Source organism: Acidovorax sp. LjRoot74 (assembly GCF_964254355.1).
Lineage (GTDB): Bacteria > Pseudomonadota > Gammaproteobacteria > Burkholderiales > Burkholderiaceae_C > Acidovorax.
On record NZ_CAXUTI020000001.1, the window covers coordinates 111857 to 167685 of the forward strand.

Consider the following 55829-nt stretch of genomic DNA (forward strand, 5'->3'; position numbering starts at 1 on the left):
TGCGGGGGGCTGTTGGCCCTGGTGGTGCTGGCCATCATGGTCTGGAACCGCGACGCCATTGACGACCGGCAGGGCAGCTGGGCACACCAGGCCAAGGGCGGGGCAGGGGCGGCCGCCAAGCCCGAGCATCCCATGGCCTTCCTCAAGCTGCCTTCGGTGTGGCTGTGTTTCTCGTTCTTCTTCTGGAGCACCTGTGCGCTCAGCGCCATCCAGAGTTTTGCCAGCCCCGCGCTGCAGTCCATGTACGGCCTGCCGCTGAGCATCACGGCCATGGTGGTCACGGGCTACATGCTGTGTGGCGCGGCGGGCATGCTGGTGGGCGGTTTTCTGGTGGGCCGCGTGCAGCGGCTGGAGAAGATCATTTCGGTGTGCCTGATGGGGTCGGCTGCGCTGCTGGCGGTGGTGGGCCTGGGGCTGCTGCCCGGCATGGCGGCGGTGGTGGTGGCCTCGGTGGCGGGGCTGGGCACGGGCCTGGCGGGCCCCTCGCGCGACATGCTGATCAAGCGCGCCGCGCCCCCCGGCGCCACCGGCCGGGTGTATGGCACGGTGTATTCGGGGCTGGACCTGGGCTTTTGCCTTGCAGCCCCCGCATTTGGCGCCATGCTGGACCATGGCATGACCTCGGGCATCTTCTACGGCTCGGCCTTCACGCTGGTGCTGAGCGTGGTGTCGGCAGCGCTGGTGGGGGTGGGCGTGGCGGCACGGGCCGCGCGGCCCCTGGCAACGCCCGCCTGAGGAACGCTGGACGGTTCACGGGCACGTCCGCTGGGTTGGCCTGGCTCCTGCATACTCGGACCATGCCATTTCCTATCGAAGAACGCCGCGCCCTGCTCAATGTGAAGGGCGTGGGACCGACCGTCGTCACCCGGCTGGAACAGATGGGCTTTGAATCGCTGGCGCATCTGGCCAAGGCCAATGCCCTGGACATTGTGTCCACGGCCTCGGCGATGGTGGGCTCCACCTGCTGGAAGAACAGTCCCCAGGCCCGTGCTGCCATTCAGGCGGCCATTGCACTGGCCCAGTCGCGGCCTGCTTGACCTTTCTGCTGCAAGCCTGGGTCGGGTGTGTTGCAATGCGGCCCGACGGTGGGCCCCAAGCGCCCCCGGCTGCTTGCCTCACACCACTTCCAGGACCTCCCCCATGACCTCGCCCATCTACAACGCCAGCATCCCCGTGTTCCGCCAGATGCTGGGCTCGCTCAAAGACATCCTCGCCCAGACCGAGGCCCACGCCACGGCGCGCAAGATTGAGCCGGACGCGCTGCTGCAAGCCCGGCTGTTCCCCGACATGTTCCCCCTGGCACGCCAGGTGCTGATTGCCTGCGACTTCGCCAAGGGCGTGGCCGCGCGCCTGGCCGGGGTGGAGGTGCCATCCTTCCCCGACACCGAGCGCCCCGGCTTTGCCGAGCTGAACGAACGCATTGCCACCGTGCTGGCGTTTGTGGAGAGCCTGCCCGAGGCCGCGTTTGCCGAAGCCGCCACGCGCACCATCACCATCCAGCCCGGCACGCCGCGCGAAAAGCAGTTTGTGGGCGAGCACTACCTGCTGCACTACGGCCTGCCGCAGTTCTTCTTCCACGTGAATGCGACCTACGCCATCGCGCGCCACAACGGCGTGGAGCTGGGCAAGCGCGACTACATGGGCCAATACTGACCCTGACCTGGGCCTGCGCGCAGGTGACCGCCCTGGGGGCGGCTACTGCGCGTAGTTCAGCGGCAGTGCGGTGGTGAACTTGATCTCTTCCATCGCAAAACTCGAACTCACGTCGGACAGCGCCACGGCCTGCGTGAGCCGCTTGTAGACCGCGTCGTAGGCGCGGATGTCGGGCACCACCACGCGCAGCAGGTAGTCCACGTCGCCGCTCATGCGGTAGAACTCGACGATCTCGGGGATGCCCATCACCACGTCGCGCAGGGTCTCGAACCACTGCTGGTGGTGCTGGTTGGTCTTCATGGCCACGAACACCGTCACCCCCACATTGACCTTGCGCGGGTCCACCAGCGCCACGTGGCGCGTGATGTAGCCCTTCTCGCGCAGCCACTGGATGCGCCGCCAGCAAGGGGTGTTGGAGAGGTTCACCGCATCGGCCAGTTCGGCCAGCGGGGTTTCGGCGTCCTGCTGCAGCAAAGCCAGCAGCTGGCGGTCAATGGAATCCAGATTCAGTTTCACGGCGCATATGAAAAATCGTTTCTCGTATTTGGCGATAAGCCGGGCATAAAAGCAAAATGATTTTCATGTCCGTGTCACATACTGGACGGGCGTTTCTGGCACGGAATCTGCGGTCCATGTCCCGCAGTTCCGGGGCCTGGCACCCACTGTGGTGCGGCGTGCTCCGTGCCCCCCGTGGTCCGCGCTCACCTTTTCCTTTCCTTCTCTTCCAAGGACTTTCATCCATGACGGCTTCTGTCTTTCGACGCAAACCCTATGCCCTGGGCCTGAGCATCGCCGCGCTGGCCGTGCTGGCCGCCTGTGGGGGCAGCGATGGCCCCACCACCCCGGTGGCCACGCCCGAGCCCGTCGAGCAGTACGTGCCGCCCGAGCCGCCCTCGGGCTACACGCCCAAGACCATCAGCTACGCCAACAAGGACATGGTGGCGGCTGCCAACCCGCTGGCGGTGAAGGCGGGCGTGGACATTCTGGCCAAGGGCGGTACCGCTACCGATGCCGCCATTGCGGTGCAGATGGTGCTGAACCTGGTGGAGCCGCAGTCCTCGGGCATTGGAGGCGGCGCCTTCATGCTGCACTTTGACAAGGGCGCCAACAAACTGCTGGCCTACGACGGCCGCGAGACCGCCCCCAAGGCCGCCACGCCCGACCTCTTCATCGGTGCCGATGGCAAGCCCCTGGCGTTTCTGACGGCGGTGGACGGTGGCCTGTCGGTGGGCACGCCGGGCGTGCTGCGCATGCTCGAAGCGGCCCACAAGGCGCACGGCAAGCTGCCGTGGAAGGACCTGTTCGAGCCCGCCATCAAGCTCAGCGAAGACGGCTTTGCTATCTCGCCGCGCATGAGCGTGTCGATCGCCGGGTCGGCCGCGCGCATCAAGGCCCAGGGCGAGCCCGGCGCCAGCTACTTCCTCAACGCCGACGGCACGGCCAAGGCGGCGGGCACGCTGCTCAAGAACCCCGAGCTTGCAGCCACCCTCAAGGCCATTGCGGCAGGTGGTGCCGACGCGTTCTACAAGGGCGACATTGCCAAGGACATCGTGGCCAAGGTCAGCAGCCACCCCACCAACCCCGGCAAGCTCGCGCTGGACGACCTGAGCAGCTACACCCACAAGGTGCGCGAGCCCGTGTGCGGCGTCTACCGCGTGTTGTACCGCGTGTGTGGCATGCCCGCGCCCAGCTCGGGTGGCATTGCCGTGCTGCAGACCTTGGGCCTGCTGCAGGGCTTTGACCTGGCGGCCATGAAGCCCAACACGCTCGACTCGGTGCACGTGGTGTCCGAGGCCTACCGCCTGGCCTATGCCGACCGCGCCCTGTACGTGGCCGACCCCGACTTCGTGAGCGTGCCCCAGGCCGGCCTCATCAACGCCGACTACCTCAAGGAGCGCGCCAAGCTCATCAGCATGAGCAAAAGCATCGGCACGCCCGTGGCGGGCACGCCACCTGGCGTGAGTGGCGCCAAGGGCCTGGACAACTCGCTGGCCCTGCCATCGACCACCCACCTGTCCATCATCGACAACGCGGGCAATGCGGTGTCCATGACGACCACGATCGAAAACGGCTTTGGCAGCCTGCAGATGGTGCGCGGCTTCTTGCTGAACAACCAGCTCACCGACTTCTCCTTCACGGCCACCGACGCGGCGGGCAGCCCCATTGCCAACAGCGTGCAGCCTGGCAAGCGCCCGCGCAGCTCCATGGCGCCCACCATCATCTTCAATGCCGCCACGGGTGACTTGGAAGGTGTTGTCGGCTCGCCCGGCGGCAGCGCCATCATCCAGTACACCGCCAAGACCATCCTGGGCATGACCGACTGGGGCTTGAACGTGCAGCAGGCCATCAACCTGCCCAACTTTGGCGCGCAGACCAACGCCACCACGTCCATCGAAAAAGGCTCGGTGATCGACACCGCCGCCATCCGCGATGGCCTCAAGGCGCGCGGCCACACCGTGGCGCAGACCGACACCTTCACCAGCGGCCTGCACGGTGCGGTGTTCAACGGCCTGCGCTCCAACGGCAATGCGGGCCTGCTGTCACGCAACCCGGGCGCGGGCACCTATGCCGGTGGTGCAGACCCCCGCCGCGAGGGGATTGCGCAGGGCAACAACTGACCTGTGCTGGGGTGATGTTGTGATGATCGGCTGCCGCATCCGAACAGGTGTGGCGCCGATACAGGAAGAGGCTGCCAGGGGGACTACCGGGCAGCCTTTTTTTGTGGGGGCTCCGTGACCACCGCCGGGTGTGGCTCGTCCGCCAGCGTGCGCAGCAGGGTGGTGAACGTGGCCGTGGGGCCCACGTTGTCCTCGGCGCGGTAGACCAGGGTCAGCGGCACGTCCAGCCGCCCGCCATCCACCAGCGGGCGGTAGGCAATCGCGTGGCGGTGCACGCCCAGCATGGACGACGGCACCACGGAAATGCCCGTGCCCGCCGCCACCAGGTTCAGGTTGGTCAGCATGCGCGCCACCTCGGCCACCACGCGGGGGCGCACGCCCTGCTCGGCGCACAGCGCCAGCAGGTTGGCGTACAGGCCGGGTGCGCCGGGGCGGCGCACCAGGATCATGGGCTCGCCCTCCAGGTCGGCCATCTCAACAGGCAGCGGCCTGCCGCGCCGCTGGCGCAGGGCCAGCGGGTGGTCGATGGGCAGGGCCACCATGGCGGGCTCGTGCTGCAGCGTGTCGAACACCAGGCCCGCCGGCCGCGCCACGGGCACACGCAGCAGGCCACAGTGCAGGCGGCCATCGGCCACGGCCTCGGTGATTTCGGCGGCGTTGTTCTCGCCAATCTCCAGCACCAGGCCAGGGTGGCGTGCGCGGCATGCGCGCAGGGCGAACGGCGTGAACTCGTGGGCGGCGGCCGAGCTGGTGAAGGCGATCACCAGCCGCCCCGTCTTGCCCTCGGCCAGCAGCTGCATGCGGCTTTGCAGCGCGTCGAAGTCATGCACCAGGCGGGTGGCGTCGGCCTGCAGCGCCTGCCCCGCTTCGGTCAGGGTGACGCCCTTGGCATGGCGCTTGAACAGCGCCATGCCCAGCGTGTTTTCAAGCGCCTTGATCTGCTGGCTGAGCGGCGGCTGGGCCATGCCCAGCAGCTCGGCCGCGCGGGTCATGTGCCCGGCGTCGGCCACGGCCAGAAAGTAGCGCAACTGGCGGATGTCCATGTCAGTGCCTGCGGGTGGCTCGGGAGGTGGTCATATGCGAATCGTATCGCCAGGGCCAATTTTGCCTATTTGACGTATTGAGATCCGGTTTCTACGATGCAGCGGCATCCGGTAACGCACCACACAGACATACATAACTTCTCAGGAGACACATCCCCCATGACCGCCCCGCAACCCCATTCCCTCCGGCCCCCCCGGCCCAGCCTGGCCCTGGCGGGCCTCGCCTGCCTCGCGGTGGCCGCCTGCGCGCCCATGGTGCCGACCCGTGCACCCGCAGCCAGCGCGGCTGCTGCCAAGGCCGAGGCCGCCCCTGTGGCGGCGGCCTGCCCCAAGGACCTGGCGCCCATTGCCCGCTGTCTCTCGGGCCAGGATTCGGCCGGGGCCTACTACCTCATCGCCATCCCGCAGAAGTGGAACGGTCACCTGGTGCTGCACGCGCACGGCGGGCCCGCGCTGGGTGCGCCCAAGGCCGAGCGGGCGGTGGAAGACCTGGAGCGCTGGTCCATCATGGTCCGCGCGGGCTATGCCTGGGCGGGCAGCACCTTCCGCCAGGGCGGGGTGGAAGTGCGTGCAGCGGCTGAGGACACCGAGCGCCTGCGCCAGATTGTTGTGCAGCATGTGGTGCAGCCGCAGCGCACCATCCTGCACGGCCAGTCCTGGGGCGCCAGCGTGGCGGCCAGGGGGGCCGAGATGTTCCAGCGCACGGCCGATGGCAAACGTCCGTACGACGTCGTGCTGCTCACCAGTGGCGTGCTCGCGGGCGGCAGCCGCTCGTACGACTTCCGCACCGACCTGCGCGTGGTCTACCAGTACCTCTGCAACAACCACCCCCGCCCCACCGAGGCGCAGTACCCGCTGAACATTGGCCTGCCTGCCGATGCGGCGATGACGCAGGCCGACCTGGCGGCACGCGTGAACGAATGCCTGGCCCTGAACAAGCCGGTGGCCGAGCGCACGACCGAGCAGCAGCGCAAGGTGCAGACGCTGGTGGACGTGCTGCGCATTCCGGCCAGCTCCATCCAGGGCCATATGAACTGGGCGACCTTCCACTACCGCGATGTGGTGCAGCACCGCACGGGGGGCGCTAGCCCCTTTGGCAACCGGGGCGCGGTCTACAAGGGCTCGCCAGACGATGCGGCGCTCAACGCGGGCGTGCTGCGCTACCGCGCCGATCCGCAGGCCGTGGCGCGATTTGCCGCAGACACGGACCCGACCGGCCAGATCCCCGTGCCCGTGCTCACCGTGAAGGGCGTGGACGACCCCACGGCCTTTGTCGAGCTGGACGCGCAGTTCAAGGCCACGATGGACAAGGCGGGCAGCGGCGCGCGGCTGGTGCAGACCTTCACGCGCCACAGCGGCCACAGCTACCTGAGCGACCCCACCTATCCCACGCTGATGGCGGCGCTGCTGCGCTGGGTGAATGAAGGCGAGGGCGCCAAGCCCACGCCCGCAGGCATTGCTCAGCAATGCGCTGCCTACGAGGCCGAATTTGGCAAGGGCTGTGCCTTTTTGCCCACCTATGTGCCCGCACCGCTGGCCAGCCGGGTGGTGGACCGCGAACGGCCATGACGCCACAGGGCCGAAAAGTCTGCTGTTGATCCCCTGCGCGATCGCAAGCAGGCCCTGAGGGCCCACCCGTAGCCCCCAAAACAAAAGGGCCCTGCGTTTCGGCAGGGCCCTTTTTTGTGTTTGCTATTAAATATATAGCTGCATTCGCTTGATGGTCGCGCGGTGGAGGCCTTTTTGATGCCTGAAATCCACCGGCGCTCCCTCCGCGCAGGTGCTGCGCGCCTTTCGCAAGCTCAGGCGCTCAGCAACCCAGCGGCTCACGCCACGGCTTACTTCACCGTGCTGAGTGCGTCGTTCAGCGTCTTGCTGGGGCGCATCACGGCATCCAGCTTGGCGACGTCGGGCATGTAGTAGCCACCGATGTCGGTGGGCTGGCCCTGCACGGCGTTCAGCTCGTCCACGATCTTCTGCTCGTTCGCGGTGAGCAGCTTGGCCAGGGGCGCAAACTTGGCGGCCAGGTCGGCATCTGCCGTTTGCGCGGCCAGTTCCTGGGCCCAGTACATGGCCAGGTAGAACTGGCTGCCACGGTTGTCCAGCTGGCCGGTCTTGGGCGAGGGGTTCTTGTTGTTGTCCAGCAGCTTGCCCGTGGCGGCGTCCAGCGTCTGGGCCAGGATCTTGGCCTTGGCATTGCCCGTCTTCAGGCCCAGGTCTTCCAGCGACACGGCCAGCGCCAGGAACTCACCCAGCGAATCCCAGCGCAGGTGGTTTTCTTCCACCAGCTGCTGCACATGCTTGGGGGCCGAGCCGCCCGCGCCGGTTTCGTACATGCCGCCACCCGCCATCAGCGGCACGATGGACAGCATCTTGGCCGAGGTGCCCAGTTCCATGATGGGGAACAGGTCGGTCAGGTAGTCGCGCAGGATGTTGCCGGTGGCGCTGATGGTGTCCAGGCCGCGGATCACGCGCTCCAGCGTGTAGCGCATCGCACGCACCTGGCTCATGATCTGGATGTCCAGGCCGGTGGTGTTGTGCTCGTGCAGGTACATCTTGACCTTGGTGATCAGCTGCGCTTCGTGTGGGCGGTACGAGTCGAGCCAGAACACCACGGGCATGCCGGAGTTGCGGGCGCGGTTGACGGCCAGCTTCACCCAGTCGCGGATCGCGGCGTCCTTGACCTGGCACATGCGCCAGATATCGCCGGCTTCCACGTTCTGGGACAGCAGCACTTCGCCCGTGGCCAGGTCGGTGATGTTGGCCACGCCGTCTTCGGCGATCTCGAAGGTCTTGTCGTGCGAGCCGTACTCTTCGGCCTGCTGGGCCATCAGGCCCACGTTGGGCACCGTGCCCATGGTCTTGGGGTCGAACGCGCCGTGCCACTTGCAGAAGTTGATGATCTCCTGGTAGATGCGGGCGAAGGTCGATTCGGGCATCACGGCCTTCACGTCCTTCAGGCGGCCGTTGGCGTCCCACATCTTGCCGCTGTTGCGGATCATCGCGGGCATGGACGCGTCCACGATGATGTCGTTGGGCGAGTGGAAGTTGGTGATGCCCTTGGCCGAGTCCACCATGGCCAGCTCGGGGCGGTGCTCGTGGCAGGCGTGCAGGTCGCGCTTGATCTCGTCGCGCTGGCTTTGCGGCAGGGTTTCGATCTTGCTGTACAGATCGACCATGCCGTTGTTCACGTTCACGCCCAGCTCGTCAAAGGTCTTGGCATGTTTGGCGAACGCGTCCTTGTAGAAGATGCGCACGCAGTGGCCGAACACGATGGGGTGCGACACCTTCATCATCGTGGCCTTCACGTGGAGCGAGAACATCACGCCCGTCTTGCGCGCGTCTTCGATTTCCTTCTCGTAGAACTCCAGCAGCGCCTTCTTGCTCATGAACATGCTGTCGATCACTTCGCGGTCGAGCAGGCTGACCTTGGGCTTCAGGATGATGGTCTTGCCGCTCTTGGTGATCAGCTCCATCTTCACATCACGGGCGCGGTCCAGGGTCATGGACTTTTCGCCGTGGTAGAAGTCGCCGTGGTGCATGTGCGAGACGTGGCTGCGCGATGCCTGGCTCCATTCGCCCATGGAATGCGGGTTCTTGCGCGCGTATTCCTTCACGGCCTTGGGCGCGCGGCGGTCGGAGTTGCCTTCGCGCAGCACGGGGTTCACGGCCGAGCCGATGCACTTGCCGTAGCGGGCCTTGATCTCTTTCTCTTTGTCGTCCTTGGGCTGGTCGGGGTAGTCGGGCAGGGCGTAGCCCTTGGACTGCAGCTCGGCGATGGCCGCCTTGAGCTGGGAGACCGATGCGCTGATGTTGGGCAGCTTGATGATGTTGGCATCGGGCTGCAGCGTCTTCTTGCCCAGCTCGGCCAGGGTGTTGGGTGCGCGCTGCTCTTCCTTCAGGAACTCGGGAAACTCACCCAGAACGCGGGCGGCCACCGAGATGTCGGACTCCACCACGTTGATGCCCGCTGGCGCGGCGAACGTGCGGATCAGGGGCAGGAAGGAAGCCGTGGCCAGACGGGGTGCCTCGTCGGTCAGGGTGTAGATGATGGTGGGTTGCTGGGTCGTCATGGCTTGTCTCACGAAACAGAGTATGTAAATGCCCCCGGCTGGGTCACAGCGGGGCCAAACGCGGATGCTCTCTGATTCTCCTTGCTCGGGGCTGTCTGGGACCCCTGTTTTTGCAATCGAATCTCACAATGCAAAATTATCATAAGCCCAGGGCATCTTTTTTCACCAAATAAGTGGTAATCACCCTGCGGCCCCCTGCAGTTTGACCGCCTTGGCGCCTGCGCGCCACCCCCTCAAAGACCCTGTGAAAACCCTCAGGGAACGGCCATCACGCGGCCGGGCAGGATGGCAAACCGTGCCCAGTGCCCGGGCAACGTGTCGGGCGCCGTACCGGTGAAGGCGCCGAAGGCGGGCAGGACCAGCTGCCCATCGCCCCAGCCAAAACAGGGCGCCCGCAGCACATCCCGCGCCGGGCCGCGCAGCCGCAGCGTGGGGTGCAGGTGCCCCGCGAGCACCGTGTGGCCCGCCACCGCCTGCGGGTGGTGGCAGGCCAGTACCGGCACATCGGCGCAAGGCCGCCAGGGCTCGTTGACCAGCGCCATCGCCAGTGCGGTGGGCGGGTCGCCCGCATGTAGGTCATGGTTGCCGCGCACCAGGGTCATCGCCACATGCGCATGGCGCTGGCGCCAGGGGAGCAACTGCTGCCACAGCGCATCGGCCGCGCCGCTGCGTGCGTGCAAAAAGTCGCCCAGAAACACCAGGTGGTTGGCGCCGGTGGCAGTGAGCACCGCATCGAGCCGCGCCAGGTTGTCGGCCGTGGTGCCATGGGGCACCGGCTGCCCCGCGCGGCGGAAGGTGGCTGCCTTGCCGAAATGCACATCGGCCACCAGCACCCTGCGCGCGGCGGGCCACCACAGGGCGCGCTGGGGCAGTAGCTGCAGCGCGGTGCCGCAGGGCAGGGTGATGGCGTGCGCGCCTGTGGGGGATGCGTGGGCGCTGACGGGCAACGTGGTCATCGTGCTCAGAGTCCGGGGCGTTTGCGGGTGCGGCGGGGGGCGTTCCCAGCCGTTTCCCGGCGCGCGCGCTGTGTGCGGTTGCTGGTGTTCTCAGGAACGTCCCACACCATGTCCGTGGGCTGCGCGGCGTGCTGCGCAAGGTGGGTGCCCGTGGTGGCATCGGCCGCCTGCTCCAGCGCCTGCACCATGCGCGCCAACCGGTCGGCCAGGGTCTCGGTGCTCAGGCGCTCGCGAAAGCGCTCCACCATCAGCGGCAGGGCGAATGGGGTGGGGCGTTTCAGCGCGTGGATGGACAGGGTCTGTGCCTGCATGTCGCGCAGTGTGTGCGCCAGGCGGTCCATGTCCAGTTCGTTGGTCAGCAGCTCGGCACGGGCCTGGGCCAGCAGCAGGTTGCCCGGGTCGTACTGCGCAAACACGTCGTAATACAGCGACGACGAGGCCTGCAGCTGGCGGCTGCTGCGCTGCTCGCCGGGGTGGCTTTGAAAGATGAGTCCGGCAATGCGCGCGATCTCGCGGAAGCGCCGGCGCGCCATCTCGGTGGCGTTCAGGCTGGCCAGCACTTCGTCTTCGAGCCCGCTGCCGATGGTTGTGTGCGTGCCTTCGCCTATCAGGCGCGGCAGCAGTGTGGTCCAGTCCACCGGCTTGGCCGACAGCAGCTCCAGCCCGTAGTCGTTGACCGCGATGGAGAAGGTGTTGGGCACCTGCTGCGACGCGCGCCAGCCCAGCAGCCCGGCCAGGCCCAGGTGCACCAGGCGGCCCGCCAGCGGGTACAGGTACAGGTGCCATCCCTCGCGGGTGTGCCGGGTCTCGGCCACCAGGCGGCTGGGTGTGGGGAGGGCCGACCACGCCTGCTGCAGCGCCAGCAGCGGTTGGGCGCAGCGCATCTCGGGCGTGGAGAACTCGCCGCGCTCGGCCTGCGCCAGCTGCTCGAGCATCGCATCGGCCAGCGTGTTCGACAGCGGCATGCGCCCGCCGCTCCAGCGCGGCAGGGCGGCGCTGCCCTTGGGGGCGATGCGCACATAGGCCGTCATTTGCTGGGTGCGCACCAGCTCCAGCAGGCGGCCTGCAAACATGAACACATCGCCCTTGCGCAGTCGCGCGATAAAGCTTTCTTCCACCGAGCCCAGGCGCCCGCCGCTCACAAACTGCACCTGCATGGCGGCGTCGCTCACGATGGTGCCGATGTTGCTGCGGTGGCGGCGCGCCAGGCGCGCATCGGGCACGCGCCACACGCCCTCGTCGTCTGGCACCACGCGGTGAAAGTCCGGGTAGGTGGCCAGCGACGCGCCACCCTGGCGCACGAACTGCAGCGCCCACTGCCAGTCGTTGTCAGTCAAAGCAGCGTAGGCCGGGGCGCGGCGCACCTCGGCCAGCAGCGCATCGGGCACAAAGCCGCCGCCCAGCGCCACGGTGACCAGGTGCTGCACCAGCACGTCGAGCGGTGCACGCGGCGTGTGCCGGTCTTCGATGCGGCCCTGCGCCAGCGCGTGGCGCGCGGCGGCAGCCTCCACCAGCTCCAGGCTGTGCGTGGGCACCAGGGTGATGCTGGAACTGCGCCCCGGCGCATGGCCCGAGCGGCCCGCGCGCTGCACCAGCCGCGCCACGCCCTTGGCCGAGCCGATTTGCAGCACCTGCTCCACCGGCAAAAAGTCCACACCCAGGTCCAGGCTGGACGTACACACCACGGCCTTGAGCTGCCCGGCCTTGAGGCCTTGCTCCACCCAGTCGCGCACCTCATGCCCCAGCGACCCATGGTGCAGCGCGATGGTGCCCGCCCAGTCGGGCCGCGCCTCCAGCAACGCCTGGTACCAGCGCTCGGCTTGTGAGCGGGTGTTGGTGAACACCAAGGTGGACGCGGCCGCTTCGATCGACTGCACCACCTGCGGCAGCAGGCTCAGCCCCATGTGGCCCGCCCACGCAAAGCGGTCGGCCCGCGCGGGCAGCATCACCTGCACCTCCAGCCGCTTGTCGATGCGGCCCTGCACCAGCGTGGCGGGCGGTGGTTGCGGCGCGCCGGGCACTGATGCAGGTAGCAATGTGTGCAGGGCCTCCTCCAGGTTGCCCAGCGTGGCCGACATGCCCCACACCTGCAGCGCCGGGTTCCAGCCCGACAGGCGCGCCAGCGCCAGCTGCACTTGCACGCCGCGCTTGTTGCCCACCAGCTCGTGCCACTCGTCCACCACCACCAGGCGCACGCTGGCCAGGCGCTCGCGCGCATCGGCGCGGGCCAGCAGCAGCGAGACGCTTTCGGGCGTGGTTACCAGCAGCGTGGGCAGGCGGCGGTCCTGCGCGGCGCGCTCGCCGCTGGCGGTGTCGCCGGTGCGCAGGCCGCTGGTCCAGGTAGGGGCCAGGTCGGGCAACGGTGCCTGCAGGGCGCGCAGCGAATCGGTAGCCAAGGCGCGCATGGGCGTGATCCACAGCACGGTGAGCGGCGGTGCCGCAGCGCGGCGCGCTCGGGCGTGCATGGGCTCATTCGGTGGTGCGGCGGCAGCCTCTTGAACCGTTCGCCCTGAGCCTGTCAAAGAGCTGGCAGCGGTGTGGGCCTCGGCTTCGACAGGCTCAGCCCGAACGGCTGGGAGTGGGGCCAGGTGCTGCAGCGCGCCCAGCCACACCGCATAGGTCTTGCCCGAGCCCGTGGTGGCGTGCAGCAGGCCCGAGCGGCCCTCGCCCATCGCGCGCCACACGTCGTGCTGGAAGCCAAAGGGCTGCCAGCCCCGCGCCGCCATCCAGGCGGCTGCGGCACTCGGTGCCACCGTGGGCAGGGGTTTGCGCGGGCGGTGGGTGGTGCTCATGCCGCAACGTCCTGCCCGGGCAGCAGTGCCATCAGCGTCTGCAGGGTATCGGCCTCGGCCACGGGTTTGTCCTGCCGCCAGCGCAGCATGCGCGGAAAGCGCACGGCAATGCCGCTCTTGTGGCGTGGGCTCTTTGCGATGCCCTCGAAGCCCAGCTCAAACACCAGCGTTGCGTCCACGCTGCGCACCGGCCCAAAGCTCTCGCGCGTGGTCTTGCGGATGATGGCGTCCACCTGCGCAATCTCGGCATCTGTCAGGCCCGAATAGGCCTTGGCAAACGGCACGAGCTGGCGCTCCGGGTCGTCCTGCGGTCCGGTCCACACGGCAAAGGTGTAGTCGGTGTACAGGCTGGCACGGCGGCCGTGGCCGCGCTGGGCGTAGATGAGCACCGCGTCCACGCTCATGGGGTCGATCTTCCACTTCCACCACACGCCCACATCCTTGGTACGGCCCACGCCGTACTGCGCGCTGCGGTGCTTGAGCATGAAGCCCTCGGTGCCCATGCTGCGCGCGGCCTCGCGCTGGCGCGCGAGGTCGGCCCAGTCGGGGCCGTGCAGCAGGGTGCTCAAGCGCAGGGTCTTGTGCGGTGCGGGTGCGATGGTGGTGTCGTCAGGTGGTTGCAGCGTGGCCTCCAGCAGCGTGCGCCGCGCCTGCTGCGGCTCTTGGCGCAGGTCTTGCCCGGCGTGTTCGAGCAGGTCGTAGGCCACCAGCACCACGGGCAGTTCGCGCAGCAGCTTCGGGCCCAGGGTCTTGCGGCCCAGGCGCTTTTGCAGGTCGGCAAAGGGGCGGGGCTGGGGCTCGCCCGGCAACCACACCAGGATCTCGCCATCGACCACCGTGCCGTTGGGCACCTGCGCCATCGCGGCCTCGGCCAGTTCGGGGAAGCGGTCGGTCACCAGCTCCTCCCCGCGCGACCAGACCCACACCGCGCCCGCGCGCCGCACGATCTGCGCGCGGATGCCGTCCCACTTCCATTCCACCAGCCAGTCGCCGGGCGTTCCCAGCAGTGCAGGCATTTCGGCCACTGGCTGGTTGAACGGGTGGGCCAAAAAGAAGGGATAGGGCTGGCCCGCATCGGCAGCATCCGGCGTATTGGCATCGTCGTCCACCGGCGCGATCAGCGCCTGGTAGTCGCTGGCCTGCGGCTGCCGGCCGATCTGCGTGTAGCCCATCAGCCGGTGCGCGATGCGCTTGGGGTCCAGCGCGCTCACTGTGGCCAGCGCCTGCGTGACCTGCAGGCGCGACACGCCCACGCGGAAGTTGCCGGTGATGAGCTTGAAGTACACAAAGCGCTGCTCGGGCGCCAGCTTGTTCCATTGCGTGCGCAGGCCGGCGTCGGCCTCATCGGGAGGCAGGGCGCGCAGGGGCAGCAGCTGGGCCATCCATTCGGCCAATGCCAGCTCGGCGGGTTGGGCAGGCGGGGGCAGCAGCAGCGCCAGGGTTTCGGCCAGGTCGCCCACGGCTTGATAGCTCTCTTCAAACAGCCATTCGGGCAGGCCGGCGGCCTCTTGTGCCAGCGCTTTCAGGCGCTTGGTGGGCACCATCTGGCGCGGCTTGCCGCCTGCGAGGAAATATGTCGCCCAGGCCGCATCGGCGGGTGGCGCCACGCGGAGGTATGCCACCAGCGCCGCGAGCTTCGCCGACTGCGCGGTGGTGGCGTCGAGCGCCAGAAACAGCTGGGCAAAGGCCTTCATGCAGTCGCCTCGGGTGCGGACTCGCTGCCTGGTTCGGGCACAGCGCCCGCATCGTCCTCGTTGTCATCGGCGCCGTATTCGGTGGCAAACACCTGGGCGTCCAGCCCCTGCTCGCACAGCCAGCGCACCATCACGGCCGTGTTGCCATGGGTCACGATGACGCGCTCCGCGCCCGTGGCGCCAATGGCTTTCTGCAGGCTCGGCCAGTCGGCGTGGTCGCTCATCACAAAGCCCCGGTCCACCCCCCGGCGGCGGCGTGCGCCGCGCACCAGCATCCAGCCGCTGGCAAACGCGTCGGAGTGTTCGCCAAACCGCTTGAGCCAGGGTGTGCCCGCTGCCGAGGGCGGGGCCAGCACCAGTGCGCGTTTCAGGTCCGCCTTGGTCAGGCCCGGGTCCGTCACACGCCGCGTGGGCGGCAGGCCCACGCCCGCCGCGCGGTACACGGCGTTGAGCGGTTCCACCGCCCCATGCACCACGATGGGCCCGATGCTGGCATCCACGCCATGCAGCAGTCGCTGCGCTTTGCCAAAGGCATACGCATACAGCACGCTGGCCTTGCCCGCCGCTGCGTTGGCTGCCCACCAGGCATTGATGTCGGCAAACAGCGCGTGCTGCGACGGCCAGCGGTAGATGGGCAGGCCAAAGGTCGATTCGGTGATGAAGGTGTGGCAGCGCACGGGCTCAAACGGCGGGCAGGTGCCATCGTTTTCGAGCTTGTAGTCGCCCGAGGCCACCCACACCTGGCCGCCATGTTCGACGCGCACTTGGGCCGAGCCCAGCACATGCCCGGCCGGGTGCAGCGACACCCGCACACCATGGTGGTCGATGACCTCGCCATAGCCCAGCGTCTGCAGATCAATGCCCGCGCCCAGCCGGTTGCGCAGCGTGCCCGCGCTGCTTTCGTGCGCCAGGTAGTGGGCCGAGCCCATGCGTGCGTGGTCCGAATGGGCGTGTGTGATCACGGCCCGCTCCACCGGCCGCCAGGGGTCGATGTAGAAATCTCCCGCTGGGCAATACAGGCCTTCGGGTCGGTGGACGATGAGGTCGTTGCGGTGCATGTGGGTGGGATCGTAGGTGCCCCGCCAAAGCCGAGGTGCGACTTGGGATATCCGTCGCGCGCCGGTAAAAATATGGAAGAAAATGGCCGTCTCCGCGCGTCCGTGGATGCTTGTGTGTTACTTATTTAATAGCAATTGCATCCTGCAGCGTTGCGGGTTCACAAGGAGAGGAGGGCTCTGCATGCATTGTGTCGATTCGGGCTGGTGCCGGGGTGGGCTCCTGCCCCTGCTGGCCGCGTTCGCGGTGTCGTCGGCCAGCGCCCAGGAGGGGGCATCCCCGCAGGCGCGCACCAACGCCTTCAACGACCCCTTCGTTCAGGTCACCAGCGCCGTCCCGCACTGCCCCGTGCCCGAAGGCCCGCTCTACACCGAAGCCGAGGTGCGCGAGCTGGCGCATGTGCGATCGCAGCACGGCGGCAGCTGCCACCGCGTGGGGCGGTGCCGCCTGCCCAACTCCTACCTCTACGACGCCGAGATCATCCCGCGCGTGCAGCGCTACATCCGCGAGGACGGCCGTTTTGGCGACACCAGCGTGTGGGTGCTGGGCGAACGGCGGCTGGTCACGTTGATGGGCTGCGTGCAGTCGCAAGCCCAGGCCGAGGCGCTGGAGAAAGCGGTGCAGCTGGTGGATGACGTGATGGGCGTGATCAACCTGCTGCAGGTGGGCACGGCGCGCGATGGCGTGCGCTACCCGGTGCAACCGGCGCAGTAGCTTGCACGGGCGCTGCCGGCCTCTTTATCCCAGCCGCGCCTGGTGCGCAATCGGTCCGGATACGGGCTTGCATCGCCTGTGCCACACATGGCGCGTGGGGGCTTGGGCTGGCCTGTTTCCTGCTGCATATTGCCGGTTCTCCTATTTCACCAAGGAAATCACGTCATGCGATTCAACCGTTCTCTGCTGGCGGCCGCCACCCTGGCCCTGGCAACCGTTGCTCCCACCGTGTCGGCAAAACCGTTCAAGTGGGCAGGCTCCACCGATATCCAGAGCATGGACATCCATTCGCAGAACAGCGCTTTGGGCAACGGCATCCATGCGGCCGTGTACGAGTCGCTGGTCATGTTCAACAGCCGCACCCTCAAGGTCGAGCCGCTGCTGGCCACGTCGTGGCAGCAGGTCAGCCCCACGCAGTTGCGCGTCAAGCTGCGCCAGGGTGTGAAGTTCAGCGATGGCTCGGCCATGACCGCCGATGACGTGGTCTTTTCGCTGCAGCGCGCCATGAGCAAGACGTCTACCTACTCCATCTACACCCAGGGCATGGACCGCATCGCCAAGGTGGATGGCGAGACCATCGATATCTTCCTGAAGAACCCCAACCCGGTGATCCTGAACCAGCTCACCGAGCTGCGCGTGATGAGCAAGGCCTGGGCCGAAAAACACAACGCGGTCGAACCCAAGGACATCAAGTCCAAGGACGAAACCTACTCCCACCGCAACGCGATGGGCACCGGCCCCTTCATGCTCAAGGAATGGGTGCCTGACCAGAAGATCGTGTTCACTGCCAACCCCAACTGGTGGAACGCAGGCAAGACCGAAGGCAATGTGACCGAGATCACCTTCACCCCCATCAAGTCCGAGGCCACACGCATTGCCGCACTGCTGTCGGGCGAGGTGGACATGGTGCGCGACACCAGCATCCAGGACCTGGGGCGCCTCAAGGCCCACCCCAACCTCAAGGTCATGGAGATGGTGGAGAACCGCACCGTGTACCTGGCCATGGACCAGTTCCGCGACGAGCTGCCTGGCGGCAACATCAAGGGCAAGAACCCGCTCAAGGACCTGCGCGTGCGCAAGGCGCTCTACCAGGCCATCGACAGTGCCACGCTGCAGCGCGTGACCATGCGGGGCATGTCCAAGCCCACCGGGGCCATCGTGTCGCCGCTGGTCAACGGCTGGACCGATGCCGCAGACAAGCGCCTGCCCTACGACCCCAATGCCGCCAAGGCGCTGCTGGCCGAGGCGGGCTACAAGGATGGCTTTGAGGTGGACTTTGCCTGCAGCAACAACGCCATCATCCAGGACGAGGAGCTGTGCCAGGCCATCACCTCGATGTGGTCGCGCATCGGCGTGAAAGCCAAGCTGCGCACGTTGCCCTCGGTCACCTACTACCCCATGGCCCAGCGGCACGAGGCCAGCATTGCCCTGCTCAGCTGGGGCGTGCCCACGTTCGACGCGCTGTACACCCTGCAGTCGCTCACCCGCACCAAGACCACGGGCGGAGACGGCAACTACAACCTGGGCCGCTACAGCAACGAGCGCATGGACTACATCGTGGACCGCGTGAAAACCGAGACCGACCAGCCCGTGCGCAACCGCCTGCTGACCGAAGGCCTGCAACTGCAGAACGACACCGTGGCCAACATCCCCCTGCACAACCAGATGCTGGCCTGGGCCATGAAGAAAAACGTGGAGCTGGTGCAGCGGCCGGACAACCGCATCGATTGGCGGCTGATCAAGGTGAATTGAGCCCTTTGGCGCCGCAGCCTTCGAAGCTGGCGCGACCCATGCCAGCGCACCCGTGGAACCGGCTTTGCCGGGCCACCGGGTGCGTCCCCCTGGGGGGGAGGCGCCAAAGGCGACTCAGGGGGTGTATTCATTTCATCGGCTGCAGCATGATGATCGCCATGCCCGCCAGCGCCACCAGTACCCCCGCCACATCCCATGGCGTGGGGCGGATGCCATCCACCGCCCACAGCCAGGCGAGCGCCACCCCGATGTAGACACCGCCGTAGGCCGCATACACACGGCCTGCGCCCTCCGTGTCGTGCAGCGTGAGCAGCCAGGCAAACAGCGCCAGGCTCACGGCCGCAGGCAGCAGCAGCCACAGGGGCTTGCCGTGCTTGAGCCACAGCCAGGGCAGGTAGCAGCCCACGATTTCGGCGAGGGCCGTGGCGATGAAAAGCAGCAGTGTTTTCAGCATGGTGCGGGGCCTTGTGCGGCGCGGTGGTGCTCGGCATCCGGGTCGGTGGCCAGCCACTGGCGCAGCGCCAGCTCGCCCTTGGGAGTGAAGTGCACCACGCGCGAGCCCTGTGCGCGGTGGGCCCATCCCCCGTCGAACAGGCGTTGCAGCAGCGCCGCGCCCAGGGCGCCGCCCAGATGGTGGCGGCGCTCGCTCCAATCCAGGCAGGGGCGGCACACCATGCGCCGCTGCTGCGCCAGCGTGGACGTGTCGATACCCACGTGCGCAAACCACTGCGCGCCAGCGGGTGTGATGGCCGCCCCCTGGGGTGTGGCCTGCAGCATGCCCTGGTGCACCAGTGCTTCATAAAACTGCACGCCCACCTCGCCCGCCAGGTGGTCGTAGCACATGCGCGCGCGGCGCAGCGCAGGCTCCCGGGGGCTGGCGCGCAGCCGCACGGCACCGGCGCGAAACGCCACGTTCATCAGCGACTCCAGCAGGTGCGCCACATCGCGGTCTGCCAGCCGGAAATAGCGGTGGCGGCCCTGGCTTTCCACGGCGATCAGGCCGGCATCCAGCAGCTTGGCGAGGTGGGCGCTGATGGTCTGCTTGGTCACGCCTGCAACATCGGCCAGCTCGGTGGCCGTGAGCGCGCGGTCCGCCATCAGGGCGGTGAGGACTTCGGCGCGTGCGCTGTCGCCGATGAGCGCGGCAATGCGCGCGATGTGGGGGCCGTCTTTCATGGTTCGATCTTGGGCGAACCATCTCTGCCCGTCAACGGCCTATCGTGAAGCCCTTGCCAATCCCAGACTTTGGAACCCCATGATTACCTGCTTCATCCGCTACGAGATCGACCCCTTCCAGCGCGACGCGTTTGCCGAATACGCGCGCCGCTGGGGCCAGATCATTCCCCGCTGCGGCGGCCACCTGCTGGGCTACTTTCTGCCGCATGAAGGCAGCAATTACGAGGCCTGGGGCCTGATCGGCTTTGACTCGCTGGCCGCCTACGAGGCCTACCGCGCGCGCCTGCGCGCCGACCCCGAAGGCCGCGCCAACTTCGCGCTGGCGCAGAAGAAGCGTTTCATCCTGCGCGAGGAGCGCAGCTTCACCCAGGGGGTGGAAGGCACACTGGGCCTGCCCGCCCACCCACAGGGGGCCACCACATGATGGCGGTGATCTTCGAGGTCACGCCTGCGCCCGGCCAGCAGGACGCCTATCTGGGCGCGGCCGCAGCGTTGCGTCCGGTGCTGGAGCAGGTGGACGGCTTCGTTTCCATCGAGCGCTTTGAAAGCCTGAGCGAGCCCGGCAAGCTGCTGTCGCTGTCCTTCTGGCGCGACGAGGAGGCCGTGGCCCGCTGGCGCCAGCAAGAGGCGCACCGCAGCACCCAGGCGGCCGGGCGCGACCATGTGTTTGCCGACTACCGGCTGCGCGTGGCGGCGGTGGTGCGTGACTACGGCATGAACGACCGGGCACAGGCGCCCGCTGATTCCCGCGTGGTGCATGGCTGACCGCGCGCAGGTCCCAGCAGCCTGTTTGCGACCCCTGCGAGATCGCAAACAGGCGCTCACACCGGCATGTAGCCCGTGCGCAGCGCGTGGGCCCATTCGGGCCGTCCATCCCGTTGTGCCAGCAGCGCCATGGGTTCGTGGTCGTAAGGCACCCGGTGGTGCGCCACCTGCCAGCCTTGCGCCGACCGCTCCGCGATCGCGTAACAGGCATCCGGCGTGCCGTTCTCTACCTTGTGGGCCACTGGGTGGTCGTCACTGTAGGCCTGCAGGCCCACGCTGCCGGGGTTGACCAGCAAAACGCCCGCTCCCAGACGCACCTGGCGCGGCACATGGGTGTGGCCGCAGGCAATCAGCGGGGCGTATTGGCCCGACAGGCGCTCGTCGATCTCGGCCGGGGTGGCGGCGCGCACCGTGGAGCCGTCCAGCGTTTCGAGCAGGTATTCATGGTCGCTGCGCGGCGAGCCGTGGCACAGCAGCATGTCTTCGTCCAGGCGCAGGGTGTGGGTCAGGCTGCGCATCCAGGTGAACTCCGCCTCGGTGAGCTGCGCATGCGCGTACTGGTCCGATGCACCACCGTGGCCTGGGCGCAGCTGCAGCACCTGGCGTTCGTGGTTGCCCGCCAGCGAGAGCCAGTCCGACGCCATGAGCCACTGCGCCGTCTCGCGTGGCAACAGCGGTCCCGAGAGGTTGTCGCCCAGGTTCACCACGCGGTCGGCGCCCCGGCGCGCAATGTCCGCCGCCACGGCTTCAAGGGCCGCGAGGTTGCCGTGGATGTCGGAGACGAAGGCGATGCGCATGGGGAAACCGTGTTCTGGGTGATTGAGGGGTCAGCTCTGCGATACGCCGCCGCCTGTACCGCTGCAAGCGTGCAGCAGCATCCTCATCCTAGATGTTTGCCCGCGCTGCTTCCAGCGCCAGTGGCAGGTACTGCGCCAGTTGCTTGTTCACCAGGTCGTCGATAGAGCGCAGCTTCAGGTGCCTGCGCCCCTTGCCCGCCCCCTCCAGGTGGCCGAAGGGGTCGCTGATGCGCGCGCCCTGCCCGAACTCCACCGACACATGCCCCTGGTAGGCGAACACGCCGCAGAACGACACCCCCTGCGCAGCAAACAGAATGCCGCCGTACTTCACCTCTTCCGTGGGTGCCTCAAAAGGCGGCTGCAGCACCAGGGCGCGCACGGCCTGCACGATGGCGTACTGGGTTTCGCCGAGAAAGCGAATGTCTTCAAGCAGTGCAGGGACAGAACGTGTGGCCATGGCGCATGTGTGAGGGCTGCGGGAAGGGCGCAGGGTAGGCGATGTTGCTGACAACGGGGTGGCAGCAGCAGGCGTACTGCCCAGGCACTCCGCGCCCGCAGAGGCCTGTCAGAATCTCAGTAAAAATGGCCGCTTCCGCCTATTGATATTGAATTTATTGCTATTGAAAAAGTAGCAATCACAGGGTGAAAATCTTCCCCGGATTCAGGATGTTCTTCGGGTCCAGCGCGCGCTTGATGGCGCGCATCATGTCCACCGCGCCTGTGCCGGTTTCGTCCAGCAAAAAGCCCATCTTGTGGATGCCCACACCATGCTCACCCGTGCAGGTGCCGCCCATGCTCAGCGCCCGGGCCACCAGGGTGTGGTTCATGGCCTCGGCCTTGGTGCGTTCTTCAGCGCTGTTCGGGTCGATGAGGTAGCCGAAGTGGAAGTTGCCATCGCCCACGTGGCCGACAAGGAAGTAGGGGATGCCGCTGGCTTCCACCTCATCCACCGATTCGAGCAGGCAGTCGGCCAGGCGGCTGATGGGGACGCAGGTGTCGGTGCTGATGGCGCGGCAGCCGGGGCGGCTTTGCACGGCGGCGAAGTAGGCGTTGTGCCGGGCGGTCCACAGGCGGGTGCGTTCTTCGGGGGTGCTCGCCCATTCAAAGGCCTGGCCGCCAAATTCGCTGGCAATGTCTTGCACCATCTCGGCCTGTTCCTTCACGCTGGCGGGCGAGCCGTGGAACTCCATGAGCAGCATGGGTTCCTCGCGCAGGGTCAGCTTGCTGTGCGCGTTCACCATGCGCACCGTGTGGTGGTCGATGAGTTCCACGCGCGCAATCGGCACACCGATCTGGATGATCTGGATGGTGGTGCGCACGGCCGCTTCGATGCTGGGGAAGGAGCAGATCGCAGCGCTCACCGCTTCGGGCAGCGGGTACAGGCGTACGGTGATCTCGGTCATGATGCCCAGCGTGCCTTCGCTGCCCACCATCAGGCGCGTGAGGTCGTAGCCCGCGCTGCTCTTCTTGGCGCGGGTGCCGGTGTGGATGACTTCGCCGCTGGCGGTGACCACCTCCAGCGCCAGCACGTTCTCGCGCATGGTGCCGTAGCGCACGGCGTTGGTGCCGCTGGCACGCGTGGCGCACATGCCGCCGATGCTGGCGTCGGCGCCGGGGTCGATGGGGAAGAACAGGCCGGTGTCCTTGATGGCCTCGTTCAAGGCCTTGCGCGTGATGCCGGGCTGCACGGTCACCGTGAGGTCTTCGGCGTTGATGCTGAGCACCTGGTTCATGCGGCTCACGTCAATGCTGATGCCGCCTTGCACGGCCAGCAGATGGCCTTCGAGCGACGAGCCCGCGCCGTAGGGGATCACGGGCACGCCGTACTGGCTGGCCAGCTTCACCGCATCGGCCACGTCCTGCGTGTTTTCGGCAAACACCACGGCGCTGGGTGGCGGGGCCTGCAGCGAGCCTTCGTCGCGCCCGTGCTGCTCGCGCACGGCCTGGGCCAGCGAACACTGCGCGCCGAAGCGGGCCTGCAGTGCATCGATGAGGGCCTGGGGCACGTCGCGCAGTTGGATTTCGGGCAGCAGGTGGGCAGCAGCGGTGGGGGCGTTCATGGTGTGTGTCTCCGGTGGGTGCGGTCAGTGAGAAGCATTCTAGGTTCGGCCCCGTGGACAGGTCCTGGCTCGCCCAGCTTGAGCCCGGGTGGGGATGCGGGTATTCACGGGCTTGTGAGTCTGCGTCTGCATAAATACATTACGTTTGAAATGTATATTGTGAAAGCGCCATGAACCACCGTGTTTCCCCCAAGGCCGGGACGCGCCGTACCCATGCCGAGCGCAGTGCCGCCACGCGCCAGCACCTGATTGCCACGGCCATCGACGTGATCCAGCACCGCAGCCTGGAGGAGATGTCCATCCACGAGCTGGCCAAGTCGGCGGGCATGACCTCGGGGGCGGTGCAGCACCACTTTGAGTCAAAGGCGGTGCTGATGATGAATGTGCTGAGCGAGCTGATCGAGTCCACCGTGCGCTCCGGCGAATTCTGGCCCAGCGCCGCGCTGCCTGCGCGCGAACGGGCCACACAGTTCGTGCAGGCGGTGTGGAGCCTGGTCTATGCGCAGCCGCGCTTTATCGTGGCGTGGAACATTTACCTGGGCTGCCGCAACCAGCCCGAAGTGCTGGGCCACATTGCGGAGCTGCGCCAGAGCGTGCAGGCGCGCATGCACGAAGGCTTCTTCGGCGCCTTCCCCGAACTGGCGGCAGAGCCCGACCGCGATGGCCTGCTGGGCCTGGTGCTGTCGTCGCTGCGCGGGCTCGGGCTGCTGCAGTTGTTTGCACCCGCACTACAGTCTGCACCGCCCACCGTGCCCGATGCTGCCCAGCAGGCGCAACTGTCCTGCCTGGCCGACTGGATTGCCGCCCGGTGCGAAGCCGCTGCTGTGCCTCCAAAGGCGCGCACACGCCGCCGCTGATCCCCCATTTGTCTGCTTGTTGTGGTGTGCGGCATCTCCCGCCTGCACGCCACACAACGCGTACATCCATCGAAAAAAATCACCAGGAGACACACCATGACCTCAGCATTCACGCGCGTTCCACGCACGGTTGCACTGGCCGCACTCGCCTGTCTGGCCGGCAGCGCCCTGGCACAGCAGCCCGCAGCCTACCCGGCCAAGCCCATCCAGCTCATCGCTCAGCAGCCGCCGGGTAGCGGCTCGGACGCGATGACTCGCGTGTGGGCTGATTGCGCCGCGCGCGAGCTGGGCCAGCCCGTGGTGGTGCAGAACAAGCCCGGGGCCAACGGCATCCTGGCCGTCAACTACCTCAAGGCCCAGCCCGCAGATGGCTACAACCTGCTGAGCATCGGCATGTCGCAGATGACCATCACGCCCTATGTCTACAAGCAGCAGCCTTACGATCCGCTGCGCGACTTTGACGGCGTGGCTGTGCTGGGCACGTCACCGCTGGTGCTGGCTGTGCCCGCAGGGCAGGGCATTGCCAGCCTGGCGGATCTGCAGAAGCTGGCGCGCTCCACGCCGGGCGGTATCAACTTCGGTTCGCCGGGCAAGGGCAGCCCAGCGCACCTGCTGACCTCTGCGCTCGTCGAAAAGCTGGGCGTGCCCGGCACCCATGTGCCCTTTGTGGGCGAGGGTGCAGGCCTTACCGCGCTCATGGGCCAGCAGATCCATGCGATGACGCTGGTGATTGGCACGGCGGCCGCACAGGTCAAGGCGGGCAAGCTGGTGCCGCTGGCGCTGTTTGGTGCGCAGCGCTCGCCCTTGCTGCCCGATGTGCCCACCATCGCCGAGGCCCTGCCCGCTGCCAGCGACCTGGCGCGGCCCGCGTGGATTGCCGTGGTGGCCAAGGCCGGCACGCCGCCTGAGTTGCTGAACCGGCTCAATGCCGCCACAGAGAAATGCCGGGGCGGCGATGCGCAGTACAAGTCCCGCCTCGAAGCCATGAACGTCACGCTCACCGCCACAGCGCCCGCCGATGCACGCGCTTGGGCGGCCCGCGATGCGGCCGTGTGGCGCCCACTGATCGACAAGCTGGGCCTTGCCACGGAATGACTGTGGGCACTGCGGAGCCCCTGGTCACGCTGGCCCACGGCGGGCAGCTGCGCGGCCTGTGGGAGGAGGGCGTGCGCGTATTCCGTGGCATGCCCTACGCACAGGCGCCACGCAGCGCACTGCGGTTTGCGGCGCCGGTGCCTGTTTCGCCGTGGTCCGGCGTGCGCGATGCCACTGCGTTCGCGCCCATGGCACCCCAGCTGGCCCGCACCGCGCGTGCCGATGCGCCCATGCTGGGGGGCGACGACTGCCTGGCCGTCAACGTGTGGGCGCCGCCCGCCGAGCCCGGCGTGCATTTGCCCGTGATGGTGTGGGTGCATGGCGGCGGCTTCTTTCGCGGCGCGGCCAGCGAGCCGCTGTACGACGGCGCTGCACTGGTGCGGCGGGGCGTGGTGGTGGTGTCGGTGCAGTACCGGCTGGGCATTGACGGGTTTTTGCACTTCGAGGGCGAGGAGCAGGCTGCGCCTGCCAATCGCGGCTTGTTGGACTTGCTCATGGCGCTGCAGTGGGTGCGCGACCATATTCACGCCTGGGGCGGCGATGCGACGCGCACCACGGTGTTTGGCCAGTCGGCCGGTGCCGGGGCCTTGGCCTGCCTGATGGGCATGCCTGCATCGCGCGGGCTGTTCCAGCGCGCCATTCTGCAAAGCCCCAGCGTGGCCTGCCAGACCTTGCAGGAAGCCGCCGCCGCGCGCCGCGCTGTAGCCACGCTGGCCGGGGTGGAGCCCACCTTGACTGCATTGGGAGGAGCGCCGCAGACCGCCGTGCTGCGCGCCGTGCACCGGCTCGCGTCCGAGCCTGCGCTGCGGCAACAGCACGGGCTGGGCGGGCGCAACTTCTTTCCCCTGCGGCCCGTGGTCGATGGCCAGGTGCTCACCGCGCCGCCGCTGGACGCGCTTGCGCAGCAGTGGGCGGCCCAGCCGCCCGACCTGCAGGTGCTGGTGGGCAGCAACGCGCAGGAGATGCGCCTGTACCACGTGCCCGGCGGCGCCATCGACCGGGTGACGGAGGCGCAGGTCCATGCCTTTGCGCAGGATGTGGGTTTGAGCCCTAGTGCCGCCGAGGCCCTGCGCCACATGCTGCCGCCCGCGCAGCAAACGCCCGGGGAGTGGCTGTGCGCGATGCAGTCCGACTACTACTACCGCGTGCCCGCGCAGCGCATTGCCGCGCTGGCCAGCCGCTGGGCCCGCAGCGCCCATGGCTATGAGTTCACCTGGTCCTCGCCGCAGTGGCGCGGGCGCCTGGGCGCAGCGCACGGGGTGGAGCTGCCGTTTGTCTTTGGCAATCTCCACACGCCCACGGGGCAGGAGCTGGCAGGGCCCGCGCCGCCCGCTGCGCTGTCCGAGGCGCTTCAGCAGCGCTGGGTGGCGTTTGCGCGGGATGGCAACCCTGGATGGGCGCCGTATGCCGGCGCACAGCCGCCGGTCGAGCATGTGGGTGAGACACTGTTCTGTGCGCCCCACGCGCAGCCTGAGAGGTTCTCGCTGTGGGAGGGCGTGCTGTAGCGATCCGCTCACTGGGATCCCTCGCCAGGGGGTACCGCAGCAGCAGTTGGCTCGCTACACTGGGCCGGCGCCTGTGCGCGACCAACCAACTACAGAGAGAGGGATGGCCATGGCTTCAGCCAATGTGGGAGATTGCCTGTCGGGTGCCTGGGGCACCTTCAAGAAAAACGTCCTCACCCATGTGGTGTGTACCTTGCTGGTGATGGTGGTTGCCGGCATCAGCGCGGGCCTGTTGGCCGGGCCCATGGTGGTGGGCTATATGCGCATGATCGAGCGCGAGACGCGCGGCGAAGCGGTGCAGATCGGCGATGTCTTTCGGGGCTTTGATGACTTTGTGCCCGCGTTTGTGGCGGGGCTCATCAGCTCGCTGGTGGTGTCGCTGGGCTTCATGCTGTGTTTCATCCCTGGCCTGCTTGTCATGGCGCTGCCCCCGGTGGCGTTGTTCCTCGTGGCGCGCGGTGAGCGCGACGGTGTGGCTGCCTTCAGCCAGGCCTGGAGCATCGTGACCAAGAACCTGGGCTCGGCCTTCTTCTGCTCGCTGGTGCTGGGCATCGTGGGCTCGCTGGGTTTTCTGCTGTGCTGGGTGGGCGCGCTGCTGACGCTGCCGCTGTCCACCATCGGCTCGTACTACATGGCACGCCAATTGGTGGGCGATGAACCGGTCGCATTGCCTCCCCTCTGACCCCGGACCCGCCGTGGTGCCGGTGGGCGGCACGCCCGCCTGGCAGCCGCTGGATGGGAGCGCGCGGCGGCTGCGGCTGGCGTTCGGCCTGGGCTGGCCCCTGGCCATGGCTGCCACGCCATCGTGGCTGGGGCGGGGTGGGCTGGGCCTGGGCTGCGGGTTTCGCGCGCTGACGGGCATGCCTTGCCCGCTGTGCGGCGGCACGCATGCGTGTGCAGCCCTGGTGCAAGGCGATTGGGCGGCCGCCTGGGCCGCCAGCCCGGGTGCGCTGGTGTTGTTGTTGTGGCTGGTGCTGCTGGCGGGCCAGGCGGTGGTCGAAGGCGCCCAGGGCCGCCGCCGCGTGGCGCGCTGGCCGTGGTGGCACCCGGCGGTGTTGGCAGCAGTGGGCGGCGGGCTGGTGGCGTCCTGGGTCTTGCGCCTGGCCGGGCTCGCATAACGGCTTGCCGGCCCCTGAGGGCTTTGTTGCTTTCCTCTGTGCAAAGGCGATAGCGTTCTGCGGCCGTTGGGGCGCCGTACGCAGTGAGCGGCCCGCCGGCGCCGGGGGCTGCACCACATCCATGCGCCAGCATCCTTTTGGTTCGGTCTAGCGCAGCCCTGCGCCTCGTTGCGGGGCAGGCTGCCCCCATGGTGCACAGCCGCCGTGCGCCAGACTGGTGCATTCAGCTTGTATACCAGTTGGCACGGAACCTGCGATACCGCAGGCAATGACCACCGCCACCGAGATCAGCAACCGCATCATCGAAGCCGTGATGGCGCAAAAGCTCGCGCCCGGCTCCCGCCTGGGCGAGCAGCAGCTGGCCATGCTGTTCGACTGCAGCCGCACCATCGTGCGCGAGGCGCTCACGCGGCTCGCCACGCGGGGCATCGTCACTGTGAGCGCCCGGCGTGGCTGGTATGTGATCGAGCCGTCGCAGGACGAAGCGCGCGAGGCTTTCGAGGCGCGCCGCGTGATCGAACTGGGTTTGCTGCACCAGCTCAAGGTGGTGGACAAGGCGGCGCTGCGCCAGCTCAAAAGCCACCTGCAGCGCGAAAAAGCCGCGCTGGCCGGCACCGATGTGGGCATGCGCAGCTTTCTACTGGGCGACTTCCACGTGTGCCTGGCCGAATGCCTGGGCAACAGCCTGCTGGCCGACACGCTGCGCGACTTCACGGCGCGCACCACGCTCATCGCCATGCTCTACCAGTCGTCGCACGATGCAGCGCAGAGCTGTGCCGACCACGTGCGCATCGTCGAGGCGCTGGAGGCGGGCGACATTGCCCGCGCCGAGGCACTGATGTCCGAGCACATCGGCACCGTGCAGTCGGCCCTGCGCCTGCAGGCCAGCAGCGACCCGCTGGCCGGGCTGCGCGACGCGCTGGCGCCGGTGCGCAAGAGCCCTGCACAAGCCACTTCACCAGCCCGCGCGCGCAAGCCCCGCGGCGCCAAGAGTTCCATCCCCCCAGCGTCTGACCCAGACGCACCTGCCGACGCATCCACCTACCTAGGAGCCCTGCTATGACCACCGTCCGCACCGTCACCTCGTCCACCCGCCGCCTGACCCTGGGCGTGCTTGCTGCCACCGGCCTCGCAGCGGCCCTGATGGCGCCCGCCGTCCACGCGCAAAACGCGCTGGACAACATCCTCAAGGCCAAGGAAATCAAGATCGCCATCCCCACCGACTACCCGCCTTACGGCTTTGTCGGCACCGACCTCAAGCCCCAGGGCCTGGACGTGGAGATGGCCAACTACATCGGCGCCAAGCTGGGTGTGAAGGTCGAGCTGATCCCCGTGACCAGCGCCAACCGCATCCCCTACCTGCAAACGCAGAAGGCCGACCTCGTGATCTCCACGCTGGGCAAGAACCCCGAGCGCGAGAAGGTGATCGATTTCACGGCCGCCTACGCGCCGTTCTTCCAGGCCGTGTTTGCGAGCAAGAGCTTGAACATCAAGAGCTTTGCCGACCTGGCGGGCAAGACGGTGGCCGTGACGCGCGGCGCGATGGAAGACCAGGAGCTGGCCAAGGTTGCGCCCCCCGGCGTGGACGTGAAGCGCTTTGAAGACCACGCCGCCAGCATTGCGGCCTTTGTGTCGGGCCAGACGCAGGCGATTGCGACCAGCGCATCGACGGCCGGCACCATCATGGTCAAGAACCCCAACCTGGCCACCGAATACAAGCTGCTGCTCAAGGACAGCCCCAACTTCATCGGCGTGGCCAAGGGCGAAGACAAGCTGCGCCTGCGCGTGAACGAAATCATTGCCGAGGCGCGCAAGTCCGGCGACATCGACAAGCTGTCGAGCAAGTGGCTCGGCCGCCCTGCGGGCGACCTGCCCCTGTGATGCTGTGCACCGGATGAACTGCTGAAACCCAAGGGCCTGCGGCGCGACAAGCGCCGCAGGGCATAAGCATGCTGATTGCGCTCGATTTTTCTGCCGTCTTCGCGTCGTGGCCTTTGCTGGTGCGCGGCGTGGTCTGGACCATGGGCCTCACCATCGTGGGCACCGTGCTGGGCCTGCTGCTGGGCACGGCCTGCGCCTGGGCGCGGGCGCGCAACCTGGGCCACCGGCCCGCCGCGCTGCGCTGGGCCGTGGCCAGCTATGTGGAGCTGGTGCGCAACACGCCCTTCATCGTGCAGCTGTTCTTCCTGTTCTTCGGCCTGCCCGCGCTGGGGCTCAAGCTCTCGCCCGAGTTCGCATCGGTGCTGGCCATGGTGATCAACCTGGGCGCGTATTCGGCCGAGATCATCCGCGCGGGCATCGAGGCCACGCCGCGGGGACAGATCGAAGCGGCACACAGCCTGGCACTCACGCCCGGCCAGACCTTTCGGCGTGTGGTGCTGCCGCCCGCGCTGCAAAAGGTGTGGCCCGCCATGGTCAGCCAGATCATCATCGTGATGCTGGGCTCAGCCGTGTGTGGACAGATCTCCACGCCCGAGCTGAGCTACGCCGCCAACCTCATCTCCAGCAACACCTTCCGCGCGTTCGAGGCCTTCATCCTGGCCACGGCCGTATACCTGGTGTTGTCCATGCTCACCCGCCGCTTGCTGATGTGGGTGGGTGCGCGTTTCTTGGTGGGGAGGTAAAGAACGTGTTTACCGCTTATTCGAAGCCGCGCAAGTGCCTTGCCGGGATGGGGTGCAAGGCGCGGTGCGCTGTTGATAGCACGGCTATCAACAAGCGCCGCAACGCCGCAGACCGCCCGGCAAGGCACTTACCCGAAGGGTTGGAGCGAAATCGGGCGATTGGACGCCCCGACTGCTTGCATGGGCGCGATCCCATGCGGCGCATCCGAAACATCCACTCATCCCGATTGCGCGCCAACGCGGCATCGAATAAGCGGTAAACACGTTCTTATCATGGTTGAATTTTCTCTCTGGGACATCCTGCGCAACCTGCTGCTGGCAGCGCGCTGGACGGTGTCCCTGTCCCTTATCGCCTTCATCGGTGGTGGCCTCGTGGGCCTGGTGCTGCTGGTGCTGCGCCTGTCGAAGCTGCGGGGCGTCAACCGCGCGGTGGGCGCCTATGTGCAGGTGTTCCAGGGCACACCGCTGCTCATGCAACTGTTCCTCGCGTACTTCGGCATTGCGCTCTTTGGCATCAAGACCTCGCCGTGGACAGCCGCTGCGGTGGCGCTCACGCTCTACACCAGTGCCTACCTCACCGAGATCTGGCGCGGCTGTGTGGCGTCCATCCCCAAGGGGCAGTGGGAGGCGGCGCAGAGCCTGGCGCTCAACTTCGGCGAGCAGCTGCGCCATGTGGTGCTGCCGCAGGCGCTGCGCATCGCGGTGCCACCCACGGTGGGCTTTCTGGTGCAGGTGATCAAGGGCACCGCGCTGGCCTCGGTCATCGGCTTTGTGGAGCTGACCAAGGCGGGCAGCATGATCTCCAACGCAACCTACCAGCCCTTCCTCGTCTACGCCTGTGTGGCGCTGCTGTATTTTGCCCTGTGCTTCCCCGTGAGCCTGGTGGCGCAATCGCTTGAAAGGAAACTCCATGGCAACCGCCGTTGAAACCACCCCCGCCCCCGCGCACGATGGCATTGTGGTGGGCGATCCGCCTATCGTGGACATCACCGCCCTGCGCAAGTCCTACGGCAGCAATGAGGTGCTCAAGGGCATTGACCTCAAGGTGCAGCGCGGTGAGGTGATTGCCATCATCGGCAAAAGCGGCTCGGGCAAAAGCACGCTGCTGCGCTGTGTGAACGGGCTGGAAGAGTTCCAGGAAGGCGCGCTCAGCGTCAACGGCCAGAAGCTGCTGCACGACAGCCCTGCAGCCATGCGCGCGCTGCGCCAGCAGGTGGGCATGATCTTCCAGAGCTTCAACCTGTTTCCGCACCTCAGCGTGGGCCGCAACATCATGCTCGCGCCCACGCTGGTGAAGGCGCGCGATGCCAAGGCGGCCGAGGCGCAGGCGCGCCAGCTGCTGGCCCGCGTGGGCCTGGCCGAAAAGTTTGACGCCATGCCCGACCAGCTCTCGGGCGGCCAGCAGCAGCGCGTGGCCATAGCCCGCGCGCTGGCCATGGAGCCGCAGGTCCTGCTGTGCGACGAAATCACCTCGGCGCTTGACCCTGAACTCGTGGGCGAAGTGCTGCGCGTGGTGGAGTCGCTGGCGCAGGAAGGCATGACGCTGATGATGGTCACGCACGAGATGGCGTTCGCCCGCAAGGTGAGCGACCGCGTGATCTTCATGCACCAGGGGCGGGTGCATGAAACCGGTGCGCCTGCCGCGCTGTTTGGCAATCCGCAGACGCCGGAGCTGCAGCAGTTTCTGTCATCGCTGCACGATTGACACGTGAGCGCTTGTGAAGGGCCCTCCCCGCTCGCGTTGGGCTGGGCCCAGAATCTGGGCCGGGCGGTGGGTGCCGCGCTGCACGCGCTGTACGCGCAAGGGCCCGCCCACGCCCTGGAGTTCCAGCGTGGGCAGGCCCTGCTTCCTTCATTTCAGGCGTGGTAGGCGCCCGGCTGCGTCAGGACTGAACCCCCTTGTCGAATTCAGCGCGCGAGAGTGTGCCGTTCTGGTCGGCATCCAGCTCCTTGAAGCGCTGGCTGATGGCGGGCAGTGTGGCGGCTTCCTGGGCGCTCAACTGTCCGTCCTTGTTGGTGTCGGCCCGGTCAAAGGCGGCTGCAGCGGCTGTGGACACAGTGCTGCTGGGCCCCACCGTGAAGCCAGCGCCCGCCTGGGCTGTGCCCTTGCCCTGCGGCCCGAACTGGGGTGCGGAGGAAGACGACGTAGTCTGCGCGTGCAAGGCACCCACGCCGCCCAGGGTCAGGGCCGCAAACAGCATCACGCTGCGGGTGTCGAACGAATAAGTGCGTCGTTGCAATGCTTTCATGGGAAGCGAAGCTCCTTGGAAGTTGAACAGGCTTGCATTGCACCGCAGCCAGGCCCTGCACGCCAGCACTCTTGCCTGCTGTTGCCTGGGCCAACATTTGCCTGCGCCATGTAACGGCGCGGGCCCGTTTTGTGTTGTTGTGTGGCGGGGATGTGCCAAGACGTAGCCCCGCGGCCATGTGGGGCGGCTGGCGGAGAATCACACGTCTCCTTCTTTTTCTACGTTTTCAGCAAGGCACCGCCATGGCCAACCGACTTTCACAGATCGCCACACGCACGGGCGACGCCGGCACCACCGGCCTGGGCAATAACCAGCGCGTTTCCAAGAACAGCTTGCGCATCCACGCCATGGGGGATGTGGATGAACTCAACTCCCACATCGGCCTGCTGCTGTGCGAGCCGCTGCCCGATGAAGTCCGCACCCTGCTGGTCGAGGTGCAGCACCAGCTGTTCAACCTGGGTGGTGAGCTGTCGATTCCGGGCTTTGAACTGCTCAAGGCCGACGCGGTGCTGGCACTGGACGAGGCCCTGGAACACCACAATGCCGCGCTGCCACGCCTGCAGGAATTCATCCTGCCCGCAGGCACGCGCGCCGCATCGCAAGCCCACATCTGCCGCACCGTGGCCCGCCGCGCTGAACGCGCCGTGGTTGCCCTGGGCAACGAAGAGGCGCTGAACGACGCGCCACGCCAGTACCTCAACCGCCTCTCCGACCTGATGTTCGTGCTCGCCCGCGTGCTCAACCGCATGGATGGCGGCGACGATGTGTACTGGAAAAGCGAGCGCCTGGCACAGCAGAATGCTACTGAATAGATAGCTATCAAGGCATGATGGTCGCGCGGTAATGGCCAATTTCACTCAAATATCCACCCGCCGTTTGAAACCGGCGCGCCCCAAGGCCAGGGATGCCGAGCAAGGGCCGCCCCGCAGCGAGGGCATCGTCCCCCTTCCCGAATCGCGCCAGCGATTCGAGAGAAGGGGGAAGCGGCGCAGCCGCTCAGGGGGAAGTCCTCTACCTCGGTGCGAGGATCGCCATCGTCAGCCGCGACACGCAGGTCAGTTCACCCGCTTCGTTGTGCAGATCGATGTGCCACACATGCGTGGTGCGGCCGATGTGCACCGGCTTGGCCGTGCCGGTCACCCAGCCGCTGGTGGCAGAGCGCAGGTGGTTGGCGTTGATGTCCAGGCCCACGGCGCGGTAGCCCTCGGGCAGGGCGTAGTAGGCGCCGGTGGAGCCCATGGACTCGGCCAGCACCACGCTGACGCCGCCGTGCAGCAGGCCAAAAGGCTGGATGGTGCGGTGGTCCACCGGCACCCGGGCGCGCAGAAAGTCGTCACCCACCTCGACAAATTCAATGCCCAGGTGCTCTACGGCGGTGTTGCGGTTGGCGGCCTTCAGCAGGTCCAGATCGATGGGTTTTTTCCAGATGGGCATGGTGGTCTCGAAAAGGGGGCGGGGTGGAGTCGGCACACTACTGCGCCGCATGCGGGCTCCATAGAATGCCGGGTTCCCCCGGGGGTCGGCGGCTTGCCGGGTCAGCATGCAGTGAGTGTCTCACTGGCATGCCCGGGTTGTGCATTGTGCTTTTTCCCGGAGTCGGTTTCCTATCATGCAGCGTCGCCAGTTTGTCACCCTTGCCTCCCACACCACGGCCGCCCTGGCTGCCCCCGTCTTCATGCGCAACGCATGGGCACAGGAGGGCGGCATCACCGGCAAGACGCTGACCATCGGCTGCTCGGCCGCGCTCAGCGGCCCCCTGGCGGGCTTTGGGCAGGACATCAAGCAGGGTGCCGAAGCGGCGCTCGCGCACATCAACAGCCGGGGCGGCGTGCACGGCCGCACGCTGCAGTTCAACATGGTGGACGATGGCTATGTGCCCCAGCGCACCACCGACAACATCAAGCAGATGATTGGCCAGGGCAGCGCCTTTGCGCTGCTGTCGTGCGTGGGCACGCCCAACAACACGGCCATCCTGCCGCTGATCGAAGAGGCGGGCGTCCCTTACGTGGCGCCGCTCACGGGTGCGTCGTCGCTGCGCAAGGGTGGGCGCAACGTGTTCCATGTGCGCGCCAGCTATACCGACGAAGTGCGCCGCCTGGTGCAGCGCCTGGCGGGCATGGGGCTCAAGGGTATCGGCGTGGTGTACCTGGACAACGGCTATGGCCGCGAGATGCTGGACGATGCCACGCGCTCGCTGGCCGAGCAGAACATCAAGCCTTCCGTCCAGGCCGCGCTGGCCACCGACGGCAAGAACCTGGCCGATGTGCTGGCCAAGGTGGCCGAGGCCCGCCCCGCCGCCGTGCTGCTGGCCACGGCGGGTGCTGCCTCGGTGGAGCTGGTGCGTGGCATCAAGAAAACCGTGCCGGGCGTGCTGATGGCCGGCGTGAGCGTGACGCTGACCAGCGACGGCCTCAAGCAGCTGGGCGACGCAGGCAGCGGCATTGCCGTGACCATGGTCATGCCCGACCCCAACCGTGCCAAGACCCAGTTGGTGCGTGACTACCAGGCCGCCATGCGGGCCAAGGGCCAGCAAGACTTCACGCTGGGCAGCCTGGAGGCCTACGTCAACATGCGCGTGCTGGCCGAGGGCCTGGAGCGCGCGGGCTCGGACCCCAGCCGCACCAAGCTGCGCAATGCGCTCGCAGGCATCCGCAACTGGGACATGGGCGGTTTTGTGGTCGATTACAGCGGCCAGTCGCCTTATGTGGGCTCGCGCTTCATCGACCTCGGGGTGCTCAACGGCGCAGGCCGTTTCCTGGGCTGATTCCACTGCCCGGCCACGCCCGGCGCCGGGCGCAGCAACTGCGGCGGGTGGCCCCGCCCAGGTTGTTCAGCGGCTCGGCCGCTTAGCCGACAAAGCGGCCGTTGGCGCCCATCACGCCCAGGTCCAGAAAACGCGATCCCACATAGGGCGCGCCGCCTGCGTAGTCGATGGACAGGCCGCCCAGGTCATTGCTGCGAATGCCTGCGAGCGCATTGCGCAGCTTGGCGCGGGTCAGGTCGCGGCCGGCGCGCTCCAGGCCCTCGGCCAGCACGCGGGCGTTCACGTAGCCTTCAAAGCTGCGGGCCGAAAACTCCTGGTAGCCCAGTGCGCGCATGGCCTTCTGGTAGTCGCGCACCACGGCAAAGCTGGTGCGGGCCGCGTCGGGCAGCACCATCGACAGCGCAATGCCCGATGCCTTGCCACCCAGCTGGCGCAGGTTGTCGCCCGACAGCGCCACGCTGGTGGCGGCCAGCGGCGTGCTGGGCGAGACTTTCTTGAATTCATTGACCAGCGTGGCGGTGATGTCGCCCGCCGTGCCCAGCAGCACCGCATTGGGCTTCGCGGCCACGGCCTTGCCCACCACGTCGGCCACCTGGGCGCCCTGGGCGTCGAGCTTGAAGGCCTTGGGCGCGGGCTGCTTGGCGGCGGCCAGGGCCTTGCTCACATCGGCCAGAAACTCGCGGCCAAAGGCGGTGTCCTGGTACACGACGGCCAGCTCGGTGATGCCCATGGACACCAGCTTTTGCGTCAGGCGCTGGGCCTCGTCCGTGTAGCTGGCGCGCACGTGGAACACCGAGCGGTACTCGGCCTTGCGCAGCGACGTGGCGCCGCTCTGGGGGGCCACGTAGGGGATCTGCGCCTCGTCCACCAGCGGCAGGATGCGCTGGTTGTTGGCCGTGCCCATGCAGGAGATCAGCGACACCACGTTGGCGTCGGCAATCAGCTTGCGCACGTTGTCTTCGGAACGCGCGGCGTCGTAGCCGTCGTCCAGGGCCAGCAGCTTGATCTCGCGGCCGTGGATGCCCTTGGTATTGGCCTGCGCAATGCCCGCGTCCAGCCCCTGCTTGAGTTCCTTGCCCAGGCTGGCCAGGGCGCCGCTGGTGCCCAGCGAGCAGCCAATGGTCACGCTCTTGGCGTCCATAGGGTCTTGCACGCCCACGGCGCGCGACGAGGTGGCAAGCAGCAGGCCGGTGCTGGCGGCCACGAGGGATTGGGTGAACTGACGGCGTTGCATGATCAAAAAACTCGCAGGCAAAAAAGCCACCAGCCCCGGGCAGGGGCTGGTGGATGTTGAACAGGGGAGGTCGTTAGACCTAGGGTTAACCCTGATTTTATCTGCCCAAGCTGCCAATTGGCTGTCAAAGGCCTGCAGACTCTGGGGTGAGAGCCTCGTCCTCTCACGCCCCTCATGCCCTTCGCCCTTTACACCGCGCTGCCAGGGCCCGCTGGCGCGCGCATGCTGCCCGTCTCCACATACCGCTGGTGCCACGACAGCGCCTCGTTCAGCAGGTGCGGCGTGTGCTGGCCCACTGCGCCCCGCTTGGCGCGGGCCACGTAGTCGTGCAGCGCGGGCCGGAAGTCCGGGTGCGCGCAGCGGTCGATGATGATCTCGGCGCGCTGCGAGGGCGAGTGCCCGCGCAGGTCGGCCAGGCCTTGCTCGGTGACGAGGATCTGCACATCGTGTTCGGTGTGGTCCACATGCGAGGCCATGGGCACGATGCACGAGATGCTGCCGTTCTTGGCCAGCGAAGGCGTCATGAAGATGGACAGGTAGGCATTGCGCGCAAAGTCGCCCGAGCCGCCGATGCCGTTCATGATGGCCGAGCCCATGATGTGGGTGCTGTTGACGTTGCCGTAGATGTCGGCTTCGATCATCCCGTTCATGGCGATCAGGCCCATGCGGCGGATCAGCTCGGGGTGGTTGCTGATCTCCTGCGGGCGCAGCACGATGCGCTCTTTGTAATAGTCGATGCGGTCGTTGAAGTCCTGCATCGCCGCCGGGCTCAGCGACAGCGCCGTGGCCGAGGCGCTGGCGAGCGTGCCCGAGCGCAGCATGTCCAGCATGCCGTCCTGCAGCACCTCGGTGTAGGCCGTGAGGTTCTCGAACGGGCCGTTGTTCAGCCCCGCCAGCACCGCGTTGGCGATGTTGCCCACGCCCGACTGCAGCGGCAGCAAGTCTTTGGGCAGGCGGCCCTTTTTCACCTCGTGCTGCAAGAACTCGATGATGTGGCCGGCTATGCGGTTGGAGGTGTCGTCCGGCGCGGCGTACACGCTGTTGCGGTCGGGCTGGTTGGTCATCACCACGGCGATCACCTTGCTCGGGTCGCAGTGCAGGTAGGGCTCGCCAATGCGCTCATCGGGCCGCGTCATGGGGATGGGCTTGCGGTGCGGTGGCAGGTCGGTGCCGTAGTAGATGTCGTGCATGCCTTCCAGTTGGGGGTTATGCCAGGCATTCACCTCCAGGATGACCTTGTCGGCCTGGTCCAGCCAGGTCTTGTTGTTGCCCACCGAGGACGAAGGAATCAGCCGCCCGTCGGGCAACACGCCCGCCACCTCGACCACGGCCACATCCAGCTTGCCCAGAAAGCCAAACCACACAAACTGCGCCACGTGCGACAGGTGGATGTCCACATACTGCATCTGCCCCGCATTGATCTGGCGGCGCACCGTGGGGTCGGACTGGTAGGGCAGGCGCATCTCGATGCCGTCCACCTGCGCGAGAGCACCGTCCAGTTCGGGCGCGGTGCTGGCGCCTGTCCACAGCCCGATCTTGAAGCCATGGCCCTGCGCGTTCAGGCTTTCGATGCGGCGCGCCAGCGCGCCGGGCACGGCCTTGGGGTAGCCCGCGCCGGTGAATCCGCTCATGCCCACATGGGCACCGGCAGGGATCAGGGCGGCCGCCTCGTCGGCGGTCATGGTGCGGGAGAGAAAGTCGGGGTACAGCACCCGATCGGCCAGGGACATGAACAAACTCCGCAAAAAAGAAAAAGGGGCCGCCCACCTCGCGGGCGGACGACCCCCAGGGCAAAACCCAGGATGCTAGCGGTCGTTGCTTACAAAATCAGGGTTAACCCTTACAAGATTCATCGGCCTTTGCGATTGAGCAAGGCATACAGCAGGATCGCACCAAACGTGGCCGTGCCGATGCCGCCCAGCGCAAACTGGCCGAACTTCAGCGTGAAGTCGCCCGTGCCCAGGATGAGGGTGATGGCCGCCACGATCAGGTTCTTGTTCTGCGAAAAGTCCACCTTGTTGTCCACCCAGATCTTGGCGCCCGCCACTGCGATCAGGCCAAACACCACGATGGACACACCGCCCATCACCGGCAGCGGAATGGTCTGGATCAGCGCGCCGAACTTGGGGCTGAAGCCCAGCACCAGCGCAAACACCCCCGCCAGCAAAAACACGGCGGTGGAATAAATCTTGGTCGCCGCCATCACGCCGATGTTCTCAGCATAGGTGGTCACGCCCGTGCCGCCTGCGCCGCCGCTAACCATCGTGGCCACGCCATCGCCAATGAACGCGCGGCCCATGTAGCGGTCCAGGTCCTGGCCCGTCATGGCCGTCACGGCCTTGATGTGGCCCAGGTTCTCGGCCACCAGGATGATGGCCACGGGCGCGATCAGCAGCATGGCATTGGCCTCGAACACCGGCGCGGCAAAGTTGGGCAACCCAAACCACGCGGCGTTGGCCAGTGCCGTCAGGTCCATGGGCTTGCCCAGGCCCAGGCCGTTGGTCAGCACCGCGTAGATGATGCTGGCCACGATCAAGCCCACCAGAATCAGCAGGCGCTGCACCATGCCGCGTGTGAGCACCGCCACCAGGCCCACGCTCACAAAGGTCACCACCTGCATCCAGCTGTCAAAGTTGCTGGCCGCCATGTTCTTGATGGGGATGCCCGCCAGGTTCAGGCCGATCACCGCCACCACCGAGCCCGTGACCACGGGCGGCATGAAGCGCTCGATCCAGCCCGTGCCGATGGCCTGCACCAGCGCACCGATCAAGGTGTAGACCAGGCCGCACGCGATGATGCCGCCCAGCGCCACGGCGATGTTGGCATTGGGCCCCTTGCCAGCGTAGCCCGTGGCCGCGATCACCACCCCGATGAACGCAAAGCTCGACCCCAGGTAGCTGGGTACCTTGCCGCCCGTGATCATGAAGAAAATCAGCGTGCCCACGCCGCTCATCAAAATCGCCACGTTCGGGTCAAAGCCCATCAGGATGGGCGCCAGCACCGTGGCGCCAAACATCGCAATCACGTGTTGTACGCCCATCACCGCCGTCTGCGGCCAGGGCAGCCGCTCATCGGGCGCAATGACCCCGCCCTGCTGCAGCACCTCCGCGCTTTTCACGCGCCAGTTCATGAATCCCATCTTGTTGGTTCCTTGTTGTTGAGGCGCGAATGCTAGTGGATGGGCAGGGCCTGGCCGTGAACCTGCGCGTCAGTTGCCAGGCTGCCACCCGCCCTGTGCCGGGTTAGCATCTGCGCCAACCTCTGCTCTGCCTGCCACGGGCACCGCCGCCATGCACCCTCAGCCGTCCTGCCCCTCCTGCCGCCAGCCCATGGAGGCGCACCGGTTCACCAGCAACCAGGGGCACACGCTGGAGCTGGACATCTGTTTTGCCTGCCAGGGTCTGTGGTTTGACCGGCACGAAAACCTCAAGCTCTCGCCCGCGTCGGTGGTCGAGCTGTTCCGCCTGCTGCACGAGCACCGCACCGACCAGCACCAGCCCCTGGCGCACAGCATGGCCTGCCCGCGCTGCAACACCACGCTGGCCAAAGGCTTCGACGTGGTGCGCAGCGGCCGCTACATGATCTACCGCTGCGGGCGCTTGCATGGCCGCTTCAGCACCTTCTCGTCCTTCATGGTCGAAAAAGGCTTTGTGCGCCACATGACGCGCCCCGAGATCGACGACCTCGCCAAACGTGTGGGGGCCATCTACTGCACCAGCTGCGGCGCCCCTGTGGACATCCGCAAAGACCACGCCTGCCCCTACTGCCGCGCCGCGTTCTCCCTCATCGACCCCGACGCCGTGGTGCGCGCCATGGAGGGCTACGCCAAGGCCAGCAGCGAGCGCACCACCCACGCCACGCCCTCGGTGGACATCGGCGACGCCCTGGTGGCCCTGGAGCGCGACCGCAGCCGCGCCGAGCGCGAGCGGCAAAAGCGCGCATTCACCGGCACCAGTGATGCGAGCGACAGCTCATTCACGGGCGACCTGGTGGCCGCGGGCGTGGCGCTGGTGTGGGCGTTGGTAAAGAACTAGCGGGCGCCAGGGCCTGTCACGCAAGCCCGGGCCCGTCAGCAGCCGGGCGTGTGAGGATGGATGCGTGGTGTGGTTGCAGCCGGGCTGGCCTTGCTGGGTTTGGAACCCAATGGGGCGCTCCCGCCTGATGGATAAGCGCTGATAGCTATAAATTTTGTAGTGCCGGGCAGATGCATGCCAGCATGCGTGGGGTGCAGTTCAGCTTGCATCCCCCGCTTCGGGATGCGACGGCTAACTTCAGATCTTTGACACGCTCCGGCGGCGCAGATCGTCAACAACTGTCATGCCTCCTTCTCACAGGGGTTGGGCAGAGGTATCTTTCCACCCGCACTTCCCGATCCTTTGCAGACCGCCCAAAAAACGACAAGGCGTTGCATGGGGTTCAGCCCATTGGCGCACAGGGGAGTCTCAAAGACACATCCACACATTCATCCCAATCAACCCACCAGAAGCATGACCGTCGAACACAGAAGAGGCGTGGAACGACGCAGCGGCAAAGATCGCCGCCAGATCGACAACGGCCCTCCCACCAACTTCGAGCGCCGCCGCGCAGTCGAAGCGAGGCAGCCAGAGCTGATAGAGGTGCATATGAGCGAGGACGAGATCCGCGCTCTGGGGTTTGTGTTTGAACAAACCACTGCGTCAGTGAGCGGCTGAGGCTGGTACACCCTGTTGTGTCATGGCTCGGTGCGCGCGGTCAAACGCAAGGCCTCGCAGTGCAGCGCGGGTTAAGAAGGCAAGACCCGGCCCCATCAAGTACCAATTTCCCGGTAACTCGAAGGCCACGAAGGCACGGTAGCTACCAGACGATGTAACGCTTCGGCTCAAACCCAGTAACTACATCGCTACACAGATGGCATTCACCGCGTTTTGCAGACTCTTTAGCAGACTGATTGTGTTCAGGGGATAAAAATCTGTCCGGACAGCATTCAACGAGCTTCGGCCCAGTCGGAGAGTGCGACAGCGTTATCCCGATCGGTGAAAACGGTGCCAATGCGACAAGCGCAGCCGCAGAGATCATCGCTCGATTGCTGCGTCTGAAATGCTTGTGTGCAAAGCCCAATACCAGGAGGAACGCTAGAAGCAATGCCTCTGGCCTCATGGTGAAGATTGCCCAGCCCGCACAGACAACTACAAGCAGAAAAACAAAGAAGGTGCGATTTAACGTCACAAGACAATCCTACTTTGAGCAAGTACAAGTGTTCTTGTTGTTCCATGCATTCCAGACATTGTCTGGAATGTCATACGCTTTCCGACCCAATACATCATGCAACCCCAGTGGCTCACCAAGGAGGTCGTCCAGATTCATTGCAGCTCTTGATGGGCGACTCTGGTTGGAATGCATATATTCGTGGGCCAAATTTCTAAGCAAATGCAGGCGCATCGATTCTGTCAGGGCCCCCTCGAAGTCTTTAGAGCTGAGCGTAATGTGGCCAGTCCAAAAATCAGTAGCTCCAAAATTTCCCTTGCCCGGGTCGCCAAATCTGACATTCGCATTTGAGTTGTATCTTGCAGAATCGCAACTCAACGCTGCCATTGCCTTAATAACGTCCTCCCACGTCAATCCAAGGGGATCCATGAAGCTCAGCGGATTCCCACCGACATACCCAAACCGATTCCATCCCCCGTTAAGCCCGATGGGGTCCCCCTGCGTATACCGCCCCGTACCCGGCGCATACGTCCGGAAGTAGTTGTAATGGAGCCCCGTCTCCTTATCAAAGTACTGCCCCGGATACCGCAGATTGAACGTGACTTCGGGGATGCTGGTCGCCCCCGTCGTCGGCACAGTCATCTCACTCGTAAACCGCTTGGCTGCCGTCGTCGGCTGCTCATCCCCAAACGCACTGTACGCCCACTGCCACACCGCTTGCCCATTGGCCTGGGTGAGTTTTCTGGGGGTGTTCAGGTGGTCGCTGTGCACGGCATACGTCTGGCCGTTGACCACAGCCGCAATGGGCATGGGGCCATTGGCCGTGGGCAGCCAGAGGTATTGCGCGCTGCCTGAAGTGGCGGCGCTGCCTTCACCGTATTCGGCCAGCAGGCTGCCGTCTTCTGCGTAGACATAGGTCCAGCCCAGCTTTTCGGCATCGCTGGTGGCGGGGCTCCAGAGCTTGCTGAAGAAGTTCACCAGTTGCTGGATCAGGCCGGGCTGTTCGCCCTGGCTGTCCTTGTCGTCGTCATCGGCCAGCAGGTTGTTCAGGTTCTTGGTGCTGGCGGGTTTGCCTGCGGCGCTGTACAGCGGCTCGGTCTTGAACACGCGCTGGCCCAGTGCGTTGTGGGCGTATTTGGTTTTGGGTGCGTCGGCCCCTTCGCCGGTGGTGGCGCTTTCCATGCGGCCCTGGCTGTCGTAGGCGTAGCTGCGCAGGCCATCGCCCAGCAAATCGCCTGCGGCGTTGTACTGGTAGCTGACGCTGGTGGTGGCGCTGTTGCCGCCAGCGGTGGCGGTTTGCTCAAAGCCCAGCAGGCGGTTGTGGCCTGCGGCGGTGCCGTAGGTGCGGCTGATGCTGCTGGTGGCGGCCGGTGTGCCTGTGGTGGTGGTTTGCACGCTGGCGGTGCGGTTGCCGTTGGCGTCGTACTGGTACGTGGTGGTGCGCACGCTGTCGCCCATCTGGGTGATGCGGCCCAGGGTGTCGTACTGCACGGTCCAGGTGGTGTCGGCGCGGGCCAGGGTGCTTTGCAGCGGGTTGGTGCTGCCGGGCTTCCAGAGGTTTTGCGTGAGGCTGGTGATGCGGCCTGCGCTGTTGTACTGGTAGCTGCTGAACTCTGTGGCGGTGAGCTGGCCTGCGGTGTTGTAGCTGCGGGTGGCCGGGATGGCGGCCGTGGCGCCGGGCAGGTTCCAGCGCCAGCCGGTGGGCTGGCCCAGGGGGTTCCAGGTGATGTTGCTCACCAGGCTTTGGCCCGCCCAGGTCAGGCCGGTGAGCAGGCCGGTGCTGTTGTAGACATGCTGCAGCACTTGCCCGCCGGGGTAGGTGGTGCTGGCCAGCAGGCCGCTGGCGGCGTAGGCATAGCCCACGCTGCGGGCGGTGCCGCTGATCAGGGTCTGGGTCTTGGCGGTGACGCGGCCGAAGTGGTCGCGCTGGTAGGTGGTGGTGCCGCTGGCGTCCACAATTTCGCTCAATGCGCCTTTGCTGGCGTTGGGCTGGTCGGTCTGGTTGTAGGCAGGGCCTGCCAGGTCGTAGCGCAGGGTGGTGGTGGTGCCGCCCGGCTGGGTGATAAGCGTGGGGCGGCCCAGCAGGTCGCGGTCGATGTGGGTGGCCTGGCCCAGGGCATCTGTCACGGTGCTGGGCAGGCCCAGCGCGTCGTACTGGCTGCTTTGCAGGCCGCTGTCGGGGCTCGATTCACCAGTGGCGTTGCCCAGGGCGTCGCGGGCGTAGGTGGTGCCTACGCCTTTGAAGTCGCTGGCCTGGGTGACGGCATCCAGGGCGTTGTAGCTCAGGGACGCGGTGGCGTTGGCGGCGTTGGTGATGGTCTTGACCCGGCGCAGGGCGTCCAGGCCCAGGTGGGTGGATTCGTTTGCGCCGTTGGTGCTGCGCACGGTCTCGCCGTTGGCGTCAAAGCCATGGGTGGTGGTTTGCTGGCCGCCCACGGTGGTGCTTTCCACGCGGTTCAGGCTGTTGATGCTGCGCGCCAGCAGCCACACCAGTTGGCCCTGGGCGTTGCGCACTTCTTCGCGGGTGCGGTTGCCGATGGCGTCCAGGGTGTAGGTGCCGGTGTTGTTGCGGTTGTCGCTCCAGCCGGTCATGCGCTGGGCGGCGTCGTAGGCGTAGGTGATGGTGTGGCCGTAGGGCAACCTGACGGTGGCCACCTGCCCCGAGGGGCGGTAGGTGAACCGGGTGGTCTGCCCACCCCGGTTGGCGGTGAGCATGCGGCCCCGGGCGTCGTAGGTGTAGGTGGTGACGAGGCCGGTGGGGGCGGTGTGGGTGAGCACGCGGCCGTTGGTGTCGTGGGTGTAGGTGTCTACATGGCCCAGGGCGTTGGTGGTGCTGGTGAGGTTGCCTGCACTGTCGTACTGGTAGCTGGTGACGGCGCCGTTGGGGGCGGTTTCGGTGGCGACCAGGCCCGAGGGGTGGTACGTCCAGCTGGTGGTGCGGGCAATGCCGCTGCCCATGCCAGCACCGGTATCGGTGATGGTCTGGGTGAGGGGGTTGCCTGCGCTGTCGTAGGTGTAGCTGGTGGTGCGGCCGGGCTCGCTCACTGTGACCGGCAGGCGCCACTGGGGGTGCCAGCTGGTGATGGTGGTGCGCTCTTCGGGCTTGCCTGCGGCTTCGGTGACGGCGGTGGGCAGGCGGCGGGCGGTGTCCCAGGCGTAGCTGGTGGTTGTGCCCAGGAAGTCGGTCTCGGCGGTGACCAGGCCCAGGGGGCTTTGTACGCGGCTGGCGGCGTCGCGCAGGCCCAGGCCGTCGGGCTTGTCTGCGCCGGTAACGGCGAGCTGGCCCAGGCTGGCGCTGTAGTTGAAAGAGCGCACCGTGCCCAGGGGGTCGGTGATGGTGGTGGCCCCACCGCTGGTGGCGGGGTAGCCGACCTGGTAGCGCTCGACCGCACCGGCATGCTCGGTGCTGACGGCCCGGCCCACGTCGTCATAGGCGTAGGTGGCGAAACGCTGGTTGTTTTCGTCCACGATGCCGGTCAGGGCATGGGGGTAGCTGGGGTGTTCGTAGAGGTAGGTGTTGGTGGTGTTGTCGGCATAGCGCGCCGTCAACAAACGATCGGATGTGTCGTATTCGTAGCTCACCTGCACCTTGCTGCCCGCAGCCACCGAGACCAGCTGGCCCTTGGTGTTGTAGTTGAGCTGCAGTTTGCGGCCAAACTGGTTGGTCACCGTTTTCAGCATGGGAATGCTGTTGATCTGCACATAGCCATAGGTGGTCACCCAGCCGTTGCGGCCTGTGACGCTTTGCAGCAGCCCCGTGGCAGAAAACTGCAGTTTGCGGTCCGCGTCCAGATCGGTGTAGAGCCAGCCGCTGGCATTGGTCTGCAGCCTCTTGCTGCCGTTCTGGTTCTGCCAGGTGGCGGTGGATGCGGAGTAGGTGAACCGCTGCAGGTCCCCATTGCCCATGACGAGGGTTTGTGCGGTGCCGTCGCTCCAATTGAGGGCACTGCCGGCGGGTTTGAGCCTGGCGCTGTGGTTGTGGCCCCACCCGGGCGACATGCCTACCAGTGGCAGTACATAGGTTGCGCGGCTGTTGGCGTAAAGGCTGCGGTAGGTGCGCGACCAGTTCAGTGCGTGGGGGCCTTGCCCGATGACGTCGCTGAAGGGTTTGTTCTTGTCGCCCGTTGCGGGAATGATCGGGTTGGGTGTGCTGCCGCCAGAGTAGGCTTCTTCCTTGCACCCCCCCGAATCCGAGGACCCAGGCGGGCCAGCGGCATCCGGCGGAGTGGGCGGCGGCGGTGATGGCGGTTCCGAAGGCGGTGGTGGGGTGGATTCCGGCGGGTCCAGCTCTCTGGTGCAGACCATGCTGATTTCACGTTGTTTGTCGCTCACAAAGGGCGCTTGTCCTGGTGAGTCCAGGTATCCGTGCGCATAAATCCAGTGGTCTCCTGGAAAGCAGCTGACCAGCCAAATAGGCTTGTGCGTTGGCTGAGAGGGGTCCCTGTTCCCTGATGCAACGCTGGCTTCCGCTGCGCCGCACCAGTCCGGGCCTCGCAGTTCCGGCGTATCGGTCCAGTAGTAGAAGTATTTCAGTGTTTCATTGGCTGGGCAGGAGGTAAGGGAGGTGTTGGAATAAATTACCTCAAGCGAACCATTGCGGGTGAGATTCCTTGGCCGGATGGGGCCGGTCAGAAGGCGTGGTGGCATGGGCGCTGATGCCGCCCCCAGCGGGGCCGAAGCAGCGAGTGGCTGGTTTTGCGCAAAGGCTGCTGGCGTGCCAAACGCCACAGCGCCCACAACCGCAAGATAGCTCCCCGCAATGGCTGCGAGCGCACGCAAGCCGCCGCGTCTTTTTTCAAGACGTTGCATTTTTTCTTCCCTCCCTTTGGTGCGCCAGACTGTAGAGAGCGCGCAGCCACGGGGCAAGGGATTCCGGCCTGCGGTGTTGTAAGCCCGTGTAACGCTGCAGGCCATCGCGCCCAGCCACAATCCATTCACAATGGCGCAGGCCTGTGCCCCGGGCCTCACCGCATCCCACACCACCGTGGCGCCTGCTGCCACAGGAGGAGCGCCCGTGCCGCAGACCCCCGCCCGACGCCGTGTTCGACTGCCGCGCAGCCTCGCGCTGCATGCGGCCCCGGCCAGCTGCCCTCCTGCTAATAACCTGCTGCAGAGTGCCCACCTGCCTCCCGTGCCCAGCACCCTGCTGATCCCGCTGGCCGCACGGGCGCGGGGGGCGCGCTACTTTCCGTGGCTGGACTGCCGCGATGCCGTGGCGGGCGAGTTGTTGCAGCGCCTGGGCGCTGATGTGGATGCGTTGCTGGACGACCTGCCCACGGTGTTCCAGGTGCTGTGGCGCACCGGGGCTGTCAAGGACGCGGGGCGCGCCTTTTTTACGGCGCACCCGCAGGGCCTGGGCGCCAACCTGGGCTGCGGGCTCACGCAGCATTTCCAATGGCTGGATGCGGGCGCCAACCAGTGGCTGGATGCCGACCTGCCCGAGGTGATGGCGCTGCGCCAGCAGCTGCTGCCGGTGTTGGGCCCGCGCATGCGGCAGGCCGATGTGGACCTCACCCAGCCTGGCTGGTGGCAGCACTTGGGTTTTCCGTCGCGCAGCAGTGCGCAGCCGGTGCTGCTGGTGTGCGAAGGTGTGCTGATGTACCTGCAGCCCGCGCAGGTGCACGCGGTGTTGGCCGAGTTTGCGCAGTGTGCGCCCCCCGGCTCGCGCATGGTGCTGGATGTGCTGACGCGCCAGGCCGTGGGCCGGGCCGCCCGCCACCCCAGCGTGGGGCCCACGGGGGCCGAGTTTTGCTGGGGCGTGGGCCGCATGGCCGAGCTGGCTGCGGTGCACCCGCGCCTGCGGCTGCTGCGTGAACAGAGCGCCGCCGAAGGCTGTGGCTGGGCGGGTATTGCGCTGGATGCACTGTGGCGGCCCTGGTTGGGCGCGCCGGCGTATGGGGTGGCCACACTCGGGGTCGAGGATGGCTTTGCCTGAGCCGCTCTGTCTCTCTATACCGCTCTATACCTGTCGTGGTTCCGCCGCCTGCCCGGGCGCCAGCACCCGCATCCACGCGGGCGCCTTGCCCGTGAGCTGCCCCACGATGGCCGCCTGTAGCGGCGGCAGGCGCCGCGCGCCCTGCAGCACCAGCTGGCGCAGCAGGCGCGGCACCGGGCGGGCGTCGGTGTACAGGCGCACGATGGCGTTGGTGCCCTGGTAGATGGGCCAGGCGTGGCGGTGGTGGCCCTGGGCGTAGGGCGCGAGTGCGTCGGCGCTGCCGATGTCCAGCCCGCGCTGGCGCGCGCTGACCAGTGCGGCAGTGAGCCGCTCCACCCCGGCCAGGCCCAGGTTGTAGCCATGGGCAGTGACTGGGTGCATGCCCACGGCGGCGTCGCCCAGCAGCGCGCAGCGGTGGCCCGCAAAACGCTGGGCGTACACGGCCACCAGCGGATAGGCATGGCGCTCGCCCACCAGGGCCATGGGGCCCAGCCGGTCGTTGAACTGGGCCTGCACCTGCGCGGCAAAGGCTTCGGGGCTCTGGGCCATCAGCGCCGCCGCGTCGGCCGCACCCGCCGTGACCACCACCGAACACAGTGCATGCCCCTCTTGGGGGTCATCGGGCAGGGGCAGCACGGCCAGGGTGCGGTCGTAGCCAAAACATTCGTGCGCCACGTTGCCATGGGGTTGGGCGTGGCGCATGCGGCAGACGATGACGGTGCGGCCAAAGTCGCTCATCTGTGCGCCGATGCCCAGCTGGCGGCGCGTGGCCGAGAAGCGGCTGTCGGCAGCCACCAGCAGCGGGGCCGTGAGGCGCTGGGGTGTGGTGTGGTCGCCAGGGGCTGTGCTGGCGGGTACGCAGTCCAGCTCGGCATGGCCGGGCAGCGTGGCCACGCGGGTGACCTGGGTGCCGGTGAGCAGGCGCACGCCCGGCGTGTGTGCCGCCACGGTGTGGGCCGTGCGGCGCAGTGCGTGGTTGGGCACGATAAAGCCCAGCGGGCCGGGGGCTGCGGCACCGGACGCGCCACCCTGGGCGCCGCTGGCTGCATTCAGCTGCAGCGCGCTGTGGTGGCCCAGCGGGCCGTCGTGCACCTGGGCCTCGGCAATCTGGCCCACCTCGTGGTCTGCCAGGTGGGCCCAGGTGCCCAGCCGCTGCAGCGTGGCCCGGCTGGGGTGGGTGAGTGCGATCTCGCGGCCATCGGGCGCGGGCTGGGCCAGGGCGTTGTCGCTTTGCTGCTCCACCACCGTGGCGGTGAACCCGGCCTGCGCCAGGGAGATGGCCAGTGACAGGCCCGCCGGGCCTGCGCCGACGATGAGCACGTCGCTGTGGTGGGTGGTGGTCATGGCAGGGGGAAATCCAACAGGGCCGAGCAAGGCGGCCCAAGCGGCTGCCATTGTGGGCGCGGCCCGCGCGGCGGGGTTTGCCCTGGGTCAAGCCGTTGTGTGGACGATTGCTATGAGAATAATAGCTATTAAGGCAACGCTAGCGCGCGGAGAAGGCCAAAAAACCTTCAAAGTTCGGGCTCCCGGCCACATGCAGTGCGCGGTGGGCTAATCCCCTTTGCCACGGTCCCCCAGGTGCTCAGTCCTTGGCGGTCTTGCGCGTGCCTTTGGCAGATTTTTTCTTGGCTGTGCCCGGCTTCTTGCCGCGCAGGTGCAGCCCCCAGGTCACCACCAGCCACAGGTAAGACGCGGGGATGCTGTACGCCGCAAAGGCCGCCAGCGACAGCGGCGGTGCGGTGATGGAGCGGGGGTTGGCAATGGTCGCCAGCAGCTGGCGCGTGCCCGTGCCCACCTCGGGCGTGGTGTGCTGGCTGCCCGCGCGCGCCATGAGCGCGCCCATGAAGGTGAAAAACTCCATCAGCAGCGCGCCGATCAGGAAACACGCGGCCAGGGCCAGCAGCTGCGCAAACGCCCGGCGGTTGCCCTTGGCCAGAAAAACAATGGCCGACACCAGCACCAGGGCGGGCAGCACAAGGACCACGGCGGGCCAGGCGGACATGAGCAGGGGCATGGGTGTCGGTACCGGTATCAGCCGCGAAGCAAGAAGAAAGAGGGGACAGAGGGACGCTGGGGGCGGTGTGGCTGCGGATGATAGACGCATGCACACCGCCCCTCGCGCCTATGGCGCCGGGCTACGGCTGCGGCGGCGTGGCCGGGCCCGCCATTTCACGCAGGCGGCGGCGCAGTGCGCGGTCGCGGCGGTCCTCGGCTTCCCAGTCGGCTTTCACGCCGCGCCACAGTGCCAGCGCCATCAGCAAGATGACGGCGGTGAACGGCAGCGCGAACACGATGGTGGCGGTCTGCACCGCCTTCACGCCACCGGCCAGCAGCAGGCTGATGGCGATGCCCGACACCAGCACGCCCCAGGTGATCTTGACGCGCGCCGACGGGTTCTCATTGCCGCCGGTGCTCATCATGCCCAGCACCAGCGTGGCAGAGTCGCCCGAGGTGACAAAGAACACCAGCACCAGCACGGTGGCCACGAATGACATCACGGCACCCCATGGCAGGGCGTTGAACATGGCGAAAAGTGCGGTGGACACATCGGCCTTGACGGCTTCCGACAGAGGCACGCCCTGCATGATCTCCAGGTGCAGCGCCGTACCGCCGAACACCGAGAACCATACAAACGCGGCCAGCGTGGGCGCCAGCACGGTGCCCAGGATGAATTCGCGAATCGTGCGCCCCCGCGAGACGCGTGCGATGAAAAGACCCACGAAAGGCGACCAGCTCACCCACCAGGCCCAGTAAAACACCGTCCAGCCGCTCACCCAGCCGCTGTCGCGGAACGGCGTCATGCGCAGGCTCATGCGCACGAACTCGCTCAGGTAGCTGCCGAGCGTGTTGGTGAAGCTGTCGATGATGATCACCGTGGGCCCCAGCACGAACACCGCCAGCGCCAGCAGTGCGGCCATGACCAGGTTGAAAGTGGACAGCCACTTGATACCGCGCGCCACGCCCGACACGGCCGAGGTGAGGAACAGCACCGTGGTCACCACGATGATGCCCACCTGCCAGGCTTCGTTCACGGGCACACCCATAGTGGCTGCCAGGCCGCTGTTGATCTGCAGCGCACCCATGCCCAGCGAGGCGGCCACGCCAAAGGCCGTGGCGATCACCGCGAGGATGTTCACTACGGGCCCGATGCCCTGCAGCGGTGCCCAGGGCAGCGCCATGACCGCCGTGCTGACCAGCGCCGAGCCGCCCCGGCGGAACTGGAAGAATGCAATCGCCAGCGCCACGATGCTGTACACCGCCCAGGGGTGCAGCCCCCAGTGGAAGAAGCTGTAGCGCATGGCCGCGTTGGCGGCCTCGGGCGTGTTCGGCGCGATGCCCGGCGGCGGCGTGCCGTAGTGCGAGATGGGCTCTGCCACGCCCCAGAACACCAGGCCGATGCCCATGCCCGCCGCAAACAGCATGGCAAACCACGCGCCGATGGAGAACTCGGGCTCGTCGTCCTCCTGGCCCAGCTTCAGGTCGCCATAGCGGCTGAACGCCAGGATGAGCGCCATCACCACCAGGCCCAGCACCACCCACAGGTAGAACCAGCCGAAGTTGCGCGTGATGGCCGCCAGGGCCGTGTCGAACACGGCGCCGAGCGAGTCCGGCGCCGCCACGCCCCAGAGCACAATGGCGAGGATCAGCCCCGCCGAGATAAGAAGTTCCATGGATCACCTTTCTTCTGCTGAATCGACAAGGAGATGCGCGGCGCCGTGTGCCGGGCTTTGCCTGGCTTGCGGCGTGCGGGACGCGGCATGCCGCATCGGCGCCGCAGCAGCGTGCCACCGGGCACGCTGGGCGGTCAAGGCATATGCGGTACCCGTGCGCCATGCACGAATAAAGCGCATACATGCAGGTGCCGACCGCAGCGGCTGCTGCGCATCTCGGAAGGAAAGACGGGCCGGCCTGGCGGATGGCAGGCACACCCGCAGGGGTGGCTTGCCGGAACGCCGCATCGCAACGATGAAGAGAGGGCCGGGCCCGGAGCCGATGCGCGCGTGGGAACCAGCGGCGCGGCAAGGCAGGGCGTTGGCGCGGTACCGTCCGTGGACGGCGCCAGAGGGTTGGCGCAAACGGGAAAAAGGGCGCCAGTGTAGGCAATGGCTGCGCTACGGCACCGGCAATACCGCAGTCAAGCCAGGGGTTGTGGGCGGTGTGAGGGCGCCGGGCCAGCGTTTGCGGGCGCTGTTGCAAACGCTGGTGCGGCGGGCGCTATGCGGCCACAAAGTCCGCCACCGCCTGCAGCACCTCGGCCTGCTGCAGGATCTTGCGGTGGCCCAGCCCCTCGGTGGCCAGCAGCGTGGCGCCCGCGATGTGGTCGCGGTAGGCCTCGCCGTCGGCAAAGCGGTTGATGCGGTCGCCCCGGTCGTGCACCACCAGCGTGGGCAGGGCGATGCGTGGGCCCACGGCGGGGGGCTCGAACTGGCGCATCAGGATGCCTTCGCGCGCCTCGATGCGCCGCTGCATGGCCGCGCGGGTGCGCTCGGACAGGCCGAACACCTGCGCGAACAGGCGCGTGTATTCGTGCGGCGAAGCGGGCGGCGCCAGCAGCACCAGGCGCCCGGTGGCCAGGCCCCGGCTGGCTGCGTGCGCTGCTGCGTTGGCTGCCAGCGAATGCGCCACCACGGCGTGGGGCGCCGAGTCCTGCGCATGCAGGCGGGCCGTGGTGTATTCGATGGCGCGGGCGAACTGCGGCAGGTTGCTCACGCGGCCCCGGCTGCCGCCGTGTGCAGGCAGGTCCACCAGCACCGGGCGCAGTCCGCGCGCGGCCAGGGTGTCGGCCAGCGGCAGCATCTGGCGCGCGTGGCCGCCCCAGCCGTGCAGCAACAGCACGGTGGGGCCGTGGGGCTGGGCCTGGGGCAGATAGAGCGTGATCTCGGCGTCTTCAAACGCCAGGCGCTCTGTGCGCCAGTGGCCGGGCGGCATGGCATGGCGGCCGGGGGCGCGCAAGGGCAGGGGCGTGCCAAAGAGGCGCGAGGCTGCACGCACAGCCAGCGCGGGCCACAGGCGCTCGGTGGTGCCCAGCGCCAGGCGCACAAGGCGCATGCCGGGGTGTTCGCCGTAGTAGCCAGCGGTGGCCTGCAGCGCGGTGGAGGAGGACGAGGAGGCAGTCATGGTGGGGCTCCGGAAGGGATGGAGTGGGGCGGGCGCTGTGCGCGGCTCAGTAAAAGATCCAGTCCCGGTTGCTGCGCGGGAGACTGGTGAGGGTGCTGCACAGCGCCCGGAAGGCGCCCGCTGCGGCCGCGATGACGGCAATGCCCAGGATGATCAACATGGTGTTTCCTTTCTTCGCACGGTTGTGCGAAATTAAGGCATAAAAAAACAAGAGGTCTCCATGGCACACCACCGCGTCTCAGGCGGGGGAGGGGAGGTAGCTCTTGACGAGGCGCGCCCAGGACGCCTCGGTGCGTGCCACTGCCTGCGGATCGCGCAGGAAGCGAACGTCGTGCAACAGGCCCATGATCAGGGAATAAATCTCGCCCACCAGCTGATCGGGCGGGGTGTCGGCCGCCAGGTGCCCGGCCTCGATGGCCTGCAGCACCGTGCGGCGCAAGGCAGCGCGCCAGCGGGTGATTTCAGAGTGCAGCAGGTCGCGCAGCTCACCCTCGCGGTCGTCCAGCTCGAAGGCGCCTGCGGTGTAGATGCAGCCCGTGAAGGCCTCCACGTCGCGCGTACGGGCAATCCAGCGGCGCATGATCTCCTGCAGGCGCGGCAGACCCTTGGGGTGCTGCATGGCGGGCACAAACACGTCGGCCAGAAAGCGGCGGCCAAACTCCTCGATCACCGCTTTCTGCAGCGCCTCGCGCGAGCCGGCGCGTGAGAACACGCCGCTCTTGGACAGGCCCACCCGGTCGGCCACGACCTGCAGCGTGATCGACTCCAGCCCCTCGGCCGCAGCCAGGTCCAGCGCCGCGCCGACGATGGCGGCGCGGGTGAGCTCGGCTTTCTGTGTTTTGGCGTCCATGAAGTGGAATTTAGCACGAATGTGCGAAACATGCATTTCACCCTGCTGTCAACCGGGTGACGGGCGTGGCTGGCCTGTGCACCGTGCCGCTGGTACGCTGCGTCGCCATGGAGACAAAACACAACACCCCGCCCTACATCCCCCAGATCCGCCTGTACCAGAACTGGCTGCGCGACCAGCGCGGCCTGCAGTTCGACAGCTACGACGCGCTGTGGCGCTGGTCCACCACCGAGCTGGATGCGTTCTGGCAAAGCGTGTGGGACTATTTCAAGCTGGAATCGCCCACGCCCCACACGGCCGTGCTGGCGAAGAACACCATGCCGGGCGCGCAATGGTTTCCCGGCGCCCAGGTCAATTACGCGCGCCAGGCGCTGCGGCATGTGGATGCGGCCCACGCGGCGGGCCTGCCCGCCATCATCAGCCGCAATGAAAAGGGCCAGCACCGCGAGCTGAGCTGGCCCGAGCTGCGCCGCCAGGTCGCGTCGCTGGCGCTGCACCTCAAGGCCCAGGGCATCCAGCCCGGCGATCGTGTGGCCGCCTATTTGCCCAATGTGCCCGAAGCCATGATTGCCTTTTTGGCCACGGTGAGCATCGGCGGCGTGTGGAGCATCTGCGCGCCCGACATGGGCACGCACGCGGTGCTCGACCGCTTCCGCCAGATCGAACCCAAGGTGCTGATCGGTGTGGATGGTGTGAGTTATGGCGGGCGCGACCACGACCGCCGCCCCGTGCTGGCCGAGCTGCGCGAGTCCCTGCCCAGCGTGCAGCACGCGGTGCTGCTGGGCAATCTGGATGCTTCTGTTTCGATAGCTGGTTGGGCAAGCTGGACGGGCGCAACGGCCAAAAATGATGCTGAAACCACGGCTTTCGAGCCGATGTGGCTGCCGTTTGATCACCCGCTGTGGATCGTCTACTCCAGCGGCACCACCGGCCTGCCCAAGCCCATCGTGCACGGCCATGGCGGCACGGTGCTGGTGGCGCTGCAGCTCAAGGTGCTGCACAACGACATCGGCTGCAGCTACGAGCCCAACAGCTTTGGCGAGCGCTACCACTGGTACAGCTCCACCGGCTGGGTGATGTGGAATGCACAGCTCTCGGGTTTGCTGTCGGGCACCACCTGCGTGATCTACGACGGCAACCCGGGCGGCAGCAAGGACCACCCCGACTGGGGCGTGCTGTGGCGCTTTGCGGCCGAAACGGGCGTGACCTTTTTCGGGGCGGGCGCGGCGTTTTTTGCCAACTGCATGAAGGCGGGCATCACGCTGGCCGACTACGGCGACCTGACGCGCATTCGTGCGCTGGGTACTACCGGCTCGCCGCTGTCGCCCGAGGTGCAGCAATGGGGCACGGCGCAGTTCGAGGCCATCGGCACGCATGACATCTGGTGGAACAACATCTCGGGTGGCACCGACTTTTGCGGCGCCTTCATCGGCGGCAACCGCGAGATGCCGCAGGTGCCGGGCGAGATGCAATGCCGCATGCTGGGCGCGGCCGTGGAATCATGGGACGCCGAGGGCCGCCCGGTGCAGGATGCGGTGGGCGAGCTGGTGTGTGCGCAGCCGATTCCGTCGATGCCGCTGTACCTGTGGGGCGACAAGGACGGCAGCCGCTACCTGTCGAGCTATTTCGACATGTACCCCGCAGGCCACGGCCGCCAGCCGGGTGGTGGCGACGGCTCCACGAGCATGGGCGCGGTCTGGCGGCATGGCGACTGGCTCAAGATCGGCGCCAACGGCGGCTGCGTGATCTATGGCCGCTCTGACGCCACCATCAACCGCCACGGCCTGCGCATGGGCACGAGCGAGATCTACAGTGCGGTCGAATTGCTGCCCGAGGTGCTCGACAGCCTGGTGGTGGACCTGGAGTACCTGGGCCGCGAGAGCTACATGCCGCTCTTTGTGGTGCTGCGCCCTGGCTATGCGCTCGACGACGCATTGCGCGCGCGCATCAACGGCGCCGTGCGCACGGCCCTGAGCCCACGTTTTGTGCCCGACGACATCTTTGCCGTGGCCGAGGTGCCGCGCACCCTGAGCGGCAAGAAGCAGGAGCTGCCCATCAAGAAGCTGCTGCTGGGCCAACCCATCGAAAAGGTGGTGAACAAGGACGCGATGGCCAACCCGGGGTGTCTGGACTGGTATGTGGCGTTT

48 protein-coding genes (2 of these 48 running past the window's edge) are annotated in these 55829 nt (G+C 67.0%); 25 read left to right on the plus strand and 23 right to left on the minus strand.

Going from position 1 to position 55829, the window contains the following annotated elements; all coding sequences use genetic code 11:
- The 3 genes from ACSQ3O_RS00530 to ACSQ3O_RS00540 all read left to right on the plus strand — a co-directional run.
- Window positions 1–735 carry the 3' portion of an MFS transporter gene (locus ACSQ3O_RS00530; protein ID WP_436137473.1) on the plus strand. It extends 537 nt beyond the left edge of the window, so only the last 735 of its 1272 coding nucleotides appear in the window; its start codon lies beyond the left edge, outside the window; its stop codon occupies window positions 733–735.
- A 62-nt stretch (window positions 736–797) separates the two neighbouring features.
- Window positions 798–1037, plus strand: a complete 240-nt coding sequence (locus ACSQ3O_RS00535; RefSeq protein ID WP_137747364.1) for a helix-hairpin-helix domain-containing protein — start codon at window positions 798–800, stop codon at window positions 1035–1037.
- 103 nt (window positions 1038–1140) lie between these two features.
- Window positions 1141–1653, plus strand: a complete 513-nt coding sequence (locus ACSQ3O_RS00540) for a DUF1993 domain-containing protein (RefSeq protein ID WP_436137474.1) — start codon at window positions 1141–1143, stop codon at window positions 1651–1653.
- Window positions 1654–1695: 42 nt separating this feature from the next.
- On the opposite strand, the gene ACSQ3O_RS00545 is transcribed toward ACSQ3O_RS00540, so the two are convergent.
- A complete protein-coding gene (locus tag ACSQ3O_RS00545; protein ID WP_298452050.1) occupies window positions 1696–2157 on the minus strand; it encodes an Lrp/AsnC family transcriptional regulator in 462 nt (153 codons plus the stop codon).
- Window positions 2158–2393: 236 nt separating this feature from the next.
- Between ACSQ3O_RS00545 and ggt the strand changes: the two genes are divergently transcribed.
- Complete coding sequence (gene ggt, locus ACSQ3O_RS00550; protein WP_436137475.1) at window positions 2394–4271, plus strand: gamma-glutamyltransferase; 1878 nt, start codon at window positions 2394–2396, stop codon at window positions 4269–4271.
- A gap of 83 nt (window positions 4272–4354) precedes the next feature.
- Here ggt and ACSQ3O_RS00555 read toward each other — a convergent pair whose 3' ends face one another.
- Window positions 4355–5314, minus strand: coding sequence for a LysR family transcriptional regulator (locus tag ACSQ3O_RS00555; RefSeq protein WP_298451367.1), 960 nt, complete (start codon window positions 5312–5314; stop codon window positions 4355–4357).
- Window positions 5315–5473: 159 nt separating this feature from the next.
- On the opposite strand from ACSQ3O_RS00555, the gene ACSQ3O_RS00560 reads away from it, so the two are divergent.
- Entirely contained in the window at window positions 5474–6883 is a 1410-nt protein-coding gene (locus tag ACSQ3O_RS00560; RefSeq protein ID WP_436137476.1) for a hypothetical protein, read from the plus strand.
- Window positions 6884–7152: 269 nt separating this feature from the next.
- Here ACSQ3O_RS00560 and ACSQ3O_RS00565 read toward each other — a convergent pair whose 3' ends face one another.
- The 5 genes from ACSQ3O_RS00565 to ACSQ3O_RS00585 form a co-directional block, all read right to left on the minus strand.
- The gene (locus ACSQ3O_RS00565) at window positions 7153–9387 is read right to left on the minus strand and encodes an NADP-dependent isocitrate dehydrogenase (protein ID WP_137747359.1); all 2235 of its coding nucleotides are present in this window, start codon (window positions 9385–9387) and stop codon (window positions 7153–7155) included.
- 254 nt (window positions 9388–9641) lie between these two features.
- Window positions 9642–10343: a ligase-associated DNA damage response endonuclease PdeM gene (pdeM, locus tag ACSQ3O_RS00570; protein WP_436137477.1), complete on the minus strand. Its 702-nt coding sequence runs from the start codon at window positions 10341–10343 to the stop codon at window positions 9642–9644.
- Window positions 10344–10348: 5 nt separating this feature from the next.
- Entirely contained in the window at window positions 10349–13135 is a 2787-nt protein-coding gene (locus ACSQ3O_RS00575; protein WP_436137478.1) for a ligase-associated DNA damage response DEXH box helicase, read from the minus strand.
- Window positions 13132–14829 (minus strand): ATP-dependent DNA ligase, encoded by a 1698-nt coding sequence (locus ACSQ3O_RS00580; RefSeq protein ID WP_436137479.1) that lies wholly within the window; start codon window positions 14827–14829, stop codon window positions 13132–13134. The genes ACSQ3O_RS00575 and ACSQ3O_RS00580 overlap by 4 nt, the downstream gene beginning before the upstream one ends.
- A complete protein-coding gene (locus tag ACSQ3O_RS00585) occupies window positions 14826–15887 on the minus strand; it encodes a ligase-associated DNA damage response exonuclease (protein ID WP_436137480.1) in 1062 nt (353 codons plus the stop codon). Before ACSQ3O_RS00585 ends, ACSQ3O_RS00580 begins: the two co-directional genes overlap by 4 nt.
- 181 nt (window positions 15888–16068) lie before the next feature.
- On the opposite strand from ACSQ3O_RS00585, the gene ACSQ3O_RS00590 reads away from it, so the two are divergent.
- Window positions 16069–16599 (plus strand): BON domain-containing protein, encoded by a 531-nt coding sequence (locus tag ACSQ3O_RS00590; protein WP_436137481.1) that lies wholly within the window; start codon window positions 16069–16071, stop codon window positions 16597–16599.
- 165 nt (window positions 16600–16764) lie between these two features.
- Complete coding sequence (locus tag ACSQ3O_RS00595; RefSeq protein WP_436137482.1) at window positions 16765–18351, plus strand: ABC transporter substrate-binding protein; 1587 nt, start codon at window positions 16765–16767, stop codon at window positions 18349–18351.
- Between the two features lie 127 nt (window positions 18352–18478).
- Here ACSQ3O_RS00595 and ACSQ3O_RS00600 read toward each other — a convergent pair whose 3' ends face one another.
- Window positions 18479–18805 carry a YnfA family protein gene (locus ACSQ3O_RS00600; RefSeq protein WP_436137483.1) on the minus strand — a complete coding sequence of 109 codons (327 nt, stop codon included), beginning with the start codon at window positions 18803–18805 and terminating at the stop codon, window positions 18479–18481.
- Entirely contained in the window at window positions 18799–19527 is a 729-nt protein-coding gene (locus tag ACSQ3O_RS00605; protein WP_436137484.1) for an ArsR/SmtB family transcription factor, read from the minus strand. Before ACSQ3O_RS00605 ends, ACSQ3O_RS00600 begins: the two co-directional genes overlap by 7 nt.
- A 79-nt stretch (window positions 19528–19606) precedes the next feature.
- Here ACSQ3O_RS00605 and ACSQ3O_RS00610 point away from each other — a divergent pair, with 79 nt between their 5' ends.
- Both ACSQ3O_RS00610 and ACSQ3O_RS00615 read left to right on the plus strand, forming a co-directional pair.
- Window positions 19607–19951 carry an NIPSNAP family protein gene (locus ACSQ3O_RS00610; RefSeq protein ID WP_137747353.1) on the plus strand — a complete coding sequence of 115 codons (345 nt, stop codon included), beginning with the start codon at window positions 19607–19609 and terminating at the stop codon, window positions 19949–19951.
- Window positions 19948–20292: an antibiotic biosynthesis monooxygenase family protein gene (locus ACSQ3O_RS00615; protein WP_436137485.1), complete on the plus strand. Its 345-nt coding sequence runs from the start codon at window positions 19948–19950 to the stop codon at window positions 20290–20292. The genes ACSQ3O_RS00610 and ACSQ3O_RS00615 overlap by 4 nt, the downstream gene beginning before the upstream one ends.
- A 56-nt stretch (window positions 20293–20348) precedes the next feature.
- Here the strand turns inward: ACSQ3O_RS00615 and ACSQ3O_RS00620 are convergent, their stop codons facing one another.
- The 3 genes from ACSQ3O_RS00620 to ACSQ3O_RS00630 form a co-directional block, all read right to left on the minus strand.
- Window positions 20349–21089: a metallophosphoesterase family protein gene (locus tag ACSQ3O_RS00620; protein WP_436137486.1), complete on the minus strand. Its 741-nt coding sequence runs from the start codon at window positions 21087–21089 to the stop codon at window positions 20349–20351.
- An 88-nt stretch (window positions 21090–21177) separates the two neighbouring features.
- Entirely contained in the window at window positions 21178–21546 is a 369-nt protein-coding gene (locus tag ACSQ3O_RS00625) for a DUF1801 domain-containing protein (protein ID WP_436137487.1), read from the minus strand.
- 178 nt (window positions 21547–21724) lie between these two features.
- Window positions 21725–23149 carry an FAD-binding oxidoreductase gene (locus ACSQ3O_RS00630; RefSeq protein WP_298451405.1) on the minus strand — a complete coding sequence of 475 codons (1425 nt, stop codon included), beginning with the start codon at window positions 23147–23149 and terminating at the stop codon, window positions 21725–21727.
- Window positions 23150–23319: 170 nt separating this feature from the next.
- Here ACSQ3O_RS00630 and ACSQ3O_RS00635 point away from each other — a divergent pair, with 170 nt between their 5' ends.
- The 10 genes from ACSQ3O_RS00635 to ACSQ3O_RS00680 all read left to right on the plus strand — a co-directional run bounded on the left by ACSQ3O_RS00635 (window position 23320) and on the right by ACSQ3O_RS00680 (window position 32053).
- The gene (locus tag ACSQ3O_RS00635; protein WP_436137488.1) at window positions 23320–24006 is read left to right on the plus strand and encodes a TetR/AcrR family transcriptional regulator; all 687 of its coding nucleotides are present in this window, start codon (window positions 23320–23322) and stop codon (window positions 24004–24006) included.
- Window positions 24007–24102: 96 nt separating this feature from the next.
- Window positions 24103–25101: a Bug family tripartite tricarboxylate transporter substrate binding protein gene (locus tag ACSQ3O_RS00640; RefSeq protein ID WP_298451411.1), complete on the plus strand. Its 999-nt coding sequence runs from the start codon at window positions 24103–24105 to the stop codon at window positions 25099–25101.
- A complete protein-coding gene (locus ACSQ3O_RS00645; RefSeq protein ID WP_436137489.1) occupies window positions 25098–26606 on the plus strand; it encodes a carboxylesterase/lipase family protein in 1509 nt (502 codons plus the stop codon). Before ACSQ3O_RS00640 ends, ACSQ3O_RS00645 begins: the two co-directional genes overlap by 4 nt.
- A 109-nt stretch (window positions 26607–26715) precedes the next feature.
- Window positions 26716–27288 carry a hypothetical protein gene (locus ACSQ3O_RS00650; protein ID WP_436137490.1) on the plus strand — a complete coding sequence of 191 codons (573 nt, stop codon included), beginning with the start codon at window positions 26716–26718 and terminating at the stop codon, window positions 27286–27288.
- Window positions 27260–27724: a DUF2752 domain-containing protein gene (locus tag ACSQ3O_RS00655; RefSeq protein ID WP_436137491.1), complete on the plus strand. Its 465-nt coding sequence runs from the start codon at window positions 27260–27262 to the stop codon at window positions 27722–27724. Before ACSQ3O_RS00650 ends, ACSQ3O_RS00655 begins: the two co-directional genes overlap by 29 nt.
- Before the next feature lie 268 nt (window positions 27725–27992).
- Window positions 27993–28787 (plus strand): GntR family transcriptional regulator, encoded by a 795-nt coding sequence (locus tag ACSQ3O_RS00660; protein WP_436137492.1) that lies wholly within the window; start codon window positions 27993–27995, stop codon window positions 28785–28787.
- Window positions 28784–29605, plus strand: coding sequence for a transporter substrate-binding domain-containing protein (locus ACSQ3O_RS00665; protein WP_436137493.1), 822 nt, complete (start codon window positions 28784–28786; stop codon window positions 29603–29605). Before ACSQ3O_RS00660 ends, ACSQ3O_RS00665 begins: the two co-directional genes overlap by 4 nt.
- A 68-nt stretch (window positions 29606–29673) precedes the next feature.
- Window positions 29674–30348 (plus strand): amino acid ABC transporter permease, encoded by a 675-nt coding sequence (locus tag ACSQ3O_RS00670; RefSeq protein ID WP_436137494.1) that lies wholly within the window; start codon window positions 29674–29676, stop codon window positions 30346–30348.
- 273 nt (window positions 30349–30621) lie between these two features.
- On the plus strand, window positions 30622–31275 hold the full coding sequence (locus tag ACSQ3O_RS00675; RefSeq protein WP_137747340.1) for an amino acid ABC transporter permease: 654 nt from the start codon (window positions 30622–30624) through the stop codon (window positions 31273–31275).
- The gene (locus tag ACSQ3O_RS00680; RefSeq protein WP_436137495.1) at window positions 31259–32053 is read left to right on the plus strand and encodes an amino acid ABC transporter ATP-binding protein; all 795 of its coding nucleotides are present in this window, start codon (window positions 31259–31261) and stop codon (window positions 32051–32053) included. The genes ACSQ3O_RS00675 and ACSQ3O_RS00680 overlap by 17 nt, the downstream gene beginning before the upstream one ends.
- Before the next feature lie 178 nt (window positions 32054–32231).
- On the opposite strand, the gene ACSQ3O_RS00685 is transcribed toward ACSQ3O_RS00680, so the two are convergent.
- Complete coding sequence (locus tag ACSQ3O_RS00685) at window positions 32232–32597, minus strand: EF-hand domain-containing protein (RefSeq protein ID WP_137747338.1); 366 nt, start codon at window positions 32595–32597, stop codon at window positions 32232–32234.
- Between the two features lie 242 nt (window positions 32598–32839).
- On the opposite strand from ACSQ3O_RS00685, the gene ACSQ3O_RS00690 reads away from it, so the two are divergent.
- Window positions 32840–33409, plus strand: coding sequence for a cob(I)yrinic acid a,c-diamide adenosyltransferase (locus ACSQ3O_RS00690; RefSeq protein ID WP_436137496.1), 570 nt, complete (start codon window positions 32840–32842; stop codon window positions 33407–33409).
- A 199-nt stretch (window positions 33410–33608) separates the two neighbouring features.
- Here the strand turns inward: ACSQ3O_RS00690 and ACSQ3O_RS00695 are convergent, their stop codons facing one another.
- Window positions 33609–34031, minus strand: a complete 423-nt coding sequence (locus ACSQ3O_RS00695; RefSeq protein WP_436137497.1) for a hotdog fold thioesterase — start codon at window positions 34029–34031, stop codon at window positions 33609–33611.
- 175 nt (window positions 34032–34206) lie between these two features.
- On the opposite strand from ACSQ3O_RS00695, the gene ACSQ3O_RS00700 reads away from it, so the two are divergent.
- Complete coding sequence (locus tag ACSQ3O_RS00700) at window positions 34207–35361, plus strand: ABC transporter substrate-binding protein (protein ID WP_436137498.1); 1155 nt, start codon at window positions 34207–34209, stop codon at window positions 35359–35361.
- 82 nt (window positions 35362–35443) lie between these two features.
- On the opposite strand, the gene ACSQ3O_RS00705 is transcribed toward ACSQ3O_RS00700, so the two are convergent.
- The 3 genes from ACSQ3O_RS00705 to ACSQ3O_RS00715 form a co-directional block, all read right to left on the minus strand.
- Window positions 35444–36595: an ABC transporter substrate-binding protein gene (locus tag ACSQ3O_RS00705; RefSeq protein ID WP_436137499.1), complete on the minus strand. Its 1152-nt coding sequence runs from the start codon at window positions 36593–36595 to the stop codon at window positions 35444–35446.
- Between the two features lie 188 nt (window positions 36596–36783).
- Complete coding sequence (locus ACSQ3O_RS00710; protein ID WP_436137500.1) at window positions 36784–38325, minus strand: acetyl-CoA hydrolase/transferase family protein; 1542 nt, start codon at window positions 38323–38325, stop codon at window positions 36784–36786.
- Window positions 38326–38444: 119 nt separating this feature from the next.
- Complete coding sequence (locus ACSQ3O_RS00715) at window positions 38445–39734, minus strand: solute carrier family 23 protein (protein WP_436137501.1); 1290 nt, start codon at window positions 39732–39734, stop codon at window positions 38445–38447.
- 151 nt (window positions 39735–39885) lie between these two features.
- Here ACSQ3O_RS00715 and ACSQ3O_RS00720 point away from each other — a divergent pair, with 151 nt between their 5' ends.
- Window positions 39886–40629: a zf-TFIIB domain-containing protein gene (locus ACSQ3O_RS00720; protein WP_436137502.1), complete on the plus strand. Its 744-nt coding sequence runs from the start codon at window positions 39886–39888 to the stop codon at window positions 40627–40629.
- 453 nt (window positions 40630–41082) lie between these two features.
- Window positions 41083–41286, plus strand: a complete 204-nt coding sequence (locus tag ACSQ3O_RS00725) for a hypothetical protein (RefSeq protein WP_436137503.1) — start codon at window positions 41083–41085, stop codon at window positions 41284–41286.
- A 523-nt stretch (window positions 41287–41809) separates the two neighbouring features.
- Here ACSQ3O_RS00725 and ACSQ3O_RS00730 read toward each other — a convergent pair.
- Window positions 41810–46111, minus strand: a complete 4302-nt coding sequence (locus ACSQ3O_RS00730) for an RHS repeat-associated core domain-containing protein (RefSeq protein WP_436137504.1) — start codon at window positions 46109–46111, stop codon at window positions 41810–41812.
- 682 nt (window positions 46112–46793) lie between these two features.
- Here ACSQ3O_RS00730 and ACSQ3O_RS00735 point away from each other — a divergent pair.
- A complete protein-coding gene (locus ACSQ3O_RS00735; protein WP_436137505.1) occupies window positions 46794–47714 on the plus strand; it encodes a class I SAM-dependent methyltransferase in 921 nt (306 codons plus the stop codon).
- Between the two features lie 24 nt (window positions 47715–47738).
- Here the strand turns inward: ACSQ3O_RS00735 and ubiM are convergent, their stop codons facing one another.
- The 5 genes from ubiM to ACSQ3O_RS00760 form a co-directional block, all read right to left on the minus strand.
- Window positions 47739–49058: a 5-demethoxyubiquinol-8 5-hydroxylase UbiM gene (gene ubiM / locus ACSQ3O_RS00740; protein ID WP_436137506.1), complete on the minus strand. Its 1320-nt coding sequence runs from the start codon at window positions 49056–49058 to the stop codon at window positions 47739–47741.
- Window positions 49059–49296: 238 nt separating this feature from the next.
- The gene (locus tag ACSQ3O_RS00745; protein WP_436137507.1) at window positions 49297–49728 is read right to left on the minus strand and encodes a hypothetical protein; all 432 of its coding nucleotides are present in this window, start codon (window positions 49726–49728) and stop codon (window positions 49297–49299) included.
- Window positions 49729–49849: 121 nt separating this feature from the next.
- Window positions 49850–51385, minus strand: coding sequence for a BCCT family transporter (locus ACSQ3O_RS00750; protein WP_436137508.1), 1536 nt, complete (start codon window positions 51383–51385; stop codon window positions 49850–49852).
- 544 nt (window positions 51386–51929) lie between these two features.
- The gene (locus ACSQ3O_RS00755; RefSeq protein ID WP_436137509.1) at window positions 51930–52832 is read right to left on the minus strand and encodes an alpha/beta fold hydrolase; all 903 of its coding nucleotides are present in this window, start codon (window positions 52830–52832) and stop codon (window positions 51930–51932) included.
- Between the two features lie 238 nt (window positions 52833–53070).
- Window positions 53071–53682, minus strand: a complete 612-nt coding sequence (locus tag ACSQ3O_RS00760) for a TetR/AcrR family transcriptional regulator (RefSeq protein ID WP_436137510.1) — start codon at window positions 53680–53682, stop codon at window positions 53071–53073.
- A gap of 107 nt (window positions 53683–53789) precedes the next feature.
- Here ACSQ3O_RS00760 and ACSQ3O_RS00765 point away from each other — a divergent pair, with 107 nt between their 5' ends.
- A protein-coding gene (locus ACSQ3O_RS00765) for an acetoacetate--CoA ligase (RefSeq protein ID WP_436137511.1) crosses the window boundary here: on the plus strand, window positions 53790–55829 show its 5' portion. 36 nt of this gene lie beyond the right edge of the window; only the first 2040 of its 2076 coding nucleotides appear in the window; it begins with the start codon at window positions 53790–53792; its stop codon lies beyond the right edge, outside the window.

Excerpts from the sequence above, each read along its gene's own strand:
- ACSQ3O_RS00680 (WP_436137495.1), top strand. The coding sequence starts at position 31,259 with ATGGCAACCGCCGTTGAAACCACCCCCGCCCCCGCGCACGATGGCATT.
- ACSQ3O_RS00565 (WP_137747359.1), bottom strand. The coding sequence starts at position 9,387 with ATGACGACCCAGCAACCCACCATCATCTACACCCTGACCGACGAGGCA.
- ACSQ3O_RS00660 (WP_436137492.1), top strand. The coding sequence starts at position 27,993 with ATGACCACCGCCACCGAGATCAGCAACCGCATCATCGAAGCCGTGATG.
- ACSQ3O_RS00555 (WP_298451367.1), bottom strand. The coding sequence starts at position 5,314 with ATGGACATCCGCCAGTTGCGCTACTTTCTGGCCGTGGCCGACGCCGGG.
- ACSQ3O_RS00685 (WP_137747338.1), bottom strand. The coding sequence starts at position 32,597 with ATGAAAGCATTGCAACGACGCACTTATTCGTTCGACACCCGCAGCGTG.
- ACSQ3O_RS00540 (WP_436137474.1), top strand. The coding sequence starts at position 1,141 with ATGACCTCGCCCATCTACAACGCCAGCATCCCCGTGTTCCGCCAGATG.
- ACSQ3O_RS00595 (WP_436137482.1), top strand. The coding sequence starts at position 16,765 with ATGCGATTCAACCGTTCTCTGCTGGCGGCCGCCACCCTGGCCCTGGCA.
- ACSQ3O_RS00755 (WP_436137509.1), bottom strand. The coding sequence starts at position 52,832 with ATGACTGCCTCCTCGTCCTCCTCCACCGCGCTGCAGGCCACCGCTGGC.
- ACSQ3O_RS00585 (WP_436137480.1), bottom strand. The coding sequence starts at position 15,887 with ATGCACCGCAACGACCTCATCGTCCACCGACCCGAAGGCCTGTATTGC.
- ACSQ3O_RS00655 (WP_436137491.1), top strand. The coding sequence starts at position 27,260 with ATGAACCGGTCGCATTGCCTCCCCTCTGACCCCGGACCCGCCGTGGTG.
- ACSQ3O_RS00725 (WP_436137503.1), top strand. The coding sequence starts at position 41,083 with ATGACCGTCGAACACAGAAGAGGCGTGGAACGACGCAGCGGCAAAGAT.
- ACSQ3O_RS00750 (WP_436137508.1), bottom strand. The coding sequence starts at position 51,385 with ATGGAACTTCTTATCTCGGCGGGGCTGATCCTCGCCATTGTGCTCTGG.
- ACSQ3O_RS00630 (WP_298451405.1), bottom strand. The coding sequence starts at position 23,149 with ATGAACGCCCCCACCGCTGCTGCCCACCTGCTGCCCGAAATCCAACTG.
- ACSQ3O_RS00705 (WP_436137499.1), bottom strand. The coding sequence starts at position 36,595 with ATGCAACGCCGTCAGTTCACCCAATCCCTCGTGGCCGCCAGCACCGGC.
- ACSQ3O_RS00635 (WP_436137488.1), top strand. The coding sequence starts at position 23,320 with ATGAACCACCGTGTTTCCCCCAAGGCCGGGACGCGCCGTACCCATGCC.
- ACSQ3O_RS00575 (WP_436137478.1), bottom strand. The coding sequence starts at position 13,135 with ATGAGCACCACCCACCGCCCGCGCAAACCCCTGCCCACGGTGGCACCG.
- ACSQ3O_RS00590 (WP_436137481.1), top strand. The coding sequence starts at position 16,069 with ATGCATTGTGTCGATTCGGGCTGGTGCCGGGGTGGGCTCCTGCCCCTG.
- ACSQ3O_RS00610 (WP_137747353.1), top strand. The coding sequence starts at position 19,607 with ATGATTACCTGCTTCATCCGCTACGAGATCGACCCCTTCCAGCGCGAC.
- ACSQ3O_RS00625 (WP_436137487.1), bottom strand. The coding sequence starts at position 21,546 with ATGGCCACACGTTCTGTCCCTGCACTGCTTGAAGACATTCGCTTTCTC.
- ACSQ3O_RS00640 (WP_298451411.1), top strand. The coding sequence starts at position 24,103 with ATGACCTCAGCATTCACGCGCGTTCCACGCACGGTTGCACTGGCCGCA.
- ACSQ3O_RS00615 (WP_436137485.1), top strand. The coding sequence starts at position 19,948 with ATGATGGCGGTGATCTTCGAGGTCACGCCTGCGCCCGGCCAGCAGGAC.
- ACSQ3O_RS00700 (WP_436137498.1), top strand. The coding sequence starts at position 34,207 with ATGCAGCGTCGCCAGTTTGTCACCCTTGCCTCCCACACCACGGCCGCC.
- ACSQ3O_RS00580 (WP_436137479.1), bottom strand. The coding sequence starts at position 14,829 with ATGAAGGCCTTTGCCCAGCTGTTTCTGGCGCTCGACGCCACCACCGCG.
- ACSQ3O_RS00670 (WP_436137494.1), top strand. The coding sequence starts at position 29,674 with ATGCTGATTGCGCTCGATTTTTCTGCCGTCTTCGCGTCGTGGCCTTTG.
- ACSQ3O_RS00665 (WP_436137493.1), top strand. The coding sequence starts at position 28,784 with ATGACCACCGTCCGCACCGTCACCTCGTCCACCCGCCGCCTGACCCTG.
- ACSQ3O_RS00715 (WP_436137501.1), bottom strand. The coding sequence starts at position 39,734 with ATGGGATTCATGAACTGGCGCGTGAAAAGCGCGGAGGTGCTGCAGCAG.
- ACSQ3O_RS00535 (WP_137747364.1), top strand. The coding sequence starts at position 798 with ATGCCATTTCCTATCGAAGAACGCCGCGCCCTGCTCAATGTGAAGGGC.
- ACSQ3O_RS00645 (WP_436137489.1), top strand. The coding sequence starts at position 25,098 with ATGACTGTGGGCACTGCGGAGCCCCTGGTCACGCTGGCCCACGGCGGG.
- ACSQ3O_RS00695 (WP_436137497.1), bottom strand. The coding sequence starts at position 34,031 with ATGCCCATCTGGAAAAAACCCATCGATCTGGACCTGCTGAAGGCCGCC.
- ACSQ3O_RS00745 (WP_436137507.1), bottom strand. The coding sequence starts at position 49,728 with ATGCCCCTGCTCATGTCCGCCTGGCCCGCCGTGGTCCTTGTGCTGCCC.
- ACSQ3O_RS00675 (WP_137747340.1), top strand. The coding sequence starts at position 30,622 with ATGGTTGAATTTTCTCTCTGGGACATCCTGCGCAACCTGCTGCTGGCA.
- ACSQ3O_RS00720 (WP_436137502.1), top strand. The coding sequence starts at position 39,886 with ATGCACCCTCAGCCGTCCTGCCCCTCCTGCCGCCAGCCCATGGAGGCG.
- ACSQ3O_RS00560 (WP_436137476.1), top strand. The coding sequence starts at position 5,474 with ATGACCGCCCCGCAACCCCATTCCCTCCGGCCCCCCCGGCCCAGCCTG.
- ACSQ3O_RS00760 (WP_436137510.1), bottom strand. The coding sequence starts at position 53,682 with ATGGACGCCAAAACACAGAAAGCCGAGCTCACCCGCGCCGCCATCGTC.
- ggt (WP_436137475.1), top strand. The coding sequence starts at position 2,394 with ATGACGGCTTCTGTCTTTCGACGCAAACCCTATGCCCTGGGCCTGAGC.
- ACSQ3O_RS00620 (WP_436137486.1), bottom strand. The coding sequence starts at position 21,089 with ATGCGCATCGCCTTCGTCTCCGACATCCACGGCAACCTCGCGGCCCTT.
- ACSQ3O_RS00605 (WP_436137484.1), bottom strand. The coding sequence starts at position 19,527 with ATGAAAGACGGCCCCCACATCGCGCGCATTGCCGCGCTCATCGGCGAC.
- ACSQ3O_RS00690 (WP_436137496.1), top strand. The coding sequence starts at position 32,840 with ATGGCCAACCGACTTTCACAGATCGCCACACGCACGGGCGACGCCGGC.
- ACSQ3O_RS00710 (WP_436137500.1), bottom strand. The coding sequence starts at position 38,325 with ATGTCCCTGGCCGATCGGGTGCTGTACCCCGACTTTCTCTCCCGCACC.
- pdeM (WP_436137477.1), bottom strand. The coding sequence starts at position 10,343 with ATGACCACGTTGCCCGTCAGCGCCCACGCATCCCCCACAGGCGCGCAC.
- ACSQ3O_RS00650 (WP_436137490.1), top strand. The coding sequence starts at position 26,716 with ATGGCTTCAGCCAATGTGGGAGATTGCCTGTCGGGTGCCTGGGGCACC.
- ACSQ3O_RS00600 (WP_436137483.1), bottom strand. The coding sequence starts at position 18,805 with ATGCTGAAAACACTGCTGCTTTTCATCGCCACGGCCCTCGCCGAAATC.
- ubiM (WP_436137506.1), bottom strand. The coding sequence starts at position 49,058 with ATGACCACCACCCACCACAGCGACGTGCTCATCGTCGGCGCAGGCCCG.